A 52,207-nucleotide genomic window follows, 5' to 3' on the forward strand; every position below is an offset into this window, starting at 1 on the left:
GTTGCGCCGCTTTTCAGCGGCCTGCATCTCCAGGCGCAGAGCGTTGTTGAGGCATGCTGCCTCGTCGGTCGATAGCTCCAGGCGGATCGTGTTGCTCAATGCAGGCCTCCTGCAGACTTGTCCGACCACGCGAAGTTGAAGGTGTGCACCAGAAGTTCGGCATTCGCCGGATGATTGTCTCCGGTCGTTCCGCCGATCGCGATGCCGTTGCCGTCGAAGATGACCGTCGTCGTGCCGCTGTCGCCCGGCGCGGTCGACAGCGGCAACGCGATTTTCGCGACCTTCTTGCGGTCGTTCATGTCGAGCCGATCCCGTCATAGACTTCCTCAACCGTCGCCAGGGCCGAGCGGAGCTGCCGGAGATAGGCGTCGGTCATTTCCTTGTCGCCCGGCGCGACGGGATAGCCCACAACGGTCAAGCGCCGTTCGACGTTGGCGATCTCATGCACAAGCAGGCCGCGCAAACAGCCGAAGTCGAAGGCCGAAAAGGTGACTGAGATTGCCGGATGCGTCATGATGCCCTCACGCCCAAGATTTTCGCCTTGATCGCCTCGGCCGTCTCGGCCGACATGCCCTTGGCCTTGGCGACGGTGTCGACGGCCTTCTCGACATCGGCCTTGAACTCCTTCGCCACCTTGGTGCGCCGGTCGCTGGAAACGCTCTGCGCCTGCGTCGCCATCTTCAGTGCCGTGGCCAGCTGCATCGCGCCGATCGGCGCCAGCCCGCTCTCGCCGGCATCGGTCAAAAGCTCGAACACCAGCGTCTTGATCGCCTCGGCCGCGATCAGCGTCAGATCGTCCGAGCTTTGCGCGTCGAACCGCTTGGAGATGGTGGCAGCGATCTCGCGGGTGTCCTCCAGCCGCCGCGTCATCGTCGCCAGCTTGATCGAAAAGCGGTTGAACGCGGAAAAGGACGGGATGACGAATTCCAGCTCGCCCTTGTGCTCGGCCTGCAGGGCCTGCATCTTCAGGAAGAACTCTTCGTAGATCTCCGTCTGGGTGCGTTCGCGGTCCTGCAGGGCGGTGGCCGCCCAGGTGATGATCGGGCCGCACTCCTCGGGCAGTCGCTCGATCGCCGAAAGCTGGCCACGGCCTTTGCGCGCCATGTCAGGCCTCCGGCGAGGGTCGGGCCACGCCTTCGATGATCGCGCGGCGTTCCACATGGTCGACGCCGCTGCGGGTGATAGCCGCGACCATGACGCTGCCGGCCTCGGTCAGCTTCACCGCGCCCAGTTCGGCGAGCTTGCGCAGCTGCGTACGGACCCATTCACGCGAGCGGTTGTGGCCGAACGTGTCGAGGGTTTTGGTCAGCAGCACTTCGTTAAGGCGTCCGTCCGTCTGCCGGTTCAGCTCGCGCAGGACGATCAGCCGGGCGTCATAGGTCAGGTAGGCGTCGAAATCGGTCATTCGCTCTTCGATCCTGATAGCAAGAAGTTCTCCATGCGGTGGACGGTGCGGGCGATGCCATTGACCACCTCGGCCTGCTTGCCGGCATCACCCTTGATCTCGGACACGGCGAGCCGCAGATCCATGAACGCCGTCGCATCCGGCAGATGCTTCATTTCGCTTTCGATCGACTGGATGCGAGCGCCGTGGCCGTCCAGCGTCTTCTCCAGCTCGGCATAGCGTTCGCCGGTCTCTTTCTTGTGCGTCGACAGATCGGTGGCCGTCTTCTTGGCGCCGGACGTCACCAAGGTGAACACCGTCGTTCCCAGCGACAGGATCGTCGAGATGGCGACCAGCCAGGGCATCAAGGGCGTAATGTCCATCAGGCACGTTTCCTGTTCTGTCGTTCAATGAAGGTTTCGCAGTCGATGCACCTGGTGCAGTTCGGGACCGCGTCACGCCGGGCATCGGGTATACGCTCGCCGCAGTCGCAGAACGGCGAGCTAGTCACCTCGACGGCGGCGTATTGCCCCCGGATCGCCGCCTGGATGCGTGCGACGCCGGCCGCGCATTCCTGCTCGACGCGCCGCTCGGCCAAGTCGATGGCTGCGTTGCCGGCCGTCATTTCGGTTCCCTCGCAGCCTTGCGCTCGTCATACCAGCCGGCGCACGCGTCGGTCTGGGCATTCGCATTGCCCAAGGCGATATCGGCCTTCTTGTTCGCAACGCCGAGCTTGTCGCCGAGCTTCACGCCGCTCCGGTGATGGCGGCGGCATTCCGGGGGATAGTCGGGCATGCGCCGCGCTTCGGTGACCGCGCGATTGGCTTGCGTCAACGCGTCGGTGACGACGCGGGCCGCCGCCTTGTCGGCATAGGCTTTGCCGAGGGCAGCCTTATCGGTTGTGCAAGCTGTCAAGCAGCTGCTGATCAACAAGGCCATCAACGCGGGCCTGAAGCACGGCGAGGTCATCTTCCGCTTTCCTTTTTTCGGCGTCGGTCAGTGTGAGCGTGGTTTCGAGGTGGACGCGGGCGGCCCGCTCATCAGTCGCAATCTTACTGGCCTCGTCGGCCTTGCCGTCGCTCCAGGCGCGCAGCCGGCGCTGTTCGACCAGCTCGGCATTGAGCGCGTCGAGCCTCGCACTAGTCACGAGTTCCGTCACGGCCTTGTCGACCGCCTGGCGCACGGCCGAGGCTTTGTCGAACCAAAGCCAGATACCCGCGGCGAGAAAGAGCCACACCGGTAGCGTGATGCCGAACGTCAGCACCGGTAGCACCCATCTTTTCAAGAAGAGGCCAATAGCTGCGCCGGTCATTGCGCCAACCACCACCACAGCAGCGCCACGCCCACCAGGACGAACACCGTCGCGGTCCCCGATGCCGAGCCCACGAAGCTGGACCAGAAGATGCGCGGATCGATCATTGTACGTTCCCCTGGCTGAACGGCTCGGCCGGCTCGCCGCCGTCTGTCACTGACAAAGGTGTGGTGGACTGCCCGGACACGATAGCGCGGACGATCTGCCTCAGGTCCAAGTGGCCGATGCCCATGTAGGCTCCGCTCACCGCCAGGATCAGGCCGATCGCCGTCGCGGCAACGTAAGCCGCCTGGGCATAGACGATCGAGGCAAACACCGCCGCCCAGGCCAAGGCGCAATTGACGATGACCAGTCCCTTCGAGAAACGGCGGCTCTTCTGAACAAGCGGCATCAGAGCTTCGCCTTCACCTCGGCCCGGAAGCGGTCGCCGCATTCGCGCGCCGTATCGAAAGCGGGATCGAACGGCAGCTTGGCGATGTCCCATTTGCCGCGCTGCTGGATGCCGAGATTGGCTTGCACCTCAGCATGCGAAAGCACTGTCTTCGGCCCTACGGGGATCGTATAGCGGCGGCAAAGTTCGGCGACGATCGTTGAGGCGACATCCCACTGAGCCTTCGTGAGCGGCTGCGACCCCGCCTTAAACGGCCGCTCGATCGCGCCGGCCATCGCGCACATCGAGACGCCGATCGAGCCGGTGTTGCAGTTCAGCGTATGCCCGGCATAACCGGCCTTGGCCTTGGGAAGCGAGTTGAGGTCGATCGACGGAATGCCACGGATCAGCTTGCCGTCCCCCTCGATCAACAGGTGATAGTGCTCGCGGTCGAAATCCGTCGCCTTGTGGCTACCGGCCGTCCAGTGGAGGATGACGCGCTGGATGGTCGCATTGGGCAGCCAGCCGCTTGGGATGATCATTGAGTGTCCGCCTGTGAAATCGGCCGGGAGAGCCCCGGCCATTTCGCAACACCATGCCTTCGGCGGCAGGCGGCAATCATGCCCGCTTAGGCGGGCGGCAAATCAGTTGCTGGAAAAGAGGTCGGTCTGGCGCGGATCTCGGCTGCCCTTGACGGGCTTGTCCGGCATGCGCCGAAAGAGCTTGTCCACGCCGGTCTCGGTTATCCCGAGCCGCCCCGCGATCTCGCCGTTCGAGGCGCCGTTGGCACGATACTGCCGTGCGCGAAGCTCGCGGGCAAGAGGCACACGGATATACGACCCGGAATAGCGGCGGGCAAGCTTCTGGGCGGCCGCAGCGCCCAGGCTCCTGACAAGGGCTGTGTCGTCGCCGGACGCCGGCACGTAGAGACGGCGTCCGCCATAGGTTTCCGCGAGGCGCACGAAGTCCGCCAGGCCTATCAGGCTGAGCAGCTCAGCGGATCGCAGTTCGTCGCTCACGCCACCTCCAGCCGTAGATTGCGCATGGTGGTGGTCAGCGTCTCGCGGTTCGGCCCGTGCCAAATCAGGCAGAGCGTGTAGAGGCCGTTGCGGCAGCGATAGAGGGCCGAATGATTGGTCAGCGTCCAGTCGCAGCCCTTGGCGGCCGCGAGTGCATTGGCGGCCAGCTCCGACGCGGCGAAGGCCTCGATCTTGGCGAAGTCGATCTTAACGCGACTGGTGAAACGTCTGCGCGTGCTCATGCAGGCTCCCATTGAATGAGGACGCCCTCGAACAGGCCGGCCCCATGCTCGGCCTGCCAGAAAGCGCCCATATTCCAACGCGCCGACCCTGGCTCGCCAATGCGCTTCAGCCGCCAGTCGCCGACATGCTCGATGCCGAAGCCATCAGCCGCGGCGAAGGCCTCGATCTCGTCGCGATGCAGCGAGCGGCCATCGATGACGATCGAGCCGATGAATTCATCCAGGAGCGGCGTGGTGACGATCGCGATCGGGCGCACGCGCACGCAAATCGGATCGGGGTCGACCAGCTTGACGCAGTTGCGGGTGCGCATGCCCTGATAGAGCTGTACCGGCTCGCCCGACCGGGCATGCCGCTTGCGATCGGCGCGCACGGTATGTCGCTTGATCAGGCTGGACACCTGAGGGCCAAACATGGCCTTGAAGCTATAGGCGACCATCAGCGCACCTTCCTGATCTGTTCGCCGAGCGCGTTCATGACAGCCGGCCAGTCGCGATCGGTCATCTGGTCGAGCGGCTTCGCTGTGTCCCAAACGAACTGACGGAAGCCCTTGGGGTCGACCGCCTTGGCGACCGAGAGTAGCTGCCACTGTGCGAGTGCAATCTTTGCACCTGAAGGCCGCAGCCATTCCGGCGTGTTGACGGACAGGCTCCAGTCGACGCCGGCCTCCCGCGTCATCCAGGCTTTCAGCGCGTCGATCGCCTTGGCCGAGTCTTCGGCATCGAGGAGGAACCGGGTGTGCTCGATGCCGGTCTGCCGCTTTACGAACGACAGCATGGCGGCATCGTGCCGATCGCGGACGATGCCGAGGTTCCAGGCGGCGATCCAGAGCGCCTGCAGCTTCTTGGCGAACGGCCCTTGAAGGCCCTTTTCAGCGGGCTTGAAACCCTGCCGGCGCTGCTCGGTGACAACGAGCCGCAGCTCGCGGTCATTCATCTGGCGCAGACTGCGCTTGCCAGTGACGCGCTCATAGAGATCACGCGCAGTGTCCTCGTCGAGGCCGAGCTGCTTGTTGGCGACATGGATGGCGGCGAGCGGGGTCATGACGCGACCCCGCAGCCATCACGGGTCGGAAACGTGTAGGGATTGAGGGTTTCGCCAGGATCCAGCGCCAGCTTGGCGCCGGCCCGCGTCATGCGGAAAAAGTCATCGCCGCCGGTGAGGAGCGAGCCGCTCCGTCTCGTAGCGTGGCCGGCCTCGACCATGGCCAGCCAGTGCGGATGGTCGGTGCTTCGTTCGCCCGTCACGAAATAGTTGCGGAAGGTTTCCTTGTGCCGTCCGTCGAGACCGAGGGCATGGCGGGCGAGGTCGCGCTGTACCGGCGTCATGAGCCCCTCCCCACAAACGAGACGGCGCTAAACGGGACACGCGCCGATTTTCTGAGGAGGATCATGTCCAGGACGGGGTCCAGCCCCGCGAAACTGACCGTCACTTCGCCCGATCTCGGATGGAGCTTCTTGATGACCGCAGGAAACCGCACCTCGGCCGCGCAGATCTCGACCATATCGCCCGGCTCTGCCGGGTATTCCTCATCGGTTCCATGAAAGAGTTGCATCGCCTTAGCCTCCCCATCCTGAAATGAACTTTTCCAGTGCACCCGCCAACTGGTTGCGGTCGCCGTCTGGATCGGGCTCATCGGAAATGATCTCGGCTGCCAGCTTGGCCGCGTCGCAAAGCTTCTCCAGCGGCTCGACGTCAGGATGGAATTCCGAGTTCAGCCATTCGCCCTCGCGAGCGTATCGAAGCAACTCGGCGACGGCTTCGCTGGCCTGGCTGGCTGCAGCAAGCGCCAATGCCTGCTTTTTACTGAGCTGGGTCTCCATGTCTCAGCCCTCCCGCGCTTCGATCGGAACCGGGCCGCTGCCATGCGGGTTGAAGCCGTCTTGGGCTGCGATCTTCTTGCGGGCGGCCGTGCGCCAGTTCGTCAGGGCGCCGGTTGTCCCGCTGGTCGAGCTGGCGCGGAGGCCCGCCATCTTGACCGAATGTTCACCGGCTGGACGTGGGTTGAATCTTGCGCCTTCCTCGTTCGTGAAGAATTCAATCAGCTTGGCCTCAGCCATGTCGTGCCGGGCGCGCCATGCCGAATATTCGGCGTGCCCGAATTCGCCGGTTTCGGCCTTGGCGACCGCCAGCTTCTCATCGAGCAGCGCGACGAGGCGCTCAAGGGTTTCGATCCAGAGCGTCATGGCCGTCACGCCTTCGCCAGATCGATCGTGACCGCCCGCCAGTCGGCATCGAGACGGTCGCGTTCGTAGCAGCGGACATAGATCTTTGACCCAACCACCCGCATGGCGTCGCGGATGGCCGCCATGGCCCGCTGCCAGCGCTCGTCGGCGATGTCGAGCCGCAGCAGCATGAAGATCGCGGCGCGGTTGATCTGCCCTTCCTTGTCCGTGTTGAAGGCGCGCGTCACGATCGCGCGGATCTCCGGGCGGCTGTCGGCTGACCATTCCGTCAGGCACTCGTCGATCAGACTCTTGGCGATCTGCAACTGAGCGCCGAAGTCGATCGTGTCGGCTACCTGTACCTTGACCATCTTCATGCCGTCGAAAGTCATGAAGGTCTTGTTGCCCTTGGCGCCGCCTTTGGTCGCGCCGTACTCCTGGGCGAGCAGCGCTTCGAACGCGCCGAGGTCGTTGAACGTGTGTTCCTTAAAACGGCCGATCTGCGCGGAAAGATCAGTGGCATAGCCGAGGATCGTGCGAACCGTTTCGTCTTCGAGCATCTCGGACGGCTTGATCATTTCGACTGGCACGAGATTGCCCTTGGCGTCGGGCATGTACTGTTTATCGCCGACCAGGACCTTTCCAGTCGGTCGGGTTTCAGTAGCTGCTTGCATGGTCATTCTCCTGGTTGGTGGTGGTGGGGATTTGCTGTGCGGATGGCTGCCATGAGGCGATTGACGCGCTCGGCTTGGGCCTTCACGGCATGGTGTCTCGCGTCATCGAGGTCGCTAAACATCCAGACCGCTCGCGCCAGCAGATCGGCCTCAAGCGCGATGGCCCATAGGCCTTCGGTGGCCTTCGCCAGCGCATAGACTTCCGCCGCGGTTGCCCTTGGCGCGTTCCGCTCGGGATTGGAAATGATGCGACCGCAAAGCTCGATCATGTCGAGCTTGGCAACCGCGGCTAAAAGTGCCTCACTTGCGGACATTGCTGTGCCTTTCCAGAACGGTCCTCAGGCGCTTGGCCGAGCGTTCAAGCGCCTTGCGGGCCGGTATCTCGCCCGGCCCGAACTTCGCCTGCTCCAGCCGGTCGACGGCCGCGCCGACCTCTCGGCAAGCCGCCATGACCGCCCGATCGCGCGCAGGCGGCTTCGGCTTCGGCATCGAGGCGGTGATATCGGCCGCGACGATTTCCATGACGCGACCCATCAGCCGGACAGCAAGCGCGTTGGCCTCAGTGGGCGGGACCGTCATCGTCATGCTGCGCCTCCCGATCGGCCATCCGAAAACGGCCGTGGGATGACCGGAAACAGACACACATTCGATCCGGGCCGGAACACCGCCTCGGCGATGCGATCGGCCTCGGCTTCGCGTTCTTCGCGCGCCTGCTCATTCCAGATCTTGCAGCTCAACCGGTTCTCAATGTCGCGGGCCTTCCCGCGAAGTTCCTTGATGCAGTCGCAGAGGACACGGGCGTCTTCCGGATCGAGGATCCGGGGCTCGTGCTGGTAGTCGGAAATCAGGTCGTAGAGTTCGGCTAGGCCGTCCGACAGTTCGAGGGACATTCTTTCGCCCATGGCTATTTTCTCCTTTGGGGGCAGATTTCAAATGCGTGGCAGAGGTGCACCGTGGCGTTGCGGGAGACGTCCCTATTCATGATCGTCCCCGGCGTTACGCCGCGCATGCTCGCAGCCCGACCGGCAGGCGCGATACATTGTCATGCGGTGCGACGACGTGGCGGCGAATGGCTTCTTCTGCCATTCCAGGCACCGGTTCCGCCCGATCTCGCCGAGAACCGGGCAGCCGACCGTTTCGGCCATCAGCGCGCCGCGCACCATCTGTTCGACGCGGCCGAGATCGCCACGGTATTTTCCGGCAAGGATGCTCGACACCGCCGAGCGGCTGTAGCCAACGCGGCGCTCAGCCCCGGCCAGGCCCTCCCGATCGGCGAATGTCGCCAGTTCGACCAGCCAGTCCTGCGGGGTGCCGAAGGTCGCGTTCACCTTCTCGACAAACGTTGGCCCTGCCGGCCGTGAGTGTTTCGCTGGCCCCCGGTTCATGCCAACTCCTCCGTAGCGATGACATCGCCGGCGATGCGCGCCATGTTCTGGTCGAACACGATCTTCGCCCGCAGGACCATCGGAGGTAGCGGCCCGGTGTTGCGCGCCGGGCGAAGGCGCCAGGTCGCCGGTCTGCCGGGGCCGCCGCGGTCGATCTGGTGCAGGTAGCTCCCCTTGATCTCCTGGATGAAGCTTTTGGCTGTGTTGGCGGCAATCGGCACATCCTCGGTCGAGGCCAGCACCGTCAGGTCCAGATATGTAAAGCCGGAGCGCCCGGCCGCGCCGCGCATGATGTTCCACATCTGCTGGCGCGCCGACTTCGGGCGCTCGATCGTACCGTCGCGCGAAACGCGCGGCGTCTGTTCTGGGCTGCGCAGCAGCCTGTACTGGTGTTCCAGGCGTCCGTTCGCGGAACGGCCCATATCCACGCGTTCCACAAAGCCCGCCAGCATCAGCCGGCGAAGAAATGTGGTCACCGCGCCGAAATGCGGTTCCTGCGAAACAGAAACAACCTGGCTGGCGCTGAAGCGGCGATCCTCGGCGCCGAGCGTGCGGATGACGCGCCAGACATGCTCTTGCCCGCGCAGCACCGGCTCTGCCTTGGTGACGGTGAGTTTCAGGACCAGAGCCATCAGGCGGCCCTCTGGCGGCGCGTAGGCAGCGCTCCGGTCACGATGCGGCCGCGATAGCTTGAGAGGTCGATGCCGGCCGAGCCAGTGTTCACCGCCCAGGTGTTTGCCGCCTGCAGCGTCGAAACAATGCGCCGCGCCCGGCCTCCGGTCTCGCGCACGAATGCCGCCAGAAGATCATCGGCTATGTCCACGCGCGGCACGTAGAGGCGGGCCAGCGCGCGGGCGTCATCGAGATCGCATGGCTGGGCGAGCACCCGCTCCAGCACGAGATTGTCAGCGTTTTCGAAGGCCGACAGTTTTTTTGGCAAATCTTCTTCGCCGACCAGCAACATGGGCGCATGCGCCAGCTTGTTGATCTGGCGGATCAGCTCGACCATGGAGCGGTCGACGGCCGTGTGCGCCTCGTCGATGATGATCAGACGCGGATCGTCGCCGAGCCGCTCTACGATCTCGTCCATCATGTCGGAGAGAGATCCGCGCGGCTTGGGCACGCCCAGTTCGATCAGCAGGCTGGCGCAGAATTTCTTGCGCGTCCAGCTGTCGAACACCTCGATCATGATGGCGCCGGTCGTGTTGCGGCAATAGTCGGCCGCCATGGTCTTGCCGTAGCCGGAGAACCCCGAGAACATGCCGACGTTGGGAACGTGGGGCGGAGCGGTGATCAGCGCCTCGACCAGCGCGCGGCAGGCAGCGACGTTCTTGATCGGCGCGATGGTGCCGGAAGGGTTGACGCGGAGAAGATTTGAAGTCATTCGTTGGTTCCTCGTTACGTTTTCAGCCCCGGTTTCGACCGGGGTTTTTCTTTGTCGATCACATGCTCATGACGCCGCCAAAGTCGTCGTACATGGCCTTCAGCCCCCTGAATTCAGGACCGGCCTCGTAGCCGCCCAGCCAGAGCAGTTCCTGATCGGAGAAGCGCTCGCCGGCATCCATTCGCGTGCGCATGTCGAGCGCGCGGCGGAAGCGCTGTTGCGGCGTTTCCTCGGTGCGCAGCATCGTCACGCCGGGTGGCGGCGCGGCCTGTTGGGCTTGAAGCTCGGCGTGGATCTCCGCCGCGCGGCCGGACAGCTTGGTTTCGGGAGGACGTGTCCGGCTCTCCATCGCCGCGATCGCCGCCGCGATCTGCGGTGTCTCGTGAACCTCCTCGCGCTTCGGCAATGGAATGACGTTCGTCGCGTCACGCCGGGCGACCTCCAGCAGCCCGTCCATCAACGGGCCGCCGCGTTCGATCCGTTTCATCTCAGCCCGGATCGGCGCGGTCTTTTCCTCGTGATAAGCCCTGGCGGCGGCCTTGCGCTCGGCGGCGACCTGGTGCGGGTTGCGGCCGGATAGCTCCGGACAAATCGCATCGCCCAGATACTCCCCGCCATCGGGCGTGAACGCGTACACGCGGCCGAGATCCTCGGTATCCATCCGCACCAGTACTTCGGTACCGGGCAGGATCCTCTCCGGCATGTAGTGGTAGTAATTGATCTCGATGCCCTTCTTGCCGACGAGGCGGCGGCCGTCTCGACCCGCGACAGGCATCAGGAGGAGATCGAGCGCGCGTTCGTCGACCGTGCGAATGGGCCGAAGCGAGGCGAGTGCGGCCTCGAACGGCGTGCGTCTGCGCAAGTCCTTGCGCCTGCGCAGACCTGCATGGGGCCGGTTCTGGTAGGAGACCTCTGCCCATTCGTCGACGTAGAGCTGCAGCTGCGCCGCAGTGAGGGTAACTCCGAAGGTCTCGGCGTCGCTCTCGCCCAGCCGAATGGCAAAGGCCTTCTTGCTTTCGATCGCCTTACGGTCGGTCACGTTATGGCCGATAAAGCCTGGAAGATGGGGGCCGACCTTGTGTTGGAACGTCCTTATGCCGCGTTCGACGTGTCCCTTTTCCTGCGGCGTATAGGCATGGGATTTCTCGACCTCGATGCCGAGCGAGGCAAAAAGCCGCTCGGTGTCGCGCGCCACGAAATCGGACCCGTTATCGGTCTTGACGAGGTCTGGAACGCCCCAGGCGATGATGGCCTTGCGGATCAGCAGCGCCACGGCCGAGGCGCGAGGCGTCCTGCTGACGTGAAAGATCATGCGCCTGGTCGCGATATCGATGCAGGCATAGATTGAGTGGCGGCCGTCGATGCAGAGCGCGTCGACCGGCGAAGCATCGATCTGCCACATCTGGTTCGGCTCGGTGATGTGGCGCAGCATGCCAACGCCAGCCGGCGCCATTGTCGACCGATACAGATCAGGGTTGGTGAGCTTTAGCAGCTCGACTTTGTAGCGGACCTTCAGATGCTTGAGCCCATGCTGGAAAGTCCGCACTGGCGGCATCGGAATGACCGTTTCAACGCCCTTTGAAACGACCGTCAAGAAATCGCCGAACTCAAACCTGCACTGCACACGGATGTCGTCGGCGCACAAATGTGACCGGTGCGCTATCAGGCCGAGAATGTAAGCTTTGACGGCTCCGCCATTTGCCGTTTCCAGAGCGCCGGTGCCCGCCCGCGATTTGGCCGGATCGTGACCGAGCGAATTGGTTTTTCCTGCCCGTTTCGTCGCCTGCCAGCGAGCAAGAGAGCGCTTTGAGATGGTCGGGATCGTTTCGCGGACGAACGCCGAGACCTCGATCATGCCGACATTGTACCGGTCGCAGAACACTTGAACCCTGGTCGCGTAGCCAAGCTGCAGGCCCCGGCTGAATCTCTCGAAGGCCGCGACAATCGCCAGCCGCGCGTCGCGTTCTTCTTGCGCCCTGGCCGAGACGGTGTGGTCGGGGGTCGTAGGTGACATGGCATCGGCGACGGGCTCGACCACCATGTGTTTCTGCGAGTATGCCACCTGGGCGAGGACGGGAAACGCACTGTAATGCACTTCGCTACCGCCGCCACCGACGCTACCGGCCCGAGGGCGGACCAGTGCGGTTCCATTTAGCTCCTGGCGCTCAAGCCAGAGTTGCACGCCCCGTTCCGTCTCCGGCATGTCGGGCAGCTGCTCGGCTGCGATCTCGCGGGCGGTCAGCCACTCTTTCATGCTGACACCTGCGGAAAGCCGTCATGAGTGCGGCCGTCGAGTAGCCGGCCGGCATCGCCCTTCTTCATCCGAAGCAGGGTGCTGCCGTCGCTTTGATGTTCGAAGGCATGTCCGATAAACTTGGCGAGCCAGGCGGCGTCGCCGAAATTCAGGGGAAACGGCGGCTGCCAAACCTGACCGTCGCGCATGATCCATGCGGTGCCCGCCTTTGTCGCTTCGGCGATGCGGGCGGCGACCTGGTCTACATCGATCAGGCAACCCCACTGCTTGAAGAGATAGGGTATGGCGTTCGCGGCGCAGAAATCCCGCGTAGCACGGTGCCAGTCGGCGTGATGCACACGGGCGCTTTTGCCGTCGCTGTCGCTTTCGCCACCGGACACCATCCAGTTGAGAAACTCCCAACCGGTCCAGTCGACCGGGCCTAGCGCGGGCTCATAGCTGACCCATGTCATCCAGCCGGCCCCCGAGAGCTGGCGCATGCTGTTGCGGCGCTCGTCGGCGCGGGCCTGGTCCTCGATCGAGCAGCCGAGCCAAATATTCGACGATGGGAGGGTGATCGCTCCGAAGCGTGGGAGGGGCGAAGGCGCGGCGATAGCGAAACGCTTCACGGTCTCCCGGAACGGCTCCGCCTCAAGGCGGGCGAGGTAATCCAACATGCGTTCAGGCCGCTTGGTCAGGACCTGAAAAACGTGTCGCGGTGACATCGCCATGATCGCGAACACGCGGTCGATCCATTCATCCGGCACCGCCTCGTAGAACAGGTCGGCATGCGCGCAGACGAAGATCATGCGCGGCTTGGTCCAGTGCAGCGGCTCGGTCAGCCATGCCTCATTGAAGCGGACTTCGCCGGTCCAGACCGGGCCGTTCTTGCTGTCGACGGTCAGGCCTTGGCGGCTCGGATGATGCTTCAGGCGGGTGCCGGCAAGCTTCATCGCGTAGCAGAACTTGCAGCCCGGCGACTTGACCTGGCAGCCGGTGATCGGGTTCCAGGTGGCGTCCGTCCATTCGATGTGGGTGCCGTCAGCCATTCGCATGCGCCTGTTGGTTGGCGCCCGCTGCCTGGGGGGATTGGCAGCGGGCGCTGGCCGTGGCGGCTTGGGAGATCGCCTCGGCGGATTGAATCGCGCGGACGGCCTCCTGGGTGTAGCCGTGCAGCTGGTCGCGCATGTGTTGCTTGGTGTCGGCGTCGTCGCAGCGCATCATCTTGATCTGCCAGCGGACCAGCCATTGCGCCTGCTTTGGCGGCAGCGCGATGTAGTGGTCGGGGCAGAAGATGCCCGTGGCGTCGTTGGGGCATTCCGGCATGGCGCAGCGATGCGGTGTCATGACCAGATACCTGCGCGCAGGACATGCTTGCGGACGCGGCGGCGAAAGACGGCGCCGGCAGCAATGCGGGCGCCCTGCTGGCGCGTGAAAAATACATGCAGGCCGTAGAGGAATGCGCCGTAGAGCGCGGCGCCGCAGAGGGCGGTCGCGAGGAAGCTCATTGGCCGAGCCTCCAGGCAATGACAGCGGCCGAAATGCCTGCGCTGCCGAAGGTGGCAAAGCCGAGAAATGCCGCTACGGCCAGAAGCGAGAGGCAGTCCTGGGCGAGGTCAAGAAGTACGCGTTTCATGCGAAAGCCTTTCATCGTTTTGCCTTCCACTCTGCGTCAGCCGCCTGTTCTTCACGCTCTGCGCGGTCCTTGATCTCGCGAGCTTTTTCGCGACGCATCAGCGCTTCGTATTTTTGCGGGACGACGATCAGCCCCGAGTGTTCGAGAAGGACGTTGAGGGCACGGGCATCGCCGGTCACCTCGATCAGCGCGGCCAGCCGCACCGCAGAAATCGAATGCTGCTCACGCGCCTGGCTGGCGTAACCATCCAGTGTGGCCTTCGAGACAGTCGCCTTGAGCAGCGCCGACATCGCCGCAGCGATTTCGTCGCGTGTCATGCCGGCTTCATCCATTGTCAGCGCCACGGCCTTGGAGAGCCGGGCTTCTGGGGACCAGGCCTGCACCGCAGTTGCATCAAACCGCTCGACAACCGGTTCCGGGTGATAATCCCGGAACAGGTCCACGGTGAGCTGGTCGCGGCGACGGCTCATCAGGCGGGCTGCGCTTTGCTGTTCAGCCAGCGCTGGATGGCAGCTTCGTGCAGGTCGAAGAACCGATCTTGTTCGCCGGCTTTCATCTTCGAGAAGTCCTGGGCGAGCTTCTGCCACTTCGGCTCAGGGCGCGGCTTGGGCGAACGGTCAAGGATGGCGATGGCGTCGGCCACGGAGCCAGCTTGTGGGGGCTCGCTGGTCAGCAGCGCGGCGATATCGGCTTGACGGGCCGGCTGTTCGGCAGCCAACGCCAATAGTTCAGACTGATTGTCGGCGATGGCATGGAGGGCGATCTGGTCGCGGACAGCGGCACCGATCGACGCGATCTTTACCGTGTAGAAGATGCTGGCACGCGACAGACGGAAGGCCTTTTGCGCTGCTTCCGAGAAACTGAGTCCAAACTTTGTACTCAGTTCTTCAGGGTCGGCGTCTTTGCGACGGCGCCCGCCTTTGTTGAGCAGATGGGTCGCCTCGTAGACCTCGCGCCATCTAGCGATATCGACGGCACGGTCGAGCACACTCAACTCGCGTCGAGCAAGGTTCTCGGTGATCTCGGCCAGCATGATGTCTGACTCCGAGGCGAAGTCCTCGGGGCTCTTGACGATGGCGGCGATGGTGCCGGCTTCGATCAGCTTGGCGGCAGCTAGCCGGTGATGCCCGAACACCAATCGAAAGCGATCTCCGGTCGCGATGACCTCGATCGGCGTTTTCTGGCCTTGCGTCCGGAACAGGTCAGCCAGCGTCTCGACCCATGCCGGGTCGAGCTTCCGGCGGCCGGCAGTGACGTCCACCAGTGCAATGTCAATGGCAGAAATGACGACGGGCTTTGACAGATCGGCCATCAAATCAGCCCTCCAATGTCAAAAACAGCGCTGCGATTTGCTCTGGTGACGCGGCACTTTTCGGGATTAGGTCGATGGGCAATGCGGTTCCGGGCCGCGAGGCAACGCAGCCCGGAACCTACCGAAACCTCACAACGAACCTGAGAGGCACCGATGGATGGTCGTACCGAGCACATGCCGGCATGGATGGCCGAGCATGCCGACAACACGCAGCAATTGGTCTTTGGCCAACTGGTCACATACTTGGAAGAAATCGTGCCCAGCTTCTCCGGCGCAGAGCTTCGGCGACGGGTCGAGGACATGCTTGAGGCTGCCGGGAAAAAAGCCGAGCGAAACGTGGTGACGAGCTGGATGGAGCGCGAGGAGAAGGAGATCATTTCGACGATGATCCCGCGCTCGATCCACGACTGATGCTCTGATAGGTCCGAGTCGCCTCTTTTCGAGCCGCTACCGCTGCCCGGGCGTTGGAGTGGAACTCGCGACGCTCTTCAGGCGACAGGCTGTCGACGTGTTCGAGGACGTCTAGCCGGTTTGAATTCAACTGTCCGCTGCTCATGCCGCGTTCCTCACGGCGCGCGCGGAATTCGGACTCGCAACCGTGGCGTCCCATTTGCTAGAGAGGATGGTGGCGGTCCGTTTGGGATAGCGGTCTTCGAAGAGCTCCTCGGCGGGTATGTCGAGAAACTCGGCGATGGCGGCCTCAGCCTTCTGGTTGGGGCGGTTCCAGACGTGCCGGACTGAATGAGGGCTGATGCCGGAAATCTCCGCCAGCTTCGCCAGGGTCATGCCCCTGCTGCGCAGCTCGGCGAGGATCAGGTGCCGGTTCCACTTCTTTCTGGCCATTGGATTTCCTGACTTGAGGCGGACTGTTGGAGCAGGCCGCCTTTTGTTGATCGACGCAGTACAAAGATGGCCCGGCAAATCGGGCCGCGAATAAGGCATAACCCCAATTGGGGGTCGCATCAACCCCTTATCGGGGTCGATCAGGAGACTTTTTATTAAGATGGAAGTCGAACTCGACGATGAGTTGCTTCAGAGAATCCGGGACGCGATCCTTGCAGCCGGCGGGGCTCCCGTCGTTTCGGCGAAGTCAGGCGTGCCTAAGAAAACGCTCGAAAAATACATCGCAAAACGATCGATGCCGTCTTTTGCGATAGCGGCGAGGATCGCTGAAGCCGTTGGGCTGTCGCTGGACGAGTTAGCGGGTCAAAGGCCGACGCCGGCGCCGGTCGATTCGAATCTAATGGAGAAGCTGGCGCGCCTGGTCTCTGCGGTCTACCGCGATGCCGGTCTGAAGTTGCCTGGCGAACGCGCGACGCTTGAAGCGGCAGTGCTCTACAATGAGTTGGCTTCCCGCATCACCGATATGTCCGACCCGGAGGAGGTCGAGGCGATCCTTCCGCAACTGCGGTATCAGCTCAAGAAGCGTCTGTCCGAAGCCGTCGCTGAACCAGGGACTGGTAAACGTTCGGCTTGATGATCGTAAAAATGTGGATTTTGGTCTCATATTGCCCGATGGGCGTGGCGTTATTGACCTAACGTCACCTGTCGGTTGATCCAGGGCCGGTTTGAGTCTCGCATGGTTATTTCTTTATGGAGATTAATGCCTGCATTGTTGAGGTCTGCCGCCTACCGATCTATCGGCAAGCACTGCCCATTAAAGGCGGCAACTCGGATGCTGCTTTCCTCAGTTCGGACCACGATCCCGTAACGCTTTGATATTGTTGGATGTGGTGGTCCGAACTCGTTTCGGACCATGACCGCCGCGATTTTCGTTGAAGAATGCCGGTTTTCTGCCGCTTTGCGGGTTGGTTTGATGCCACGCGAAGTTGCGCGGGCATGCTGGTTTTGGCCAGTTGGTGCCAAGTGAAGTTGCGCGGCCGCTTTCTGGCCACCGGGCTTTCTGGCCCCGCCTGTTACCGCCCAAGGCCTTGTTTTCCGGGCTTCTCGCGGCTGTTCCCGGCGATTATCACCTTTTCCCAGGATTAGGCGGCTGATGCCATCTGATCTTGCGCGTTACAGAAAGGCAGGTTTACCCAGAGCGGGCCTACTGCTTCGGCACCAAGCGTCAGATTTTGACCACTAGCCGCTCTGACTTGGAATTGATTCAGGAAAGCAGATGGTGGGCGATGCAGGGATTGAACCTGCGACCCCACCCGTGTGAAGGGTGTGCTCTCCCGCTGAGCTAATCGCCCGCTCGTTGCCCGAAGGCCAAGCGCGCCGCGATATAAGGGAGGCCGGCCTGCGAAGTCAACCACTTGTCGGTCGGCATCTGCGGCCGCCTGAGGTCCGGCTTCAGCCTTCTGCCGCGGCCATCAGCCCTTGGACCAGATCAAGCGTCAGCGAATCGAAATGCGAGATCACCGCCGACGGTTCGAACTCTCGCACATGGCGGTCGGTGTAGCCGAAATCGACTGCCACCACCGGAATGCCGGCGGCCTTTGCCGTGTCGATGTCGGTCTGCGAATCACCGACCATCAGCGCACGATGCGGGTCGCCGCCGGCGCGCGCGATGGTCTGCGTGAGATGGCGCGGGTCGGGCTTGCGGAACGGAAAACTGTCCTGGCCGCAGATCGCCGCGAAATGCCTGGTCATGCCGAGCGCCTCGATCAGCGCCACCGAATTGGCCTCGTATTTATTGGTGCAGATGGCCAGCAGGTAGCCGGCCGCCTCGAACCGCGCGATCGCCCCGGGGACGCCGGGATAGGGGCGCGATTTGCCGGGGATGTTAACGGTGTAATGGTCCAGAAACAGCTTGAGCAGGCGATCGTGCTCCTCCACTGCCAGCGACCTGTGCTGCGCTGCGTGGGCGCGCTCGATCATCACCCGGCCGCCATGGCCAACGAAGCGCCTGAAGCCGGCTTCGTCGACGGCCGCGAGCTGGCTGGCGGCAAGGCTGTGGTTGAGACTGTCGAGCAGGTCCGGCGCCGTGTCGATCAGCGTCCCGTCGAGGTCGAACACGATGATCGGTCGGGTCATGGCCTGTCCTGTGACGATTTGATTGCCGGCAGGCGATAACCGCTGCGGCCCGTTCAGGCAAGCCGGCTTATCCACCGCGGGCAAGGTCCTTTGACCAGCCCGGCAAAAATGCTACGAGCGCCGAAACAAATCTCGGGACCCGGTATGGATGCGAGGCAATTGAAGGTTGAGGCCGCGCGGGCAGCGCTTGCCCATGTCACGGATGGCATGCGGCTCGGCATCGGCACCGGCACGACGGCGGACGAGTTCGTGCGGCTGCTCGCCGACAAGGTCGCCACCGGCCTGACTGTCATCGGCGTGCCGACCTCGGAGCGCACCGCCGTCCTTTGCACCGAGCTTGGTGTGCCGCTGTCTACCCTCGAGGAAACCCCCGAGCTAGACCTCACCATCGACGGCGCCGACGAGATCGATCCGGCGCTGACGTTGGTCAAAGGCGGCGGCGGCGCGCTGCTGCGCGAAAAGATCGTCGCGGCGGCCTCCGCCCGCATGATCGTCATCGCCGACAGCTCCAAGATGGTCGAGATGATCGGCCGTTTTCCGCTGCCCATCGAAGTCAACCGGTTTGGCCTGCGCGCCACCGAAATTGCGGTCGGCGCGGCGGCTGCAAACCTTGGCCTTTCCGGCCCTGTTACATTGAGGATGACGGGGAGCCAGCCATTTGTTACAGACGGCGGCCATTTTATCCTCGATGCATCTTTTGGCCGCATTCCGGATACAAGAGCGCTTTCGAATGCTCTCCACGCCATTCCGGGCGTGGTCGAGCATGGTCTTTTCATCGGGCTGGCATCAACGGCCATCATAGCCGGCGACGGCATCCAAACCGTCCATGCCGCCCGAAAATCAGGGAGTTTTACCGATCATGATGTTGCATAACCGGGTTGGCCGCTTTTTTGCCATTCTGGCGGCCTCGGCCGTTTTCGCGTTTTCGTCGCCTGCGTCTTCGCAGGACGTCACCGATGCGCATCTGAAGGCGGCGCGCGCCGCCGTCGCGGCGATCCATGCGACGGATACGTTCGACAGCATCCTGCCGCAAGCGGCCGCGGCACTGGAGCAGCAGCTGATCCAGAAGAACCCGGACATGCAGGAACTGATCGCCAAGACGATCAACGAGAAGGCGATGGCCTTGGCATCGCGCCGCGCCGACCTGGAAAAGGAAGCGGCGCTCGCCTATGCAAAGGTGTTCTCGGAAAAGGAACTCAATGAAATCGCCGCCTTCTACAATTCCGATTCCGGCAAGAAGCTGCTCGACAACGGCCCGATCGTGACGCGCGAACTGGTGAAGGCTGCCGAGATCTGGCAGAACGGCCTGGCTCGCGATCTCGCCCAGCAGGTCGGCGAGACCCTGGGTGCAGCGGCGAATGCCAAGGCGCCGGCTGCACCTGCCGACGGTACCGCTCCGGCCGATGGCGCAGCTCCCGCGGACGCTACACCGAATTGATTGCGGACTTCCGAGCCGCCTGACCGCCACTGGACCAAAAGCCCGGCAAGTCCGGGCTTTTCTTTTGATAGTCGGCAGCCTACCTGTCTCGGGGTTTGAGGGGCAAGGAGTTCAGCCATGGCCGGTTACGACTACGATCTTTTCGTCATCGGCGGCGGCTCCGGCGGGGTGAGGGCGGCGCGCGTCGCGGCCGCACTCGGCAAGCGGGTCGGCATTGCCGAGGAATACCGCTATGGCGGCACATGCGTGATCCGTGGCTGCGTGCCGAAGAAGCTCTATGTCTACGCCTCGCAATTCCCCGAGCATTTCGCCGACGCCGCCGGTTATGGCTGGACGGTACCTGAGGCGCGTTTCGACTGGCAGACGCTGGTCGCCAACAAGGACCGCGAAATCAGCCGGCTGGAGGCCATCTACAAGAAGAACGTGCAGGGCGCCGGCGGCGAGGTCTTTCATTCGCGCGCCACCCTGGTCGATCGGCATGTGGTGCATCTTCTTGGTGAGGATCGCACCGTTACCGCCGACCAGATCCTGATCGCTACCGGCGGGCGGCCGGCGCCGCATCCGGCATTGCCCGGCCATGAGCACTGCATCTTTTCCAACGAGGCCTTCGACCTCAAGGAACTGCCGAAGGCAATCATGATCGAGGGCGGCGGCTATATCGCCGTCGAATTCGCCAACATCTTTCACGGCCTCGGCGTCGACACGACGCTGGTCTACCGCGGCAAGGAGATCCTCAGCCGTTTCGACATGGACCTCAGACGCATGCTGCACGAGACGATGGAAAAGAAGGGGATAAAAATCCTCTGCCACGCCGTGTCCGAGTGGGTCAGGAAGCGGCCTGACGACCGGCTCGACGCGCTTGTCACCGGCGGCACGGTGCTGACGGTCGACCAGGTCATGCTCGCCATCGGCCGCATTCCCAACACCGAGAACATGGGCCTGGAAGGCGTCGGCATCGAGATGACCAAAACCGGGGCAATCCACGTCGACGAATACTCCCGCACCAACATCGACAACATCTGGGCAATCGGTGACGTCACCCATCGCGTGCAATTGACGCCGGTGGCAATCCACGAGGCGATGTGCTTCGTCGAGACCGCCTTCAAGGACAAGCCGACGGCGCCCGACCATGACACGATCGCTACCGCAGTCTTTTCGCAGCCCGAGATCGGTACGGTCGGCCTGTCGGAGGATGAGGCGGCAAAGCGCTTTTCGGATGTCGAAATCTACCGCGCCACCTTCCGGCCGATGCGTCACACACTTTCCGGCCGCGACGAAAAGATGCTGATGAAGCTGGTCGTCGACGGCGCCTCGAAAAAGGTCCTCGGCGCCCACATCCTCGGGCCGGATGCCGGCGAAATGGCGCAGCTTCTCGGCATACCGCTGAAGGCCGGCCTGACCAAGGATGATTTCGATCGCACCATGGCGGTGCATCCGACCGCCGCGGAAGAACTCGTCACCATGTACAAGCCGACTTACCGGGTGAGAGATGGTGAGCGCGTCTGAGGCGACATCAACCCATCGCGGCAACGAAATTGCCGCGATGGAAGTGCGTGCGTTTTCTTACAGCAGCGTTCCGCGCAGGATCACCAGCGCCACAGAAAAATAGATCACCAGCCCGGTGACGTCGACCAGCGTGGCGACGAACGGGGCCGATGCGCTGGCCGGGTCGAAGCCCATGCGCTTCAGGGCGAACGGCAGCATCGATCCAGACAGCGAGCCGAAGGTGACGATGCCAACCAGCGTGGCGCCGATCGTCATCGCGATCAGCGGCCAGTGCGGGCCGTAGTCGTAGAAGCCGAGATACTGCCAGAGCGCGATGCGGCAGACGCCGACCACGCCAAGAATCGAGCCAAGCACCAGGCCGGTGGGCAGCTCGCGCAATGCCACCCGCCACCAGTCGCCAAGGCCGATCTCGCGCAGCGCCAGCGCCCGGATGACGAGCGAGGTCGCCTGCGAGCCGGAATTTCCGCCGGAGCTCATGATCAATGGAATAAATAGCGTCAGCACGATCGCCTTTTCCAGCTCGCCCTCGTAACTTTGCATCGCGTTTGCGGTCAGCATCTCGCTGACAAACAGCGCGCACAGCCAGCCGGCGCGTTTCTGGATCATCGCCAGAAAGCCCATCTTCATATAGGGCTCGTCGAGAGCCTCCATGCCGCCGAAACGATGCACATCCTCCGTCGTTTCCTCGATCATCGTGTCGATAATATCGTCGATGGTAACGATGCCGAGCAGTTTGCCGTTGTCCACGACCGGAACGGCGAGCAGATCATATTTCGAGATCAACTGAGCAACCTTTTCACTATCGGTCAGCGGTGAAACGGTGACAGGCGCACGATCCGGCGCAACCGCCATGATCAGCTGATCCGGCCCGCCAGCGATCAGTCGACGCAGGCTGGTCGAGCGCAACAGGACATGCGTTTGCGGATCAACGATGTAGATCGCGTAGACGGTTTCGCGCGTCCGCTCCACCTTGCGGATGTAATCCAGCGTGCGGGCCACGCTCCAGTCCGGCGGCACGCTGACATATTCGGTCGTCATGAGCGAGGCGGCGCTGCCTTCGGGATAGCCGAGAATGGCAAGCAGCGTCGCGCGCAGCGGTGGCGCCAGGCCACCAAGCAGTTCGGAACGAGCCGGCTCGTTCAGATCGCGCAGTATGTCGGCGGCGCGGTCGACCGACATGGCGGCAAGCAGTCTGCCTGCCTTGATGCGGGGCAGCGCCTCGACCAGTTCGGATGCGCCGTCGAGTTCAGGCTGGTCGAAGATCTCGACCAGCCGCCCGAACGGCACTTCGCAAAGCAGCTCCGATGCCGTCTCGCGGGGCTCCTGGTTCAAGGCCTCGACGATGTCGGCGACGTGTTCGTTGGCAAGTACGCGAGCGATGGCGATGGCATCGCCGCCCGCGACAGGGGAAAACTCGTTCATGGCTCACTCCTTGCCGTCCGGCAGGACGTGAGCCTGTCAGGTCACGTCAAGCGGACGGCGGTTGCGTTCGACTGTGACTGTCGCCAGGCATGGCGCGGTGACCTTTCTGCTCGCGGGTTCGAGTTGAGATTCTGCAAGCCGGCGCAACATAGGAGCGCGCCTTGCCGAGTCAATCGCGAGAGCGGGTTAAAGCGGCGGCAAACCGACTGGATCGCGAGACTGTGATCGGGCTACGTGGCAGGCTGGCTGGACGCTGGCAATGGTGCCGCAGCTATCTCTGCTTCAGCCGGCGGGGAAAGCGCAGCCATTTGTCCTCGGCCGGCCGCGTCGGCTGCGTGAGGATGGTGGTGAGCTCTACCGGCAAGCTCGGAACCAGCGGCTTCTTGGTGGCGACGCCGTCGGCGATCGCAACCACGCTGTGGTAGAATTCGGTGCCCGCGAGCGATCTCGGCGGTGTCGCCTCATGCATGATCGAGATCACAGTTGCATCAGGGCAATTGTCCTTGATCGCCTGGTGGAAGGCGATCCGTCCATCGGGGTCGAGCGCGCCGGTGGCTTCATCGAGGAACAGCAATCCCGGCTGCTGCAGCACGATGCGGGCGACAACCAGCTTCTGTTTCTGCCCACCCGAGAGAACCTGATCCCAGATCTTTCCTTCACGGCTCTCATCAGCCAGATGCTCGATGAAGTCGCCGAGGCCGGCCTTGTGCAGGGCGGATGCGACCTGCATGTCGGCGTAATCATGCTCGGAACCAGGCAGGCAGACCAGTTGCTTCAACGAAACCTGCTGCAGCTTCACCTCCTGGGCGGCGTAGAAACTCCTGACCCCTTCCGGGAAGACGATGGTGCCGCGGCCGTAAGGCCACAGGCCGTTGATCGCCTTGACGAGCGAGGTCTTGCCGCAACCGGATTCGCCCTTGAGGAAAGTCCACTCGCCACGCCGGAAGCGCAAGTTCGCGGCACTCAGGAAGGGCGTTGCGTCCTCACCCTGATGCGCCAGTTCGAGCTTCTGGATGGTCAGGCCGAAGACCGGGTTCTGATGATCGTAGCGGAAGTCGGAGCGGCCGGTCAGGCTATAGAATTCCTGCGGATGCTGGACGTTTTCGATCGCCTGCGCCAATTCGACGACGCGCTGGCTGTTGGCACGCAACGTGGCGAGATCCGGCATCACATGGATGAACCACGAACACTTGCTGATCAGCGAATCGACCTGTCCGGAGGCGGTTAAATAGCCCTTGAGGTCGAGGCCGTTGTGGATGAAGGGCACTAGCCCAGGTCCGAAAGCGACAATTTTGGCGCCGATGAAATTGTAGATCAGCTCGAACGAGGCGTAGCCGGTATTGACGACGTTCAATCTTGCCCAGGTGCGGTCAATGTCGGCATAACGCTGGCTGTGCACAGTCTTCTGCACATTCTCGCCCTGCAGTGCGGCGACGTGAAAACTGCGGCGGAGCAACGTGATCAACTCGCTGCGGTAGTTGCCTTCTGCCTGCTGCATCCTGATGTTGAGCCACTCCAGCATTCCGCCGAGTTTGACTGCGATCCAGGTGTTGAACGGCACGTAGATAGCGACCGCCAGGAGCGCGAGGACGGCACTGCCGTAGCTGCCGAGGAACTCCAGTCCTTTTACTTCCACGGAATTTGCCAGCAAAGCGCCACCGACAAAATAGAGCGAGGTGAAGACACCTAGCACACCCGTAGCAAGCCCGATGGCCCCACCGGTCATGCCCTTGATGGATTCCTGCACGCGCTGGTCGATATTGTCAGGAGCTGCGTTCCCGGAAGACCCATGCTGGGCATGGAAGTGGGTATGATTGCTGTCGAGCAGGGCTTCGTTGAAGCGGCTGTCCAGCCATCCACGCCATTTGCGATGCAGTGTTTTGGAAACAAGGTTGCGAACGCCTGCAATACCCGCGTCCTTGAGCACGACCAGCAGCACGAGCAAACCGGCATTGGTCAGTACTGTCTTGAGTGGCGTGGTATTCGCGGCATCGTGGAAAAAAGCGATCGAAGTCGCCAGCTCTGCCCCAGCCACTGTAAACCAGACCTCAGCCTTGCTGGACAGGGCGATGACCAGCGCAATCACCAGCGTCAACGTCCAGGCTTCCACCCACCGGTCCGAGAACCAGTAGGCCCGCATCAGTCCCCAGAAGCTGCGCATCGACGATACGGGCGTCAGGGGCGACGGCCTTGCGGCACCGCGGAGCCATTTTTCCGATATTGAATGTCGCGTTGGTCTATCGACCCGAATCACTATCCCGCCCAAACGATTTTTCTTTTGTTACGGACAGTAACACCAATTGATCATTTTCCATTAGCTTTTCACCAGTCGCAGGTGGCTTAGCTCGCCGGCCGTTGCAGTGGAGCAACAGAATGAATGATCATGGCGCTATGCCGTCATGCTTCGAGGGGCGGAATACCAACGCAATTTCAAATAGTTACTTGCCTGAGCCGGAGCAAGCAGTGACCTTCCCTAAGGGAAGGTCTTCACACAGCTTTGTGAACATAGAAGCGCCGTCCAGCGGTCGATCTTTCACAGCCTGAATCGCCTTCACGGCCAGTCCGGCCTCGTCGGCGGCCAGAACGTGACCGTATGATTCGTGGTTGAAGCCGCCTTGTCAGGACCCCGTAGTCGGCCAAGCAATGACTTTGCCGACACAGTCCAGGATGAAGATCAATATCAATTGGCCCGTGCCGTTTTAAGAGCGCGCACAAACCGCGTTTGACAAACACGCGCTTCGGATTGAACCTGGCCGGACGCATCCAGGTTTGAACCAGGGGGAGTTCGCCATGCTTGCACGGACATTTTTTGTCGCGACGCTCGCAACATTTTTCTGGCTGCCGCAAACATATGCCGGCAGCCAGACCGTTCCCGCAAACGCCGAGGGACAGATCGAGTTCAACACGCCGTCCGGCAATATTGGCTGCATCTACACGCCGAAGGGCGGCACCAGCACCTACGAGCCGCAGGATGGCGGACCGGAACTGAGCTGTTCGCGCGTCGAGCCCAGCTACGTCACCGTCATCCTCGGCCCGAAAGGTCCGGCGACGCTGATCAAGAATCCGGGCGAGCAAGGCTGCTGCGGCGACGTCACCAGGCTGGCGTACGGCGCCAGCTGGAGTAAGGGCCCGTTTTCCTGCCAGTCATCCACCAAGGGATTGACCTGCACCGGCAAGCATGGCCATGGCTTTTTCGTCAGCAAGGCCAAGGTGACGGTGAAGTAGTCCGACTCAGTTCGCTGCTTCCAGTTCGCCGCGCGCCTTGGCCGCGGCGACCTGGCGGAGCGCATCGGCAAGCGTATCGGCGTCCTGGGCTCCCATCACCGCATATTTGCCTTCAAGCAGAAAGCACGGCACACCCGATATGCCCATGCGCGAAGCGGTGGCGATTTCGGTGCGCACCGCCTCGACATCGGCGTCGGTCGGCAGAAGCGTTTCGACCACGGAGGCATCCATGCCGGCTTCGCGGGCGGCTTCGATCAGCACGGCATGATCGCCGAGATTGGCGCCTTCCTCGAAATTCAGCTGGAACAACCGGCGCACCAGCCGGTTCTGAATGGCCTCGCCGGCCGTCCCGGCCCAGCGAATGAGACGGTGCGCATCCAGCGTATTGGGCGCGACCTTGATAGCGTCGAAGGCGAAGGAAATCCCTTCAGCCTCGCCCAGCGGCTCGATCCGGGCATGGATTTCGCGGATGCGTTGCTCGCTGCCGAATTTCGCCACCATATAGTCGCGGCGGTTCTTGCCTTCGGGCGGGATTGTTGGGTCGAGTTGGAAGGGCCGCCAGCGTATGTGAACGTCGATATCGACGGCGGCAATCGCCTTGTCGAGCCGTTTCTGGCCGATAAAGCACCAGGGGCACACGACGTCGGAGACCACATCGACGGTAATCGAGTTCTCGTCGTTCATCTTGATCTCCTGTTCTGAAGAGGTCACTTCGGTTTGCGCCACCAGGTCGGCAACTGATAACCGTATATGGGCGTCTTTTGCGGATGTTCCAGATACTTCCAATAAGCGAGCCATTGCTGGTTGTTGTGCTGCGTCGGCACCATGTAGTTGCCGGAGATCAGCAGCCGGTCGAGAACGCGGACGGCGGCGACGGAGTCCTCCTTCGAACGAGCTCTCAGCATCGCCTCGATCGCCGCATCCACCGCCGGATCGGCGACGCCGGCGAGGTTGAACGATCCTTCGGCCTTGGCGGCAGCGGATCCCCAGCGCCCGGTTTGCTCGATACCGGGCGACAGCGAGTTGTTGAAACCGGTCGAGCCGACCAGCACCTCGAAATCGAAACGCTGCTTGCGCGACTGGATCTGATCACCGTCGAGGCTGCGGATGCCGACATCGATGCCGAGCTTCTCAAGGGTGCGCTGATAGATAGCGGCAAGTCGCTCTTCGTCCTGCGAGGCGGTCAGGATCTCGAAACCGAACGGCTTTCCCTCGGGATCGAGCATCGCGCCGTCCTGCACCGTATAGCCCGCGCCCTTCAGCAGCTCGAATGCCGCCTTCAGCACCTTGCGGTCCTGGCCGGAGCCGTCGGTAACGGGCGGCCTGTAGGTGCCGTCCATGACATCTGCGGGCACGCGGCCGGGGTAGGGGGCCAGCAGGGCCTTTTCCTTTTCGCTGGCCGGGTGGCCGAGCGCGGACAGTTCGGAATTCTGCCAAAAGCTCATCGTGCGCGTGTATTTGCCGCCGAACAGATTCTTGTTGGCCCATTCGAAATCGTAGAGCATGCCGAGCGCGCGCCGCACGACCGGATTGGAAAATTTCGGCAGCCGCGTGTTGAACAGGAAACCGTTGACCACCGGCGGAATGCCGGTATCGAAAGTTTCGGCGATGACCTCGCCCCTGTGGAAGGCCGGAAAATCGAGATCGCGCTCGCGTTTGACCGGGTCGCTGTCGTCGTCGATGGCGCAGATGCCTTTCTTGAACGCTTCCTGCTTGGCGTTGGCGTTGAGGAAATATTCGATGGTGATCTGGTCGTAATTGTCGAAGCCGCGCTTGGACGGCACGTCCTTGCCCCAATAGTCCGGATTGCGCTTGAACACGATGCGCTGACCGGGCACGACTTGCGCCACCGTGTAAGGCCCGCTGCCGATCACCGGCTTTAGCGTCGTCCTGTCGAAGGTGTCCTTGTTGAAGGCGTGTTTCGGGATGATCGGCGTCAGCGCAATGATCAAAGGAAATTCGCGGTCGGCCTTGTCGTTGAAGGTGAAGCGCACACTGCGGTCGCCGGTCTTTTCGAGCTTGGCAATCGCTTTCATTCGCTGGCTGTAAGGTGGGCGGCCCTTCTCGGTGAAGACGTCATAGGTAAACAACACGTCTTCCGGCGTCACCGGCTCGCCGTCCGACCATTTGGCGTTGGGATCGAGGTGGAATTCGATGCTCTTGCGCTCGGGATCCATGTCGGCGGTATCGGCGAGCAGGCCGTAGAGACTGAAGGCCTCGTCGTAGTTGCGCTGCATCAACGGCTCGAAGACAAGATTACCAAAGGCTTGATCCATCATGCCGCGCGCGGTGGTGCGCAGGCTTCTCAGGATGAACGGATTGAGATTGTCGAAGCGGCCGACGACGCAATAGGTAATGCTGCCGCCTTTCGGCGCGTCGGGATTCACATAGTTGAAATGCTTGTAGTCGGATGGCAGCGCCGGCTCGCCCTGCATGGCAAGCGCGTGCTTCGGTTCCGACAGGCCCGGCTGCAGGGAAAGGCCGACAAACAACATTGTGGCGATCAGCCAAACGACAACGCGGCCCATGACTGTCTCCTTCCCGATTCGATGCGCAGCATACATGAGCCGGTCGTGCACCGGCCAACCCCTTGAGCCTATCCCTCGGCCAAGATTCGCGAGACCCGGGCTGGATTCGGCACCGCTTGCAGTGTAACACGCCGTCCGAAGTCATTCTGTTGCCTCATTTCGGCAACAGGTAGCTGGACCACACGGCATGAAAAAAGCCGGTTCCGGGATCATTTGAGAGGAATGCACGACATGACGAGCCTGAACAGCAACGCGTACCGCCTGTCGGTCATGGCCGCTGGCGTAGTCGGCATTCTGGGCGCCGGGATTCCCGCTGCTTCCGCGCAGCAGCAACAGCAGATTCCGCAAGGCTGGTTCAAGGCCTGCACCAAGCAGGAAGACGTCGACATCTGCAATGTCCAGAACATCACCACCGCCGGCAACGGCCAGCTCATCACTGGCGTCAGCCTGATCGAATTGAAGGGCAAGGTGAACCGCAAGGTGTTCCAGGTGACGGTTCCGACCGGCCGTCTCGTTCCTCCCGGCATCGGCCTCCAGATCGACGGCGGCAAGGCGCAGAAGCTCGACTATGTGATCTGTTTTCCGGATCGCTGCGTGGCGGAAGTGCCGCTGACCGATCAGCTCGTCGCGTCCTTCAAGAAAGGTTCGAACCTGACGCTGACCTCGGTCAATTTCCAGAACCAGCCGAACCCGATCAAGATCGCGCTGACCGGCTTCAGCGGCGCCTTCGACGGCCCGCCGCTGCAGCAGTCGGACATCGAGGACCGACAGAAGAAGCTCCAGGAGTTCGTCGCCAAGAACAATCAGGATTTTGCCAAGAAGCTCAAGGAAGAGCAGGAAAAGGCCAAGGCCGCCAACTAATCGACGGGTTTTCGAACAAAACAAAAAGCGGGGGCTCATACCCCGCTTTTTTCGTTTGGACCGGCCGTTTGTCGGGTCCAGCATGTCTCAAGCCTGTCCCAGTCCAGCCAGATCCCGACTAAGTCAATGTCTCAATTGGTGCTTCGGCTCGTAGCGCCCGTCCGGCTTCTTGTCGAACATTTCACCAATCTGCGGATGCCGGACCGGTTCGCCCGACCGGTCCTCGAGTAAATTCTGCTCGGACACATAGGCGATGTATTCCGTTTCGGAATTCTCGGCGAGCAGATGATAGAAAGGCTGGTCCTTGCGCGGCCGCACGTCAGCGGGGATCGCCTCGTACCATTCGTCAGTATTGGCGAATTGCGGATCGACGTCGAAAATGACGCCGCGGAACGGAAACAGCCGGTGCCGAACCACCTGTCCGATCGAGAATTTGGCTGTCTTCATCGCACTCACCACTTGAACTTCTTGAACGCCACGCATCCTGGAACACGCAAGGAACGCTCCAGGACTTTAGATTCTTACGCATCGGTCCGGCAAAGATTGGCCCAGACCTTAAGGTCGACATCGTCATTATTTGGCGCAGACGCGGCGTCAATTCAATCCCGATCCCCTTGATGCCGGGTTGAGCATCGCGAGATGCGGATCAAGGGCGGTGGCCAAGATCGCTATCGCTCAGCCGGTTTTCGCAATCGGCCAAAAAACGCCGCAAAACCGCTGCCGGGTCGAAGACCCTCGCGCATGAAAAACGCCCGCAACGGCGCAAACCCCTCAAGCGCGCCCAGGCCAGCGCTGCGCGCCAGCTGGGCCGGCAGCATGTCGGAAAGCAGCGACATGTTGAGCAGGTTGACCGCGCTGCTGCGCGCCAGAATGTCCGGCCGCCGCTTGAAATCATAGGCTGCAAGCGCCTTGGCGGCGCCCGGGTCCGAGCGGTTTCTGCTTGCGGCACCAATCAGGTCGTCGATGTCCCTGATGCCGAGATTGAGGCCTTGCGCGCCGATTGGGGGAAACACGTGGGCGGCTTCGCCGACTAGGGCTACGCGGCGCTGCGCAAACCGCCACGGGCTCACCGCTGAAAGGGGGTAGACCTGCCGGCCGGGCTCAACCGACACGCGGCCCAACATCGATTGCATTCGCTGTTCGACCCGCGTCGAAAGCTCGGCGTCGTCGAGTGCTGCAAGGTCCTTGGCGATATCGGGTTCGAGCACCCAGACAAGGCTGGACCGGTTGCCGGGCAGGGGAACCTGTGTGAACGGACCGGTCTCGGTGTGGAATTCGGTCGAGGTGAAGGCATGGTCGCTGCGGTGACCGAAATTGAGCACCAACGCCGCCTGCGGATAGGATCGGATCGAGGTCCGGATGCCGGCTGCCTCGCGGGCCGGCGACTGACGGCCATCGGCGGCAACTGCCAACGATGCCTCAACCTCGCTGCCGTCGGCGAGAACGGCATGGGCATGGTCGGCATCGAGGCGCCATGCCTCCACCATCGACTTTCGCCATTCGATGCCCGAATGCGCGACAGCCTCGGCTAGCGTGCGGTTGAGAACGCTGTTGGGCAAGTTCAGCCCGAATTGCTCTTCGTTGATCTCGCTGGCGCGAAAGGTCACTGTCGGGCTGCGGATCAGCCGGTTGGTTGCGTCAACGATACGCATCACCTTGAGCGGCGCTGCGTGCGGCCTGATTCCGTCGAAGATCCCTAGCCGTTCGAACATCTTCAGGGCAGGGTTCATCAAGGCTGTCGTCCGGCCGTCGGGGCCGGTTGCATCGGGGCCGACGAGCGTCACGGGAAAGCCCGCCTCGGCAAAGCCAAGCGCCGCGATCAGCCCCGCAGGGCCGCTGCCGGCGACCAGTATCCGTGCTGTTTCCCGATGGATCAAATTCGGCTTCCGGATTGCGAGGTGAGGCCCGTCCGACCTGCTGGTCCATATAGGTCAGGTGATGCGGCTTGATCAACGCGGCGATTCGGCCCATTCGGTTGCCATGACCGGCCAACAAGACGATTTCAGCCACCTCGACGGCACCGGCCGCGCGATGGCGAGCGTTGCGCGCAGCCCTCGACTGACGGTGAGCGTCGTTGCCGGCATGGGCATCGCCCTTGCCTGGCTCCTTCTCGGCGCAATGGCAGTTCGTGGTGCGGTAAGCCGGCTCCCGGGCACCGATGCACCCGGCGACACGATGCTGGGGAACCTGCCGCAGCTGCCGCTGCCGGATTTCCTTGCGCGTTTCTTCGCCCTTTGCCTTGCGCCGGCGCCGCTTCGCGCAAGCGTAGGGGCGCAAGGCGGGGCACTCACCGCGATGTGGCTGTTGATGGCCATCGCGACCATGCTGCCCTCCGCGGCGCCGATGATCCGCACCTATTGCGAGATCGCAGATACCGCCAGGATCAAGGGGGAACCCGTTGCCCATCCGTTGATCCTTGTCGCTGGATATTTGAGCGTCTGGCTTGCCGCCTCGGCAATATTCGCTGCCCTGACGCTCGCAGTCCATGCATTCGTGTCATCCGGGCAGATGCTCGATCCGCTGCTTGGAATTGCCGGAGCGGCCGCGCTGTCGATCGCTGGCCTCTATCAGTTCAGCTGGCTGAAGAAAGCCTGTCTGGAGAAGTGCAGAAATCCGTTCTCGGTCCTGTTCGCCAACTGGAGCGCCAGGCCCATTCGCATTTTCCGGCTCGGTATGGAGCAGGGCCTGTGGTGCCTTGGATGCTGCTGGGCGCTGATGCTGGTAATGTTTTGCCGTCGGTGTGATGAACGTGTTCTGGATGGCGCTGATCGGCTTGTTCAGCCTGGTCGAAAAACAGACGGCAGGCAATCTGCCGACGCGGTTGGGCGGTGCGATACTGCTTGTCTGGGCAGCCGCGCTACTAGTAGTCTCGGCATGAGGGGGAGAATTCGATGACAGATCAAAACTGGGCAATGAAGGGAGAGCTCATCCTTTCCTGCAATTGCACGGTTTTTTGCCCTTGCGTTCTGTCGCTCGGCAATCATCCGCCTACGGAAGGCTATTGCCAAACCTGGGCGGGGTTCCGGATCGATGCCGGCCATTTCGGCGAGGTCGACCTGTCCGGTCTCAATCTTGGGCTGGTCATGGAAATCCCCGGTTATATGAGCCGCGGCAACTGGACGGCGGGCCTGTTCATCGACAAGCGCGCCTCGGTTTACGCTGTGAAGGGACTGACGAAGATATTCACCGGCAAGGCCGGTGGAACCACATCGCTGCTCTCCATCCTGGTCGGACAGTTCCTCGGCGCCGAGCAGGTGCCGATCACCTACGAGACGCGTGCGAAAACACGCATCTTTCAGATACCGAAGATCATCGATGGTGCGGTGACGCCAATCACCGGCAAGGATCGCGACAAGGATGCGATCATCAGCAATTCGGAATACTGGATTGCGCCGGAAATCATCGTCGCCAAATCCGACAAGAGCAAAATGCGGGCCTTTGGCCGCAACTGGAACTTTGCTGGCCGTTCGGCCGAAATCTGCAAGCTGGACTGGCGGGGCCCGTGAGCAAGAAGACGACGGCCAGGAAAATCGCCGACCGGATTCCGCGGCCGAAGAAGAAAGTCACATGGCCTCAGGCGCGGGCGTTCTCGGTCCATCTCTTGACCGCGTCGGGCTCATTCCTGGCGTTTCTGTCGCTAGTGGCAGCAAGCGAGCAGCGCTGGACGGCGATGTTCTGGTGGCTGGGGCTGGCGCTTTTCGTCGACGGCATCGACGGGCCGATCGCCAGGAAGCTCGATGTCAAGGAAATCCTGCCGACTTGGTCGGGCGAACTGCTCGACAACATCATCGACTACGTGACCTACGTGTTGATTCCGGCCTTCGCGCTCTATCAGCGCGGCTTCATGGGCGAGCGCCTGTCGTTCCTGTCGGCGGCGATCATCGTGGTGTCGAGCGCAATCTACTATGCCGATACCGGCATGAAGACGAAGGAGAATTTCTTCAAGGGCTTTCCGGTCGTCTGGAACATGGTGGTGTTCACGCTGTTCGTCATCGAGCCCGGACAATGGGTTTCTTTCGCGGTGGTCGTGGTGGCCGCCATTCTCACCTTCGTGCCGATCAATTTCATCCATCCGGTGCGGGTGAAGCGGCTGCGGCCAATCAATCTCGGCATGACGCTGCTTTGGTGCGCTTTCGGCGCGCTGGCGCTGGCGCAGGCCGCACTTGCCTCCTTCTACGACCAGATCGGCGTGCTGGGCGAGCAGGTCAGCGATTTCATCAAGTTCGGGATTACGTTCACCGGGCTTTACCTCGCCTGCATCGGCGCTATCATGCAGTTCTTCCCAAATCTCGGCGCCAAGCCGGATAAGAAAGCCTGATCCCAAGAGAGCCAGAAAATGTCCAAAGCGATCCGCATCCATGCCCATGGCGGCCCGGAGGTCCTGACCTATGAGGATGCCGATCCCGGGCAGCCGGGCTCGGGACAGATCCTGGTCAAGCATACCGCGATCGGTCTCAATTTCATCGACGTCTATTATCGCTCTGGCCTTTATCCGCCGCAGGGCGGATTTCCGCTGATCCCTGGCGGCGAGGCGGCCGGCGTGGTCTTGGATGTCGGCTCGGATGTCGACTGGCTCAAACCCGGCGATCGCATCGCCTACGCCGTGACGACCGGCGCCTATGCCGGGCAGCGCGTGATCCCCGCCGACCGCGTGGTGAAGGTGCCGGACGGCATCAGCGACGAACAGGCCGCAGCCATGATGCTAAAGGGCATGACCGCCGAATATCTGTTGCGCCGTACATTCAAGGTGAAAGCCGGCGACACGATCCTGTTTCATGCGGCGGCCGGCGGTGTCGGGCTGATCCTCGGCCAATGGGCCAAGCATCTCGGCGCGACAGTGATCGGCACGGCGAGTTCCACCGACAAGATCGAGCTCGCCAAGACGCATGGCTTCGACCACGTGATCAACTATCGCGAACAGGATTTCGTGGCCGGCGTTGCCGCTATCACCGGTGGCAAGAAATGCGACGTTGTCTACGATTCAGTCGGCAACGACACATTTCCAGCCTCGCTCGATTGCCTGCGGCCGCTCGGCACTTTCGTCAGCTTCGGTCAATCGTCTGGGCCGATCCCGCCCTTCAGCATCTCGTTGCTGGCGCAGAAGGGCTCGCTGTTCGCAACGCGGCCGACGCTGTTCGTCTATAATGCCAGGCGCGAAGACCTCGAGGTTTCCGCCGCCGCCTTGTTCGACGTGGTGCTCAGCGGCGCCGTCAAGATCAAGATAAACCAGCGTTACGCGCTCAGCGAGGCCGGCAAGGCGCATTCCGATCTCGAAGGGCGCCGGACCACCGGGACAACAATACTTATCCCTTAGGCGCCCGCCGTTTCGGGCCGCCGACGCCGCCGTTCTTGCGAACTGCTCTTTACCGCTTGAGTTTCCGCTGAAATTCTTGAAGCTCTTTCAAGTCGTGAGGCGCTTACCGTAGAGAGCAGCCCGCGCATACGATGCTTGCGGGAACACAGAACATGTCTGGCAAACCAGATGGAGGCACCGTGAGTGCAGATCAGGACGGCGCAAACTTGCTTGAGGTTCGCGGCCTCACAAAGATATTCGGCACGTTGACGGCGTGCGACCATGTCGATCTCAACATTGCCAAGGGTGAGATCCACGCGTTGCTTGGCGAGAACGGCGCCGGCAAGTCGACCCTGGTGAAAATGCTGTTTGGATCGCTGGAACCGAATTCCGGCGAGATTTTCTGGAATGGCCAGGCGGTCAGGATCACCAGCCCCGGTACCGCAAAAAAGCTCGGCATCGGCATGGTTTTCCAGCATTTTTCGCTGTTCGAAGCGCTGACGGCGGCGGAGAACATCGCGCTGTCGCTGGATGATGGCTCGCCGATCAGCACGATCGCGGCCAAGGCGAGGGCGCTCTCCTACAGTTACGGCCTGCCTCTCGATCCGCTGTCGCTGGTCGGTGATCTGTCGGTCGGCGAGCGTCAGCGTATCGAAATCATCCGCTGCCTGCTGCAGACGCCGCAACTCATCATACTCGACGAACCAACTTCGGTGCTGACGCCGCAGGAGGCCGATAAGTTGTTCGAGACGCTCGAACGGCTGCGTTCGGAAGGAAAGTCCATCCTCTACATTTCGCACCGGCTGGAAGAGGTCAAACGGATCTGCGACCGCGCCACCGTGCTGCGTCACGGCAAGGTGGTCGGCCATTGCAATCCGCGCCAGGAAACCGCGTCTTCGTTGGCGCGGATGATGGTCGGCAACGAAGTGCTGGCCGTGGTGCGGGCGCCGGCCGAGGGTATCGAGACCGCGCCGGTGCTGCTTCAAATCCGCGAACTCACCCGCAAGCCAGCGACCCCGTTCTCGATCCCGCTCAGGAACATCAATCTCGAGGTCCGCGCCGGCGAGGTGATCGGCATTGCCGGTGTGGCCGGCAACGGCCAGGGCGAATTCTTCGAATCCGTTTCCGGCGAGGTGCTGCAGCAGGATGCCGGCTCGGTCCGCATCCGCGGCAAGGATGCCGGCGGCCTCACCATCACCGGCAGGCGTCTGATGGGCGCTGCCTTCGTCCCGGAAGAGCGGCTCGGCCATGGCGCAGCACCGCGCATGAAGCTTTCGGAGAACCTGCTTCTGTCGCGCCACGCCACCGATGGCAAGATGTTTGTCGGCGCCGGTGGAATGGTCAAGGCCGATGCGATCCATACCGCTGCCCAGCGCATCATAAAGGCAATGGACGTGCGCAAGAGCGCGCCGGATCCGGAGGCTGCGGCTCTTTCGGGCGGCAATCTGCAGAAATTCATCGTTGGCCGCGAACTCGACCGCCGGCCGAGCGTCTTGGTGGTCAATCAGCCGACCTGGGGGGTCGACGCGGGTGCGGCGGCCCACATCCGCCAGGCGCTGATCGAACTGGCGCGCAGCGGCTCGGCGGTGCTGGTGATCAGCCAGGACCTCGACGAGCTGTTCGAGATTTCCGATGCGATCACGGTCATGCACAATGGCGAACTGTCGAAGCCGCTGCCGATAGCTGAAGCGACGTTCGAGAAAATCGGGCTGCTGATGGGCGGCGCCGAACCCGGTCATGCCGAACATACGCTGGAGACGGCCTGATGCGCCTCGAACTTGTAAAACGCCCGCAGCGCTCGATGCTGTTTTCGGCACTCTCGCCTTTCATCGCTTTCGTTTTGACGATCATTGCCGGTGCCATCATGTTCGCGCTGCTCGGCGTCAACCCGTTGACCGCGTTCCGCATCTACTTCATCGAACCGATCAGCCAGGTCTGGCAGTTGCATGAGCTGGCGATCAAGGCCGCCCCCCTGATCCTGATCGCGGTCGGACTGTCGGTCTGCTACAAGGCCAACATCTGGAACATCGGCGCCGAAGGCCAGTTCATCCTGGGCGGCATTGTCGGCTCGATCATCCCCGTGCTGTTTCCGCAGTTCGAAGGCCCATTGGTGCTGCCGCTGATGCTTCTGCTCGGCATGGTCGGTGGGGCCGCGTATGCTGCAATCCCGGCACTGCTGAAGACGCGCTTCAACACCAACGAGATCCTGACCAGCCTGATGCTGGTCTATGTCGCCCAGCTCTTCCTCGATTGGCTCGTACGCGGGCCGTGGCGCGATCCGCAGGGCCACGGTTTCCCGCAGACCATCCAGTTCAACGACTCCGCCATACTGCCGGAACTCCTCCCGGAATCCGGCCGGGCAAACTGGGGATTTGTCTTCGCGCTGATCGCGGCGATACTGATCTGGATCCTGATGAGCCGTATGCTGAAAGGCTTCGAGGTCCGCGTGCTCGGCTCAAGTCCGAGGGCAGGGCGCTTCGCCGGGTTTGGCCTTAACCGCATGGTCTTCTTTGCCTTCCTGCTGTCAGGCGCACTGGCCGGACTTGCAGGGATTTCGGAGGTCTCGGGAGCCATCGGACAATTGCAGCCGGTGATCTCGCCCGGCTACGGATTTACCGCTATCATCGTGGCATTTCTCGGCCGGCTCAATCCGCTCGGCATCGTCGCCGCAGGCCTTGTACTGGCGCTGACCTATCTGGGCGGCGAGGCGGTGCAAAGCGCGCTCGGCATCTCCGACAAGGTGGCGCGCGTGTTCCAGGGCATGCTTTTGTTCTTCGTGCTCGGCTGCGACACGCTCATCCATTACCGCATTCGCCTGACCGGCTTTTCCGCGCCGAAGCTCGAGGCGGGGCCGAAGCTGGAGGAAGCCCGCTGATGGACATCACCGTCAACATCCTCTTGACCATCGCGACGGCGGCGACGCCGCTGCTGATCGCGGCGATCGGCGAACTGGTGGTCGAACGTTCGGGTGTGCTCAATCTCGGCGTCGAAGGAATGATGATCATGGGTGCCGTCGGCGGTTTCGGCGCCGGCTATCTCACCGGCTCGCCTTGGATAGGGCTGTTGGCGGCAGTCACCATGGGGGCAGTGTTCTCACTGCTGTTCGCCGTCATGACGCTGTCGCTGGCCACCAATCAGGTGGCCACCGGCCTGTCGCTGACACTGCTCGGCCTCGGCCTTTCCGGCATGATGGGAACGAATTTTGTCGGCCAGCCCGGCGAAAGGCTGCCAAACCTCGATATTCCCGGCCTGACCGCAATCCCGGTCGTTGGCAGGCTGCTGTTCGGCCAGGATCCAATCTTCTACATCTCGATCGCGCTGACCGCCGCCGTCATGTGGTTCCTGTTCAAGACCCGCACCGGGCTCACGCTGCGCTCGATCGGCGACAGCCATGCCTCCGCCCATGCGCTTGGCATCCACGTCATCCGCTACCGCTATCTCTCAGTGATTTTCGGCGGCGCTTGTGCCGGCCTCGCCGGCGGTCACCTATCGCTGGTCTACACACCGCAATGGGTGGAGAACATGACCGCCGGCCGCGGCTGGATCGCGCTGGCTCTGGTCGTCTTCGCCTCCTGGCGGCCATGGCGGGTGCTGGCCGGCGCCTATATTTTCGGCGCGATCTGGGTTGGCCAGCTTCACGTCCAAGCCATAAATCTGCAGGACTTCGTCGACGCGCCCTGGTTGCTCTACAAGTTAATTGCGTTCTTAAAATCGTTTCCCTCGCAACTGCTTTCTTCGCTGCCCTATCTGGCAACCGTCGTGGTTCTCGTTCTAATCTCGCGCAACAAGCGTTTGACGATGATGAACACGCCGGCCTCCTTGGGCCAGCCATTCGTTCCGGATCGTTGACAGCAAAAAGACGGAAGCTCCAAGGCTTAACTCAGAGAGGTAACACAATGAAAAAACTGCTTATTGCCCTGATGGCGACGACGGCCGCATTGTCGCTGGCGGCCTCAGCCGAGGCGGCGGACAAGCTGAAGGCGTGCTGGGTCTACACCGGCCCGATCGGCGATTTCGGCTACTCCTACCAGCACGACCAAGGCCGCCTCGAGGTGGAAAAGGCACTCGGCGACAAGGTCGAGACCGCCTATCTCGAAAACGTCTCCGAAGGCCCCGATGCCGACCGCGCCTTCGAGCGCCTGGCGCGCGAGGGATGCAAGATCATTTTCGGCACGTCCTTCGGCTTCATGGACCCGGAAGTAAAGATCGCCAAGAAATTCCCCAAGGTGATGTTCGAGCACGCCACCGGCTACAAGACGGCCGAAAATCTCGGCATCTACAATGCGCGTTTCTACGAAGGCCGCTACGTGCTTGGCCAGATCGCCGCCAAGCAATCGAAGTCGGGCGTCGCCGGCTACATCGTTTCCTTCCCGATCCCGGAAGTGGTGATGGGCATAAATTCCTTTATGCTCGGCGCACAGTCGATCAACCCGAACTTCAAGGCGAAGATCGTGTGGGTGAACTCCTGGTTCGATCCGGGCAAGGAGGCCGATGCTGCCAAGGCATTGTTCGACCAGGGCGCCGATATCATCGTCCAGCACACCGACTCGACCGCTGCCTTGCAGGTGGCGGAGGAGCGCAAGCTGCACGGCTTCGGGCAGTCCTCCGACATGATCAAGTTCGCGCCGCACGCGCAGCTGACCGCGCTGACCGACGAGTGGGGTCCCTACTACATCAGCCGGGTCCAGGCGGCGCTCGACGGCACCTGGAAGCCCGACAATGTCTGGCTCGGTATTAAGGACGGCGCCGTCAAGCTGGCGCCGTTCACCAACATGCCCGACGACGTCAAGGCGATGGCCGAAGCCACCACCAAGAAGATCGCCGACGGCTGGAACCCCTTCACCGGGCCGATCGCCAAGCAGGACGGCACACCTTGGCTGAAGGAGGGCGAGGTCGCCGACGACGCCACGTTGCTCGGCATGAATTTCTACGTGAAGGGCGTCGACGACAAGCTGCCGCAGTAGGCGGTCGGAAACATATCGAACGAAAGGGCGCCACGCGGCGCCCTTTTCATTTTGGACGGAATATCAGACTGCTGAGCCGTAAAGGTCGTAAGCGTCGGCGCGCTCGATCTTGACCGTGACGATGTCGCCGGCGCGCAGTGGCCGCCGCGACTGGATATGGACCGAACCGTCGATTTCGGGCGCATCGTATTTGGTCCGGCCCTTGGCCGAATTGCCATGCGCCTCGTCGATCAGGACCGGCAGTCGCTTGCCAATTTTCTTGGTTAGCTGCGTTGCCGAAATCTTCTGCTGGCGCTGCATGAAGCGGTGCCAGCGGGCTTCCTTGATATCCTGCGGCACTTGCTCGAGGCCGAGCTCGTTGGAGCGGGCGCCTCTGACCGGCTCGTATTTGAAACAGCCGGCGCGGTCGATCTTGGCCTCGTCCAGCCAGTCGAGCAGCATCTCGAAATCGTCATCCGTCTCGCCGGGGAAGCCGACGATGAAGGTGGAGCGGATGGCAAGGTCCGGGCAGATGTCGCGCCAGCCGCGAATACGCTCGAGCGTCTTTTCGCCATGAGCGGGCCGGCGCATGTTCTTCAGCACCTGCGGCGAGGCGTGCTGGAACGGAATGTCGAGATAGGGAACGATCTTACCTTCGGCCATCAATGGGATGACGTCTGCGACATGCGGGTAGGGATAGACATAGTGCATGCGCACCCAGACACCGAGCTTGCCCAGTTCTTCCGATAGATCGAGGAATTTCGCCCGCACTTCGCGATCGCCGAACATGCTGGTCTGGTATTTGATATCGATGCCGTAGGCGCTGGTATCCTGCGAGATGACGAGGATCTCCTTGACCCCGGCCTTGGCCAGCTTCTCGGCTTCGCGCAACACGTCGGCCGCCGGCCGCGATACGAGGTCGCCACGCAGCGCCGGGATGATGCAGAAGGTGCAGCGGTTGTTGCAGCCTTCCGAAATCTTGAGATACGCATAGTGGCGCGGTGTGAGCTTGACCCCTTGCGGCGGCAAAAGGTCGATGTGGGGATCATGGCTCGGGGGGGCAGCCTCATGCACCGCCGCCATCACGCTTTCATAAGCTTGTGGTCCGGTGATGGCGAGGACGTTGGGATGTCTTTCACGGATGATGTCCGGCTCGGCGCCGAGGCAGCCGGTGACAATAACTTTGCCATTCTCCGAAAGTGCCGAGCCGATGGCGTTGAGCGATTCGTCGCGAGCCGAATCGAGGAAGCCACAGGTGTTGACGACGACCAGGTCGGCGCCGTCGTGCTTGCGGGCGATCTCGTAGCCTTCGGCGCGCAGGCGCGTGATAATGCGCTCCGAATCCACAAGGGCTTTCGGGCATCCAAGGCTGACGAAACTGACGCGAGGGGCGGACATCAAAGCTTTTCCGGATTTTCAGGATTGGCGGCGCAGTACCACACTTGTCGCGGCATTGGTATGGGCAGCGGCTGCGGCGAAACGCAACCGCCAGCGTCGCCGAAGGCTCGCCGAAGCTGAAAGGCCGGCCGATGAGAATTCGAGTCGGCGTGTCAGCTCACCGCACTGCTGACATGCGGCAAGACTTCCACCGCGCCCCGGTAGATCATATCGAGTGCGACATAGAAGATGATCAAAAGGCCGATATAGGCGATCCAGCGATGGCGGTGCAGCAGCTTGGCGATGAAGCTCGCGGCAAGGCCCATCAGCGCGATCGACAGGACGAGGCCTATCACCAGCACCTGGAAGTGATCGCGCGCCGCGCCGGCGACCGCGAGTACGTTGTCGAGCGACATCGACACGTCGGCGATGACGATCTGCAATGCCGCCTGACCCAAGGTCTTCTTGCGCGCCTTGCCGGCCACCATATCATCGCTGTTGATATCGGAATTTGACAGCGCTTCGGTCGCCTCCACCTCGTCGGCATACGACGTGCGCAGCTCGCGATACATCTTCCAGCACACCCACAGCAGCAAGATGCCGCCGGCAAGCAGCAGGCCGACAATCTGTAACAGGGTGACGGTGATCGCAGCAAAACCGATACGCAGCACCGTCGCCGCCACCACGCCGATGAGAATCGCTCTCTTGCGCTGCTCGACCGGCAAGCCCGCCGCGGCCAAGCCGATGACGATGGCGTTATCGCCTGCAAGCACGAGGTCGATGGCGATGACCTGGAGCAGGGCAGAGAAGCCCGCGGCAGTGAAAATTTCCATCGACTGGAAGTCCCTTGCTGGTTGGCCGACCGTTCGCGTCGAATGCCTGGAGGGCCTAACGTGTATGGTTCCTGCGCGTCAAGGGACTGGTTGGAACAAGGTCGGCAAACCGCCCGTTATTGCGGCAATATACAGAGTTTGCGACGATCGGCCCGAACACCGGCAAAATGCGGCCACAGGTCGCGAATGCCTAGTTATAGAGATTGTATTTGGGCCAGTCGCTTTCCGGAATTTCATCACCGATCCGATAGCGGAGCTGCAGGACTTCCATATGGTCCGGCGCTGTTTCGCATTTGAATTTCAGCCGGTACCACTGTCCCTTGCTGCGAAACGCAGCACCCGGGCTCTTGATCGCATCGGCGCCCATTTCGGGCGTCGCAAAAGCGTAGGCGACGACACGATCGGCTTTGTATTTGTGGTCGTCGCGGGTAATCCGGTCGAGAATTTCGGCGTCGCATCGCTGCTCCAGCCGGGTTTGCGGATCGAGTTTCAGCAGGCCGGCGCGCAATGCGCTGTCCATTGCGCTGGCCGGCCAAGCCACTATCGTCCATGCGAGGACCGCAGAAAATAGTTTATTCATGGGCGGGAGAAGCACCATATTCGGGCGGAGAAATCAACCCGACGAACCGCGGCTGCGCGGCGGGTGACAGTCTTCGCTTTGTGGCAGGTTGTTGATTACGCAATAGTATCACCGGTACTTTGGTATCGTTGCCATGATCAGCACCTGTCGCATTTCAGCGACGCGAGAGGTGGCGCGCGGCATGGGGCAGAGCGGCGGTTCTCCCCTAACCGGACCGGCCTGTTAAACCCAGGCAGTCGAGAATCCGACGAGCGGAAAACTCGACGTCATGCCTGCAGGATTGAAGAAATTGGACGGATATGGCGGAGGGAGTGGGATTCGAACCCACGGTGGGCTTGCACCCACGCCGGTTTTCAAGACCGGTGCCTTAAACCGCTCGGCCATCCCTCCAAGGTGATTTTTCAATCACTTAGGATATCGCGAGAGGAGCGGGTTCGAGCTGTCGGTACCGGATTGGCACCAGGACGTTTCCCGACCGGTTCGCGCTCCATTCCTGTAAAGCCGCATTCAACGCCAAGTCAACCGTGGCGGCCGCACCTTTCGGCGCGATCCAGGACGGTGAGCAGCGTCATGGCGAGCTGTGTTTGTGCTGAGTGTGGAAAATCGTTTTTAAAACCCGCACGGACTATTAATCGTTGAGCGCTGATATGTGGAGCGCATTAGGCACATGTAAGTAAATCGTATTCTGGAGTTGATTTTGGCCGTACTTGGCGCTCTCCCGCCCGGTCTTCGCTGTAGACCAATCCGCGAAACCGACTGGGAGGGAGTGGTTGATTGCCTGTGCAGGGGCTTTCCGGCGCGTAACCGGAGTTACTGGATACACGCTCTGACCCGCTTGTCGCAGCGGCCTGTGGTTGCCGAGTTCCCACAATATGGCTTTGCTTTGGAGCATGCCGGTCGGATCGTCGGCGTTGTGCTCACCCTTTATGCTCGCTATCAGGGGTCGGAGAGCGAGGAAATTCGCTGCAATCTTTCAAGCTGGTCAGTCGATGCAGATTTCCGTCCCTATGGCGCCATGTTGGTTGCGGCGGTTCTCAAGCGGAAGGACGTGACCTACACGAACATTTCGCCTGCACAAGCGACATTGAAAGCCAACCGGGCGCTCGGCTTTCGGCTCTTCTCCAGCGGACAATTTACCTTCTTGCCGGCTTTGAGTTCGGCGCAGCGGTCATGTCGCGTGGTCGAAGGGCGTCCCGATCTTCCGGAATTGGCGATGCTGCCCGAGAGTGAGAGATACATACTCTCGGAACACGCCGCGCTGGGCTGCCTGTCGTTGATCTGCATCTGCGATGGAGCAGCGTTCCCCCTGGTATTGATGCCGCGCCGAATGTTGCACGGTGTTATCCGATGCCATCAGGTCATCTATTGCCGCTCGCTTGCGGATTTGAGCCGCTGCGCCGGTGCGATGGGGCGCTTTCTCTTGCGAAGCGGAATCCTGGTTTGCTTTGTCGACGCCAAGGAGCCGATTCCAGGCTTGGTGGGATGGTACCGCCCCAACAAGGGGCTGAAATACTTCAAAGGTCCCAGACCACCCGCACCTGGAGATCTGACGTTCACCGAACTTGTGATATTCGGTCCCTGAATCTGCGCTCGCAGACACGCCAAGCCAGGGGCAAAGTGCGCCACGAACGGCGTTTCTGATCGATAAGCGATGATTTTCATGCCGATCAGCGAGGCGGTCCGTGCCACAATCTCGCCCGGTTCCGACCACAATCGGTTAATACGGTGATAAACAATTCCTGCGCACAAAAAGGATTGGGGTAGGGCGTCGCCGGCGTTTCTGGAGTGGGTGCTTTGGCATCGCTGACGTTCATGCTGCGGTGCCTTCGTCGATGCTATAGGGGACAATCAAAATATGCAGACCACGGCGCGCCCGCGTCTTCGTCGCGCTTCCGCTTTCGCGCTGTTTGCCTTGTCGGCAGCCTTTCTTGCAGCATGTGCCGGGCCGCAGCAAAAGGCGATGGTCAACAAGAAACCTCGCTCCAAGGAATATTTTTCTGAAGCCGAATACGGCGTGAAAGCCAGCCCGCGCGTCATGTTCAAGACGTCTCGCGGACGCGACCAGCTCGGCAAGCCCTATCAGGTGCGCGGCAAGTGGTATTATCCGAAGGAAGACAAACGTTACGCCAAGGTTGGCCTCGCATCCTGGTACGGTGAGGCCTTCCACGGCCGGTTGACCGCCAACGGCGAAGTCTACGACATGGCAGATCTGACGGCGGCGCATCCGACCATGCCGCTGCCGAGCTATGCGCGGGTCACCAACATGAAGACCGGCAGCTCGGTGATCGTGCGCGTCAACGACCGCGGACCCTATCATGATGGACGCATCATCGATGTATCGAAGCGCGCTGCTGAAATGCTCGATTATGCCAACATCGGTACGGCCGAGGTGAAGGTCGAATATGTCGGCCGTGCGCCGCTCGAAGGCAATGACGGGCAGTATCTTATGGCTTCGTATCGTCCAGGCTACAGGGCGCCGGATCCGTCGGACGGCCTGCCCAGCGGTGTCATGGTCGCGATGAATGGGCCGTCGCCAAGCCTGCCGGTGAGCGCTGCTGCCGTGCCGTTCCCCGGTCAGTTGACGAATTCCGGGCAGGGATCCGATGCAGGGCCTGTCATGGCAGTGCAAGCATCTGTTTTGGGAGACATTGTACTGCCCGATTTCGGCCCGATCGTGCCGGAGCGCCCGGAGATCAACCTGCCGGCGCAATCGCCGTTCACCGTGGCGTCGCTGTCTTACGCGGACGAGCGCGTGCAACGCGCCTCCAACGCGTTTGCCGAGCTGGATGGCGCCGGCATGTCGCCCGCCGAAATTCTTCAATCGTGGAAGCGGCAAGCTCCTCTAACCGGGTCGCCCACGGACTATGTCGCGGCGGGTTCGTTCGAGAATGCCGCCGAAGCGGAGCGTGTGGCGGCCCAGCTTTCCAGCTTCGGCAAGACCGAGATCCAGCGCTCGGAACTCGAAGGCAAGGACTGGTACTCGGTCAACCTCTTTGCCGACGGTAGTGGCAGCCTGGACGAGATGCTGCAGGCAGCGTGGTCGCATGGTGCGCCGGATGCGCTTGCTGTACGCAACTGAGCTCGGGGCTGCCTGGTTTTTTCGCGCGCGATTGATCCGCCAGGCAGAAGCCTGATAGCTTCTGCCAACTTGCAAAAGCGCCGGCTCACTGGTCGAACCTGATGAAATCTTTTCACCCTTTCACCGGGCTTATGGCGCTCGGCCTGCTGCTGCTCTCGCTTGCGCCGGCCTCAGCACAGCTTTTCGAGACCAAGGCCGCGCAGGCCTTCATGATCGATGCCGAAACCGGAACCGTGCTGTTTTCCAAGGACGCCGACAGGTTGATCCCGCCGGCCTCGCTGGCCAAGCTGATGACGATGGAAGTGGTTTTCGACGCCATCAAATCAGGGCGCATGACGCTCGATGACACCTTCGTGGTGAGCGAGAACGCCTGGCGCAAAGGCGGCGCTCCTTCGGGGACATCGACCATGTTCGCCAAGCTCAAGTCGACGATCCGGCTGGAAGACCTGATCCAGGGCGTGACCGTGCAGGCGGCCAATGACGGCTGTATCGTCATCGCTGAAGGGATGGCCGGGTCCGAAGCAAACTTCGCAGCGCAGATGACCGGGCGTGCCCGCCAGATCGGCTTGCAGAAATCGACTTTCGTCAATTCCACCGGTCTGCCGGCCGATGAGCAGCAAACGAGCGTTCGCGAACTTGCGCTTCTGGCGCTGCATATCTGGCGCAACTACCCGGATCTCTACCGCTATTACGGCCAGAAGGATTTTACCTGGAACAAGATTTCCCAGAGGAACCGCAATCCGCTACTGGCCATGGACATAGGCGCCGACGGGCTCGCGGTCGGTGCCAGCGAGCAATCCGGGTTCGGCATTGTCGGCTCGGTCAGCCACAACGGCAAAAGGGTCATCGCGGCGATGAGCGGCCTGGCAAACGACCGTGAGCGTGCTGAGGAAGCGCGAAAGCTGCTCGACTGGGGCGTTCGCTCCTTCGAGAAGACTGAAGTATTCGCCAAGGACGAAGTGGTTGGCGAAGCCCAGGTCTTTGGCGGCGCCAAGTCCGGTGTCGCGTTAAAGGCAAAAGGACCGGTGCAGATCTTCCTGCCGATCACCAACCGCGACAAGCTCACCGCCAGGATCGTCTATGACGGACCGGTGGCAGCGCCGGTGGAGGAGGGGCAGCCGGTGGGTACGCTGCGCGTCTGGATCGGCGATACGCTGAGCCAGGAGACGCCGCTGTTTGCCGCCGAGTCGATCGGTGTCGGTTCGCTGCCGCAGCGCGCGCTCGACGCCGCCAAGGAACTGGCCGTCGGCTGGCTGCGTTAGCACCGTCGCGGTGGACCTTTTTTCCCGCCGGGACTATACGGTCCCCGAAGTATGGACAAAGGCTTTGGCGCGCGGATTTTTCATCACTTTTGAAGGCGGCGAAGGAGCAGGCAAGTCGACGCAGATCGAGCGGCTGGCAAAGAAGATGCGCGCCAAGAAATACGATGTGCTGGTGACACGTGAGCCGGGTGGCTCGCCGGGCGCGGAGGCGGTCAGGCATGTCCTGCTTTCAGGCGCAGCCGAGCCGTTCGGCCCCAAGATGGAAGCGCTGCTTTTCGCCGCTGCGCGTTCCGACCATGTCGAACAGGTCATCCGGCCGGCAGTCGAGCGCGGTTCGGTCGTGCTTTGCGATCGTTTCATGGATTCCTCGCGCGTCTACCAGGGCGTCACCGGCGGCCTCGACCCGGCATTCATGGACGCATTGGAGAAGGTCGCCATCAACGGCATGGTGCCGGACATGACACTGATCTTCGACATCGACCCCGCCGAGGGCCTGAGGCGCGCTACCGCCCGGCGGGGCAGCAGTGACGGACCGGACCGCTTCGAGAAAGAAACATTGGCCATCCACCAGCGCCGGCGCGAGGCGTTTCTCGCGATCGCCTCAGCTGAACCCGAACGCTGCGTTGTCGTCGATGCCTCAGCCGACCTAGATGCGGTGGAGGATGTCGTTACCGCCGCGGTCTTCGCGGCTCTCGAGAGGATGATGCCGGCGCAAAGAAGGCAGGCGGCGCCAGCATGATTTTCGAACGCATCGCGCCCGAACAGCACGATACGCTGGACGGGGTGCCCGAGCCATCCGAGACGCCGCGTCTTGTCGGTCACCTGCAGGCGGCCAACATGCTCGCCACCGCTTACCGCTCGGGAAAGCTGCCGCACGCACTGATCTTTGCCGGACCGGTTGGCATCGGCAAGGCGACGCTGGCCTTTCACCTGGCGCATCATCTGTTGAAGCACCCGGCCTTCGAGCAGGCGCCGGAAAGCCTTGCCGTTCCAGATCCGGCTTCGTCGCTGTTTCGACAGATCGCCACCGGCGCGCATCCTTCGGTGCTGCATCTTACACGCCCGGCGAACGACAAGACCAAGAGCTTCAAGACAGTGGTCACGGTCGACGAAATCCGCAAGGTCAGCCGTTTTCTGTCGCTGACCTCGCACGACGGCAGCTACCGGGTGGTTATCGTCGATCCCGCCGACGACATGAACACCAATGCTGCCAATGCCTTGCTGAAGAATCTTGAAGAGCCACCCGCGCGCACCTTGTTCATCCTCATCGTCCATGCGCCGGGCAGTCTGCTGCCGACGATCCGGTCGCGCTGCCAGATGGTGCGGTTGGCGCCGCTCGATGCCGAGAGCTTGATGACGGTTCTGGAAGGCATCGAGCCGCCGCCACCGGAGGATCCTGGCGCGCGCGCGGCGCTGGCGGAGCGGGCAGGGGGCAGCGCGCGCAATGCGATCCTGTTGACGCAGTATGGAGGGCTCGAAATCGCCGCCACCCTCGACGCCCTGGTGATGTCCAAGAAGATAGATGTCGGAGGCGCCTACCGTCTTGCCGAGGCGGTCGCCGGCCGCGACCAGGCGATCCCGTTCGAGATATTCAATCGCCGCGCGCTTGATCTGCTGTCGGCCGGCGCCAGCCAGGCCGCGCTCGCCGGCGATCTCGCGCGGGCCAAAACGCTGTCGGATACTTGGCACGAGGCTTTGAACGCTATATCTGAAACCGAGACCTACAATCTCGACAAAAAGCAGCACGCCCTGACCATGATCGACCGCCTGAATTCTGCAATGCGAATGTGACGGCCGCTGGCGTGGCTTTGAAGCCCCTGAGCCAATCAATCGCAGGAACTTCGAAGCCACCACATTGGCGTCGGATGGCAATTGCCGTTTCGATGCGATATCTCACCGCGACATCTTTCATTCAGACATTCATGACGGCTCATCCATGGCACGCGAAAAATACTACGTCACGACGGCTATTTCCTATCCGAACGGCAAACCGCATATCGGCCATGCCTACGAGTTGATTGCCACCGACGCGCTGGCCCGCTTCCAGCGGCTCGACGGTAAGGACGTGCTCTTTCTCACCGGCACCGACGAGCACGGCATAAAGATGCTGCAGACGGCGAAGAGAGAAGGTATTTCAGCGCGCGAGCTGGCAGACCGCAACTCGGCCGATTTCGAGCGCATGGCCGTCGCGCTCGATGCCTCCAACGACGATTTCATCCGCACCACGGAAAAGCGGCACTACAAGGCCTCGCAGGCGATCTGGAAGGCGATGGCCGCCAATGGCGACGTCTATAAGGGCGGCTATGCCGGCTGGTACTCGGTGCGTGACGAAGCCTATTACGGCGAAGAAGAGACCGAGGTGCGTGCCGACAATGTCCGCTATGGGCCGCAGGGGACGCCGGTCGAATGGGTCGAGGAAGAGAGCTACTTCTTCCGGCTGTCGGCTTATCAGGACAGGCTCCTTGCACTTTACGAAAACCAGCCCGATTTCGTCGGTCCTGCCGAGAGGCGCAATGAGGTGATGAGCTTCGTCAGGTCCGGCCTGAAGGACCTATCGATCTCGCGCACCACGTTCGACTGGGGCATCCCGGTGCCGGGCGACGAGAAGCATGTGATGTATGTCTGGGTCGACGCCTTGACCAACTACATCACCGCCGCCGGCTATCCGGATCCGGCCAATGAGAGATGGTCGTTCTGGCCGGCAAACGCGCACGTCATCGGCAAGGACATCGTCCGCTTCCACGCGGTCTACTGGCCGGCTTTCCTGATGTCGGCTGGCATCGAATTGCCGAAGCGCGTGTTCGCGCATGGTTTTTTGTTCAACCGCGGCGAGAAAATGTCGAAGTCGGTCGGCAACGTCATCGACCCGTTCGCGATGATCGAGCACTACGGCCTCGACCAGGTGCGCTATTTCTTGCTGCGCGAAGTGCCGTTCGGCCAGGACGGCAGCTACAGCCATGATGCGATCGTCAACCGCACCAATGCCGACCTTGCCAATGGCCTCGGCAACCTGGCGCAGCGCTCGCTGAAGATGGTCGCCAAGAACTGCAGCGGCGCGGTGCCAAAGCGCGGCGAACTGACCGAAGCCGACAGCGCCATCCTCGACCAAGCGGTGGGGGCACTCGCCGTCGCGCGAAAGGCGATGGCGGATCAGGGCATCCATTTGGCGCTGGCGGCGATCTTCGGAGTGGTGGCCGAAGCTGACCGCTATTTCGCCTCTCAGCAACCCTGGGCGCTAAGCAAAAGCGATCCAGAGCGTATGAAGACAGTTCTGTGGACGACGATCGAAGTCGTCCGGCGCGTGACGCTGCTCTGCCAGCCCTTTGTTCCGGGGTCGGCTGCTAAGCTGCTCGACCTGCTGGCGGTGCCGGCAGACAACCGTGACTTTGCGCATGTCCACGCCGACTATGCGCTGGTGCCCGGCACGGCATTGCCCGCGCCGGAGGCGGTCTTTCCGCGTTACGAAAAGCAGGACGCGAACGCCTGATGCTGGTCGACAGTCACTGCCACCTCGACTTTCCGGATTTCGCCGAAGAGCGGGCGGCCATTGTCGCCCGCGCCCTAGCGGCCGGCATCGGCCGAATGGTGACGATCTCGACGAGGGTGAAGCGATTTAACCAAGTGCTTGAGATTGCAGAGACTTTCGATGAGGTCTATTGCTCGGTCGGCACCCATCCGCATAATGCGGCCGAAGAGCTTGATGTCACTGTCGATGATCTGGTGCGGCTCTCTGCTCATCGCAAAGTGGTGGCGATCGGCGAGGCCGGACTCGACTATTTCTACGATCATGCGCCGCGCGACGCACAGGCGCAGGGCTTTCGCACCCACATCGCCGCGGCGCGCGTGACCGGTCTGCCGCTGGTCATCCATTCGCGCGACGCCGACGACGACATGGCTGATATCCTCGAAGAAGAAACGGGGAAGGGTGCCTTCCCCTTCATCCTGCACTGTTTTTCGTCGGCGCGCCGGCTGGCCGAGATCGGCGTTGCGCTCGGCGGCTACGTCTCGTTTTCCGGCATCCTGACCTTCAAGAACTCCGCCGAGCTGCGCGCCGTCGCCGCCGATGTGCCGCGCGACCGTCTGCTGGTCGAAACCGACGCGCCATACCTTGCGCCGATCCCGTTTCGCGGCAAGCGTAATGAGCCCGCCTATGTCGCGCATACAGCCAAGGTGCTGGCCGAGACGATCGGCTTCAGCGAGGCCGAGATCGCTAATATCACCACGGATAATTTCTTCCGGCTGTTCAGGAAAATGCCGCGCCCGAGCGCGCCGGGCGCCTGACGCATGAGCGACCGGTTACGTCTTACCGTCCTCGGCTGCGGCTCATCGCCGGGCACGCCACGCATCACCGGCGACTGGGGCAATTGCGATCCCGCGGACCCCCGGAACCGGCGCACGCGCACCGCAGCGCTCGTCGAGCGGATCGCGGCGAGTGGCGCCCGGACCACGGTCGTCATCGACACCGGCCCGGATTTCCGCGAGCAGATGCTGCTGGCATCGGTCAAGCGCATCGATGCGGTGGTCTATACACATCCGCATGCCGACCATATCCACGGCATCGACGATTTGCGCGGCTTCGTGCTCGAGCAGCGCCACCGGATCGACATCCATGCGGATCAGGCTACCATGCTGCGCCTACGCGAGGCGTTCCGCTACTGTTTCGAAACACCGAAAGGCAGTTCGTATCCGCCGATCGTCAACGCCCATATCATCGACCACCACAGGCCGGTGGTGGTCGCAGGCGAGGGCGGCGCCCTCACCCTCGAACCGCTGCTGCAGCTCCATGGCGACATCACCTCGCTGGGTTTCCGCATCGGCGGGCTGGCCTATTGCCCTGACGTCAGCGACTTTCCGGAGGCGACCGCCAAGCGTTTGCGCGGGCTGGACATGCTGGTCATCGACGCGCTGCAATACACCGTCCATCCGAGCCATCTGTCGCTTGGCCAGGCGCTTGGCTGGATCGAAAGACTGGCGCCGAAGAACGCGGTGCTGACGCATATGCATGTGCCACTCGACTACGCTACGGTAATGGCCGAGACGCCGGCCAACGTCGAGCCTGCTTATGACGGCATGACGATCGAAATCCCTTACGAATCAGCGTGAAAGACTAAGTTTTTACCGCCTGGGTTCCCGAGTTGGATCTCGCGAGGTGCTATCTTCACGTCACATCCAATCGGCCAACTAGTTCCATAATCTATCTTATGCGACTACGCCTATAGCATCCGTTGGCGGCGAGATCAGGCCGGTCACTCTTAGACATTCGCAACAGCGGCAACGGGCATGCTAGGGTTGCGAATCATGAAAACGCTTCCGCTGCTTGCAAGTCTTGCCCTCACCCTCGCCTGCGCCCTCACTGGCGCGCGAGCGCAGGACTTTGATCGTGCGCCAGGCGAGAACGACCTGGCTTTCGCCAAACGTGTTGTTGGGTTCGCCGACAATGCTGATCCGCACACCGCAGTAGTGAGCTGGAACGGCCTCCAGACACTCTTCGTCGATTACCAGACCGCTGAGGACTATCCGGAACGCCCGCTCGTCGCGCTGCAACGGCTAGCTGACAATAGATATCGCGCAATCCAGGTCACAATCGGTGAACAAGAGGGCGACACACCGGACATAGCGCTCGGCCTCGCCAACGCCGACCACGACCCGGCGAAGGAACTGATCGTGATACTTTCCTGGGCTCAGATGCACTACGATGTCGAAGGGACGCTCTACGAAGTTCGCATCTTCGATGGCCCTAAGCCAGGCCAGAAGGCGCTGACTCAAT

Annotated in this window: 67 protein-coding genes, 2 tRNA genes and 1 pseudogene (2 of these 70 running past the window's edge); 24 read left to right on the forward strand and 46 right to left on the reverse strand. The window is 62.0% G+C overall.

Going from position 1 to position 52,207, the window contains the following annotated elements; genetic code table 11:
- The 33 genes from NKI29_RS02730 to NKI29_RS02890 all read right to left on the reverse strand — a co-directional run.
- Window positions 1-99, reverse strand: the 5' portion of a protein-coding gene (locus NKI29_RS02730) for a hypothetical protein (protein WP_352516676.1). The gene continues 96 nt to the left of window position 1, outside the view; 99 of the gene's 195 nt are visible here — the first part of the coding sequence; it begins with the start codon at window positions 97-99; the stop codon falls past the left edge of the window.
- Entirely contained in the window at window positions 96-299 is a 204-nt protein-coding gene (locus NKI29_RS02735) for a hypothetical protein (RefSeq protein WP_352795496.1), read from the reverse strand. The genes NKI29_RS02730 and NKI29_RS02735 overlap by 4 nt, the downstream gene beginning before the upstream one ends.
- On the reverse strand, window positions 296-514 hold the full coding sequence (locus tag NKI29_RS02740; RefSeq protein WP_352546912.1) for a hypothetical protein: 219 nt from the start codon (window positions 512-514) through the stop codon (window positions 296-298). Before NKI29_RS02740 ends, NKI29_RS02735 begins: the two co-directional genes overlap by 4 nt.
- Complete coding sequence (locus NKI29_RS02745; protein ID WP_352795497.1) at window positions 511-1,104, reverse strand: DUF3486 family protein; 594 nt, start codon at window positions 1,102-1,104, stop codon at window positions 511-513. The genes NKI29_RS02740 and NKI29_RS02745 overlap by 4 nt, the downstream gene beginning before the upstream one ends.
- 1 nt (window position 1,105) lies before the next feature.
- Window positions 1,106-1,405, reverse strand: a complete 300-nt coding sequence (locus NKI29_RS02750) for a VpaChn25_0724 family phage protein (RefSeq protein ID WP_352795498.1) — start codon at window positions 1,403-1,405, stop codon at window positions 1,106-1,108.
- The gene (locus NKI29_RS02755) at window positions 1,402-1,767 is read right to left on the reverse strand and encodes a DUF2730 family protein (RefSeq protein WP_292672623.1); all 366 of its coding nucleotides are present in this window, start codon (window positions 1,765-1,767) and stop codon (window positions 1,402-1,404) included. The genes NKI29_RS02750 and NKI29_RS02755 overlap by 4 nt, the downstream gene beginning before the upstream one ends.
- A complete protein-coding gene (locus NKI29_RS02760; protein WP_352571301.1) occupies window positions 1,767-2,009 on the reverse strand; it encodes a TraR/DksA C4-type zinc finger protein in 243 nt (80 codons plus the stop codon). The genes NKI29_RS02755 and NKI29_RS02760 overlap by 1 nt, the downstream gene beginning before the upstream one ends.
- A complete protein-coding gene (locus NKI29_RS02765; protein ID WP_352795499.1) occupies window positions 2,006-2,299 on the reverse strand; it encodes a hypothetical protein in 294 nt (97 codons plus the stop codon). The genes NKI29_RS02760 and NKI29_RS02765 overlap by 4 nt, the downstream gene beginning before the upstream one ends.
- On the reverse strand, window positions 2,277-2,696 hold the full coding sequence (locus NKI29_RS02770) for a hypothetical protein (RefSeq protein ID WP_352795500.1): 420 nt from the start codon (window positions 2,694-2,696) through the stop codon (window positions 2,277-2,279). The genes NKI29_RS02765 and NKI29_RS02770 overlap by 23 nt, the downstream gene beginning before the upstream one ends.
- 103 nt (window positions 2,697-2,799) lie before the next feature.
- On the reverse strand, window positions 2,800-3,087 hold the full coding sequence (locus NKI29_RS02775; protein ID WP_352795501.1) for a hypothetical protein: 288 nt from the start codon (window positions 3,085-3,087) through the stop codon (window positions 2,800-2,802).
- Window positions 3,087-3,608, reverse strand: coding sequence for a peptidoglycan recognition protein family protein (locus tag NKI29_RS02780; protein WP_352795502.1), 522 nt, complete (start codon window positions 3,606-3,608; stop codon window positions 3,087-3,089). Before NKI29_RS02780 ends, NKI29_RS02775 begins: the two co-directional genes overlap by 1 nt.
- A gap of 102 nt (window positions 3,609-3,710) precedes the next feature.
- A complete protein-coding gene (locus NKI29_RS02785; RefSeq protein ID WP_352516687.1) occupies window positions 3,711-4,085 on the reverse strand; it encodes a hypothetical protein in 375 nt (124 codons plus the stop codon).
- Complete coding sequence (locus tag NKI29_RS02790; protein ID WP_352795503.1) at window positions 4,082-4,327, reverse strand: hypothetical protein; 246 nt, start codon at window positions 4,325-4,327, stop codon at window positions 4,082-4,084. Before NKI29_RS02790 ends, NKI29_RS02785 begins: the two co-directional genes overlap by 4 nt.
- Window positions 4,324-4,764 carry an ASCH domain-containing protein gene (locus NKI29_RS02795; RefSeq protein ID WP_352795505.1) on the reverse strand — a complete coding sequence of 147 codons (441 nt, stop codon included), beginning with the start codon at window positions 4,762-4,764 and terminating at the stop codon, window positions 4,324-4,326. The genes NKI29_RS02790 and NKI29_RS02795 overlap by 4 nt, the downstream gene beginning before the upstream one ends.
- Window positions 4,764-5,369: a regulatory protein GemA gene (locus NKI29_RS02800; RefSeq protein ID WP_352795507.1), complete on the reverse strand. Its 606-nt coding sequence runs from the start codon at window positions 5,367-5,369 to the stop codon at window positions 4,764-4,766. Before NKI29_RS02800 ends, NKI29_RS02795 begins: the two co-directional genes overlap by 1 nt.
- Window positions 5,366-5,653, reverse strand: coding sequence for a hypothetical protein (locus tag NKI29_RS02805; protein WP_352795508.1), 288 nt, complete (start codon window positions 5,651-5,653; stop codon window positions 5,366-5,368). Before NKI29_RS02805 ends, NKI29_RS02800 begins: the two co-directional genes overlap by 4 nt.
- Window positions 5,650-5,880 (reverse strand): hypothetical protein, encoded by a 231-nt coding sequence (locus tag NKI29_RS02810; protein ID WP_352795510.1) that lies wholly within the window; start codon window positions 5,878-5,880, stop codon window positions 5,650-5,652. Before NKI29_RS02810 ends, NKI29_RS02805 begins: the two co-directional genes overlap by 4 nt.
- A gap of 4 nt (window positions 5,881-5,884) precedes the next feature.
- Window positions 5,885-6,148: a hypothetical protein gene (locus NKI29_RS02815; RefSeq protein WP_352795512.1), complete on the reverse strand. Its 264-nt coding sequence runs from the start codon at window positions 6,146-6,148 to the stop codon at window positions 5,885-5,887.
- Window positions 6,149-6,151: 3 nt separating this feature from the next.
- A complete protein-coding gene (locus tag NKI29_RS02820) occupies window positions 6,152-6,520 on the reverse strand; it encodes a hypothetical protein (RefSeq protein ID WP_352795514.1) in 369 nt (122 codons plus the stop codon).
- Window positions 6,517-7,164: a DUF3164 family protein gene (locus tag NKI29_RS02825; RefSeq protein WP_352795515.1), complete on the reverse strand. Its 648-nt coding sequence runs from the start codon at window positions 7,162-7,164 to the stop codon at window positions 6,517-6,519. The genes NKI29_RS02820 and NKI29_RS02825 overlap by 4 nt, the downstream gene beginning before the upstream one ends.
- A 2-nt stretch (window positions 7,165-7,166) precedes the next feature.
- Window positions 7,167-7,478, reverse strand: coding sequence for a hypothetical protein (locus NKI29_RS02830; RefSeq protein ID WP_352795517.1), 312 nt, complete (start codon window positions 7,476-7,478; stop codon window positions 7,167-7,169).
- Window positions 7,465-7,749: a hypothetical protein gene (locus tag NKI29_RS02835; RefSeq protein ID WP_352795518.1), complete on the reverse strand. Its 285-nt coding sequence runs from the start codon at window positions 7,747-7,749 to the stop codon at window positions 7,465-7,467. The genes NKI29_RS02830 and NKI29_RS02835 overlap by 14 nt, the downstream gene beginning before the upstream one ends.
- A complete protein-coding gene (locus tag NKI29_RS02840; RefSeq protein ID WP_352795520.1) occupies window positions 7,746-8,066 on the reverse strand; it encodes a hypothetical protein in 321 nt (106 codons plus the stop codon). Before NKI29_RS02840 ends, NKI29_RS02835 begins: the two co-directional genes overlap by 4 nt.
- Before the next feature lie 72 nt (window positions 8,067-8,138).
- Window positions 8,139-8,549, reverse strand: a complete 411-nt coding sequence (locus tag NKI29_RS02845) for a transcriptional regulator (RefSeq protein WP_352795522.1) — start codon at window positions 8,547-8,549, stop codon at window positions 8,139-8,141.
- A complete protein-coding gene (locus tag NKI29_RS02850) occupies window positions 8,546-9,181 on the reverse strand; it encodes a hypothetical protein (RefSeq protein ID WP_352795524.1) in 636 nt (211 codons plus the stop codon). The genes NKI29_RS02845 and NKI29_RS02850 overlap by 4 nt, the downstream gene beginning before the upstream one ends.
- Window positions 9,181-9,933: an AAA family ATPase gene (locus NKI29_RS02855; protein WP_352795526.1), complete on the reverse strand. Its 753-nt coding sequence runs from the start codon at window positions 9,931-9,933 to the stop codon at window positions 9,181-9,183. Before NKI29_RS02855 ends, NKI29_RS02850 begins: the two co-directional genes overlap by 1 nt.
- A gap of 58 nt (window positions 9,934-9,991) precedes the next feature.
- The gene (locus NKI29_RS02860; RefSeq protein ID WP_352795528.1) at window positions 9,992-12,187 is read right to left on the reverse strand and encodes a TnsB C-terminal domain-containing protein; all 2,196 of its coding nucleotides are present in this window, start codon (window positions 12,185-12,187) and stop codon (window positions 9,992-9,994) included.
- On the reverse strand, window positions 12,184-13,221 hold the full coding sequence (locus tag NKI29_RS02865) for a DUF5131 family protein (RefSeq protein WP_352795530.1): 1,038 nt from the start codon (window positions 13,219-13,221) through the stop codon (window positions 12,184-12,186). Before NKI29_RS02865 ends, NKI29_RS02860 begins: the two co-directional genes overlap by 4 nt.
- Window positions 13,208-13,513: a hypothetical protein gene (locus NKI29_RS02870; RefSeq protein ID WP_352795531.1), complete on the reverse strand. Its 306-nt coding sequence runs from the start codon at window positions 13,511-13,513 to the stop codon at window positions 13,208-13,210. Before NKI29_RS02870 ends, NKI29_RS02865 begins: the two co-directional genes overlap by 14 nt.
- A complete protein-coding gene (locus NKI29_RS02875) occupies window positions 13,510-13,674 on the reverse strand; it encodes a hypothetical protein (protein ID WP_352795533.1) in 165 nt (54 codons plus the stop codon). The genes NKI29_RS02870 and NKI29_RS02875 overlap by 4 nt, the downstream gene beginning before the upstream one ends.
- Window positions 13,671-13,802, reverse strand: coding sequence for a hypothetical protein (locus tag NKI29_RS02880; RefSeq protein WP_352795535.1), 132 nt, complete (start codon window positions 13,800-13,802; stop codon window positions 13,671-13,673). The genes NKI29_RS02875 and NKI29_RS02880 overlap by 4 nt, the downstream gene beginning before the upstream one ends.
- Before the next feature lie 11 nt (window positions 13,803-13,813).
- Window positions 13,814-14,272 (reverse strand): hypothetical protein, encoded by a 459-nt coding sequence (locus tag NKI29_RS02885; RefSeq protein WP_352795537.1) that lies wholly within the window; start codon window positions 14,270-14,272, stop codon window positions 13,814-13,816.
- On the reverse strand, window positions 14,272-15,114 hold the full coding sequence (locus NKI29_RS02890; protein ID WP_352795539.1) for a ParB/RepB/Spo0J family partition protein: 843 nt from the start codon (window positions 15,112-15,114) through the stop codon (window positions 14,272-14,274). Before NKI29_RS02890 ends, NKI29_RS02885 begins: the two co-directional genes overlap by 1 nt.
- 153 nt (window positions 15,115-15,267) lie before the next feature.
- On the opposite strand from NKI29_RS02890, the gene NKI29_RS02895 reads away from it, so the two are divergent.
- Window positions 15,268-15,525 (forward strand): hypothetical protein, encoded by a 258-nt coding sequence (locus tag NKI29_RS02895; protein ID WP_352795540.1) that lies wholly within the window; start codon window positions 15,268-15,270, stop codon window positions 15,523-15,525.
- Window positions 15,526-15,666: 141 nt separating this feature from the next.
- On the opposite strand, the gene NKI29_RS02900 is transcribed toward NKI29_RS02895, so the two are convergent.
- The gene (locus NKI29_RS02900; protein ID WP_352795541.1) at window positions 15,667-15,957 is read right to left on the reverse strand and encodes a helix-turn-helix domain-containing protein; all 291 of its coding nucleotides are present in this window, start codon (window positions 15,955-15,957) and stop codon (window positions 15,667-15,669) included.
- Window positions 15,958-16,117: 160 nt separating this feature from the next.
- Here NKI29_RS02900 and NKI29_RS02905 point away from each other — a divergent pair, with 160 nt between their 5' ends.
- A complete protein-coding gene (locus NKI29_RS02905) occupies window positions 16,118-16,591 on the forward strand; it encodes a helix-turn-helix domain-containing protein (RefSeq protein ID WP_352795542.1) in 474 nt (157 codons plus the stop codon).
- Window positions 16,592-17,234: 643 nt separating this feature from the next.
- Here NKI29_RS02905 and NKI29_RS02910 read toward each other — a convergent pair.
- Both NKI29_RS02910 and NKI29_RS02915 read right to left on the reverse strand, forming a co-directional pair.
- A tRNA-Val gene (locus NKI29_RS02910) sits at window positions 17,235-17,309 on the reverse strand.
- Window positions 17,310-17,409: 100 nt separating this feature from the next.
- Window positions 17,410-18,093: a phosphoglycolate phosphatase gene (locus NKI29_RS02915; protein WP_352568636.1), complete on the reverse strand. Its 684-nt coding sequence runs from the start codon at window positions 18,091-18,093 to the stop codon at window positions 17,410-17,412.
- A 144-nt stretch (window positions 18,094-18,237) separates the two neighbouring features.
- Between NKI29_RS02915 and rpiA the strand changes: the two genes are divergently transcribed.
- The 3 genes from rpiA to gor all read left to right on the forward strand — a co-directional run bounded on the left by rpiA (window position 18,238) and on the right by gor (window position 21,037).
- Complete coding sequence (gene rpiA, locus NKI29_RS02920; RefSeq protein WP_352795543.1) at window positions 18,238-18,966, forward strand: ribose-5-phosphate isomerase RpiA; 729 nt, start codon at window positions 18,238-18,240, stop codon at window positions 18,964-18,966.
- Window positions 18,953-19,531 (forward strand): DUF2059 domain-containing protein, encoded by a 579-nt coding sequence (locus NKI29_RS02925; protein WP_352568635.1) that lies wholly within the window; start codon window positions 18,953-18,955, stop codon window positions 19,529-19,531. Before rpiA ends, NKI29_RS02925 begins: the two co-directional genes overlap by 14 nt.
- A 117-nt stretch (window positions 19,532-19,648) precedes the next feature.
- The gene (gene gor, locus NKI29_RS02930; protein ID WP_352568633.1) at window positions 19,649-21,037 is read left to right on the forward strand and encodes a glutathione-disulfide reductase; all 1,389 of its coding nucleotides are present in this window, start codon (window positions 19,649-19,651) and stop codon (window positions 21,035-21,037) included.
- A 57-nt stretch (window positions 21,038-21,094) separates the two neighbouring features.
- Here the strand turns inward: gor and mgtE are convergent, their stop codons facing one another.
- The gene (gene mgtE / locus NKI29_RS02935) at window positions 21,095-22,459 is read right to left on the reverse strand and encodes a magnesium transporter (RefSeq protein WP_352568632.1); all 1,365 of its coding nucleotides are present in this window, start codon (window positions 22,457-22,459) and stop codon (window positions 21,095-21,097) included.
- 271 nt (window positions 22,460-22,730) lie between these two features.
- Window positions 22,731-24,620 (reverse strand): ABC transporter ATP-binding protein/permease, encoded by a 1,890-nt coding sequence (locus NKI29_RS02940; RefSeq protein ID WP_352568631.1) that lies wholly within the window; start codon window positions 24,618-24,620, stop codon window positions 22,731-22,733.
- Window positions 24,621-25,249: 629 nt separating this feature from the next.
- Between NKI29_RS02940 and NKI29_RS02945 the strand changes: the two genes are divergently transcribed.
- On the forward strand, window positions 25,250-25,684 hold the full coding sequence (locus NKI29_RS02945; RefSeq protein ID WP_352568630.1) for a hypothetical protein: 435 nt from the start codon (window positions 25,250-25,252) through the stop codon (window positions 25,682-25,684).
- A gap of 6 nt (window positions 25,685-25,690) precedes the next feature.
- On the opposite strand, the gene NKI29_RS02950 is transcribed toward NKI29_RS02945, so the two are convergent.
- Together NKI29_RS02950 and NKI29_RS02955 are read right to left on the reverse strand one after the other, a co-directional pair.
- Entirely contained in the window at window positions 25,691-26,368 is a 678-nt protein-coding gene (locus NKI29_RS02950) for a DsbA family oxidoreductase (protein WP_352568629.1), read from the reverse strand.
- Window positions 26,369-26,391: 23 nt separating this feature from the next.
- Complete coding sequence (locus NKI29_RS02955; protein ID WP_352795544.1) at window positions 26,392-28,212, reverse strand: extracellular solute-binding protein; 1,821 nt, start codon at window positions 28,210-28,212, stop codon at window positions 26,392-26,394.
- Between the two features lie 231 nt (window positions 28,213-28,443).
- Between NKI29_RS02955 and NKI29_RS02960 the strand changes: the two genes are divergently transcribed.
- A complete protein-coding gene (locus NKI29_RS02960; RefSeq protein WP_023675042.1) occupies window positions 28,444-29,073 on the forward strand; it encodes an invasion associated locus B family protein in 630 nt (209 codons plus the stop codon).
- 123 nt (window positions 29,074-29,196) lie between these two features.
- Here the strand turns inward: NKI29_RS02960 and hspQ are convergent, their stop codons facing one another.
- The gene (hspQ, locus tag NKI29_RS02965; protein WP_023675043.1) at window positions 29,197-29,520 is read right to left on the reverse strand and encodes a heat shock protein HspQ; all 324 of its coding nucleotides are present in this window, start codon (window positions 29,518-29,520) and stop codon (window positions 29,197-29,199) included.
- Between the two features lie 221 nt (window positions 29,521-29,741).
- Window positions 29,742-30,950, reverse strand: coding sequence for a UbiH/UbiF family hydroxylase (locus tag NKI29_RS02970; protein WP_352646074.1), 1,209 nt, complete (start codon window positions 30,948-30,950; stop codon window positions 29,742-29,744).
- Window positions 30,951-31,011: 61 nt separating this feature from the next.
- On the opposite strand from NKI29_RS02970, the pseudogene NKI29_RS02975 reads away from it, so the two are divergent.
- From NKI29_RS02975 to NKI29_RS03010, 8 genes and pseudogenes are all read left to right on the forward strand, one after another.
- Window positions 31,012-31,951, forward strand: a pseudogene (locus NKI29_RS02975) (DUF2182 domain-containing protein).
- A 13-nt stretch (window positions 31,952-31,964) separates the two neighbouring features.
- On the forward strand, window positions 31,965-32,579 hold the full coding sequence (locus NKI29_RS02980; protein ID WP_352448912.1) for a DUF1326 domain-containing protein: 615 nt from the start codon (window positions 31,965-31,967) through the stop codon (window positions 32,577-32,579).
- Window positions 32,580-32,614: 35 nt separating this feature from the next.
- A complete protein-coding gene (gene pcsA, locus NKI29_RS02985; protein ID WP_502894951.1) occupies window positions 32,615-33,391 on the forward strand; it encodes a phosphatidylcholine synthase in 777 nt (258 codons plus the stop codon).
- Between the two features lie 18 nt (window positions 33,392-33,409).
- Window positions 33,410-34,387 (forward strand): quinone oxidoreductase family protein, encoded by a 978-nt coding sequence (locus NKI29_RS02990; RefSeq protein ID WP_352448914.1) that lies wholly within the window; start codon window positions 33,410-33,412, stop codon window positions 34,385-34,387.
- Window positions 34,388-34,539: 152 nt separating this feature from the next.
- Entirely contained in the window at window positions 34,540-36,132 is a 1,593-nt protein-coding gene (locus NKI29_RS02995) for an ABC transporter ATP-binding protein (RefSeq protein WP_502894945.1), read from the forward strand.
- Window positions 36,129-37,241 carry an ABC transporter permease gene (locus NKI29_RS03000; protein ID WP_352448966.1) on the forward strand — a complete coding sequence of 371 codons (1,113 nt, stop codon included), beginning with the start codon at window positions 36,129-36,131 and terminating at the stop codon, window positions 37,239-37,241. Before NKI29_RS02995 ends, NKI29_RS03000 begins: the two co-directional genes overlap by 4 nt.
- Window positions 37,241-38,215, forward strand: a complete 975-nt coding sequence (locus tag NKI29_RS03005) for an ABC transporter permease (RefSeq protein ID WP_031211313.1) — start codon at window positions 37,241-37,243, stop codon at window positions 38,213-38,215. Before NKI29_RS03000 ends, NKI29_RS03005 begins: the two co-directional genes overlap by 1 nt.
- Before the next feature lie 47 nt (window positions 38,216-38,262).
- Complete coding sequence (locus NKI29_RS03010; protein ID WP_352621764.1) at window positions 38,263-39,330, forward strand: BMP family ABC transporter substrate-binding protein; 1,068 nt, start codon at window positions 38,263-38,265, stop codon at window positions 39,328-39,330.
- A gap of 63 nt (window positions 39,331-39,393) precedes the next feature.
- Here NKI29_RS03010 and rimO read toward each other — a convergent pair whose 3' ends face one another.
- The 4 genes from rimO to NKI29_RS03030 form a co-directional block, all read right to left on the reverse strand.
- A complete protein-coding gene (gene rimO, locus NKI29_RS03015) occupies window positions 39,394-40,707 on the reverse strand; it encodes a 30S ribosomal protein S12 methylthiotransferase RimO (protein ID WP_352621762.1) in 1,314 nt (437 codons plus the stop codon).
- Window positions 40,708-40,859: 152 nt separating this feature from the next.
- A complete protein-coding gene (locus tag NKI29_RS03020; protein ID WP_023675054.1) occupies window positions 40,860-41,519 on the reverse strand; it encodes a TerC family protein in 660 nt (219 codons plus the stop codon).
- 190 nt (window positions 41,520-41,709) lie between these two features.
- The gene (locus NKI29_RS03025) at window positions 41,710-42,117 is read right to left on the reverse strand and encodes a DUF930 domain-containing protein (protein ID WP_352456770.1); all 408 of its coding nucleotides are present in this window, start codon (window positions 42,115-42,117) and stop codon (window positions 41,710-41,712) included.
- Window positions 42,118-42,399: 282 nt separating this feature from the next.
- Window positions 42,400-42,489 (reverse strand) — tRNA-Ser (locus tag NKI29_RS03030).
- A 460-nt stretch (window positions 42,490-42,949) separates the two neighbouring features.
- Here NKI29_RS03030 and NKI29_RS03035 point away from each other — a divergent pair.
- The 9 genes from NKI29_RS03035 to NKI29_RS03075 all read left to right on the forward strand — a co-directional run.
- Window positions 42,950-43,681, forward strand: coding sequence for a hypothetical protein (locus NKI29_RS03035; protein WP_352568619.1), 732 nt, complete (start codon window positions 42,950-42,952; stop codon window positions 43,679-43,681).
- A 273-nt stretch (window positions 43,682-43,954) separates the two neighbouring features.
- Complete coding sequence (locus NKI29_RS03040) at window positions 43,955-45,178, forward strand: septal ring lytic transglycosylase RlpA family protein (RefSeq protein WP_352568618.1); 1,224 nt, start codon at window positions 43,955-43,957, stop codon at window positions 45,176-45,178.
- A gap of 131 nt (window positions 45,179-45,309) precedes the next feature.
- A complete protein-coding gene (locus NKI29_RS03045) occupies window positions 45,310-46,440 on the forward strand; it encodes a D-alanyl-D-alanine carboxypeptidase family protein (RefSeq protein WP_352568811.1) in 1,131 nt (376 codons plus the stop codon).
- 64 nt (window positions 46,441-46,504) lie between these two features.
- A complete protein-coding gene (tmk, locus tag NKI29_RS03050; RefSeq protein ID WP_352448921.1) occupies window positions 46,505-47,179 on the forward strand; it encodes a dTMP kinase in 675 nt (224 codons plus the stop codon).
- A complete protein-coding gene (locus NKI29_RS03055; RefSeq protein ID WP_023675059.1) occupies window positions 47,176-48,231 on the forward strand; it encodes a DNA polymerase III subunit delta' in 1,056 nt (351 codons plus the stop codon). Before tmk ends, NKI29_RS03055 begins: the two co-directional genes overlap by 4 nt.
- Window positions 48,232-48,376: 145 nt before the next feature.
- Entirely contained in the window at window positions 48,377-49,927 is a 1,551-nt protein-coding gene (gene metG, locus NKI29_RS03060; RefSeq protein WP_023675060.1) for a methionine--tRNA ligase, read from the forward strand.
- The gene (locus tag NKI29_RS03065) at window positions 49,927-50,721 is read left to right on the forward strand and encodes a TatD family hydrolase (protein ID WP_352456774.1); all 795 of its coding nucleotides are present in this window, start codon (window positions 49,927-49,929) and stop codon (window positions 50,719-50,721) included. Before metG ends, NKI29_RS03065 begins: the two co-directional genes overlap by 1 nt.
- A gap of 3 nt (window positions 50,722-50,724) precedes the next feature.
- Window positions 50,725-51,543 (forward strand): MBL fold metallo-hydrolase, encoded by an 819-nt coding sequence (locus NKI29_RS03070; RefSeq protein WP_352568617.1) that lies wholly within the window; start codon window positions 50,725-50,727, stop codon window positions 51,541-51,543.
- A gap of 195 nt (window positions 51,544-51,738) precedes the next feature.
- Window positions 51,739-52,207 carry the 5' portion of a hypothetical protein gene (locus tag NKI29_RS03075; protein WP_352754740.1) on the forward strand. The gene runs 122 nt beyond the window's last position, so 469 of the gene's 591 nt are visible here — the first part of the coding sequence; its start codon is at window positions 51,739-51,741; the stop codon falls past the right edge of the window.

It is taken from the genome of Mesorhizobium sp. M0678, assembly GCF_040320505.1.
Classification (GTDB): domain Bacteria; phylum Pseudomonadota; class Alphaproteobacteria; order Rhizobiales; family Rhizobiaceae; genus Mesorhizobium.

What these genes read in the sequence shown, in the direction of transcription:
- NKI29_RS02735 (WP_352795496.1), bottom strand. Translation starts at nt 299, where the DNA reads ATGAACGACCGCAAGAAGGTCGCGAAAATCGCGTTGCCGCTGTCGACC.
- NKI29_RS02740 (WP_352546912.1), bottom strand. Translation starts at nt 514, where the DNA reads ATGACGCATCCGGCAATCTCAGTCACCTTTTCGGCCTTCGACTTCGGC.
- NKI29_RS02745 (WP_352795497.1), bottom strand. Translation starts at nt 1,104, where the DNA reads ATGGCGCGCAAAGGCCGTGGCCAGCTTTCGGCGATCGAGCGACTGCCC.
- NKI29_RS02750 (WP_352795498.1), bottom strand. Translation starts at nt 1,405, where the DNA reads ATGACCGATTTCGACGCCTACCTGACCTATGACGCCCGGCTGATCGTC.
- NKI29_RS02755 (WP_292672623.1), bottom strand. Translation starts at nt 1,767, where the DNA reads ATGGACATTACGCCCTTGATGCCCTGGCTGGTCGCCATCTCGACGATC.
- NKI29_RS02760 (WP_352571301.1), bottom strand. Translation starts at nt 2,009, where the DNA reads ATGACGGCCGGCAACGCAGCCATCGACTTGGCCGAGCGGCGCGTCGAG.
- NKI29_RS02770 (WP_352795500.1), bottom strand. Translation starts at nt 2,696, where the DNA reads ATGACCGGCGCAGCTATTGGCCTCTTCTTGAAAAGATGGGTGCTACCG.
- NKI29_RS02775 (WP_352795501.1), bottom strand. Translation starts at nt 3,087, where the DNA reads ATGCCGCTTGTTCAGAAGAGCCGCCGTTTCTCGAAGGGACTGGTCATC.
- NKI29_RS02780 (WP_352795502.1), bottom strand. Translation starts at nt 3,608, where the DNA reads ATGATCATCCCAAGCGGCTGGCTGCCCAATGCGACCATCCAGCGCGTC.
- NKI29_RS02790 (WP_352795503.1), bottom strand. Translation starts at nt 4,327, where the DNA reads ATGAGCACGCGCAGACGTTTCACCAGTCGCGTTAAGATCGACTTCGCC.
- NKI29_RS02795 (WP_352795505.1), bottom strand. Translation starts at nt 4,764, where the DNA reads ATGGTCGCCTATAGCTTCAAGGCCATGTTTGGCCCTCAGGTGTCCAGC.
- NKI29_RS02800 (WP_352795507.1), bottom strand. Translation starts at nt 5,369, where the DNA reads ATGACCCCGCTCGCCGCCATCCATGTCGCCAACAAGCAGCTCGGCCTC.
- NKI29_RS02805 (WP_352795508.1), bottom strand. Translation starts at nt 5,653, where the DNA reads ATGACGCCGGTACAGCGCGACCTCGCCCGCCATGCCCTCGGTCTCGAC.
- NKI29_RS02810 (WP_352795510.1), bottom strand. Translation starts at nt 5,880, where the DNA reads ATGCAACTCTTTCATGGAACCGATGAGGAATACCCGGCAGAGCCGGGC.
- NKI29_RS02815 (WP_352795512.1), bottom strand. Translation starts at nt 6,148, where the DNA reads ATGGAGACCCAGCTCAGTAAAAAGCAGGCATTGGCGCTTGCTGCAGCC.
- NKI29_RS02825 (WP_352795515.1), bottom strand. Translation starts at nt 7,164, where the DNA reads ATGCAAGCAGCTACTGAAACCCGACCGACTGGAAAGGTCCTGGTCGGC.
- NKI29_RS02830 (WP_352795517.1), bottom strand. Translation starts at nt 7,478, where the DNA reads ATGTCCGCAAGTGAGGCACTTTTAGCCGCGGTTGCCAAGCTCGACATG.
- NKI29_RS02835 (WP_352795518.1), bottom strand. Translation starts at nt 7,749, where the DNA reads ATGACGATGACGGTCCCGCCCACTGAGGCCAACGCGCTTGCTGTCCGG.
- NKI29_RS02840 (WP_352795520.1), bottom strand. Translation starts at nt 8,066, where the DNA reads ATGGGCGAAAGAATGTCCCTCGAACTGTCGGACGGCCTAGCCGAACTC.
- NKI29_RS02845 (WP_352795522.1), bottom strand. Translation starts at nt 8,549, where the DNA reads ATGAACCGGGGGCCAGCGAAACACTCACGGCCGGCAGGGCCAACGTTT.
- NKI29_RS02850 (WP_352795524.1), bottom strand. Translation starts at nt 9,181, where the DNA reads ATGGCTCTGGTCCTGAAACTCACCGTCACCAAGGCAGAGCCGGTGCTG.
- NKI29_RS02855 (WP_352795526.1), bottom strand. Translation starts at nt 9,933, where the DNA reads ATGACTTCAAATCTTCTCCGCGTCAACCCTTCCGGCACCATCGCGCCG.
- NKI29_RS02860 (WP_352795528.1), bottom strand. Translation starts at nt 12,187, where the DNA reads ATGAAAGAGTGGCTGACCGCCCGCGAGATCGCAGCCGAGCAGCTGCCC.
- NKI29_RS02865 (WP_352795530.1), bottom strand. Translation starts at nt 13,221, where the DNA reads ATGCGAATGGCTGACGGCACCCACATCGAATGGACGGACGCCACCTGG.
- NKI29_RS02870 (WP_352795531.1), bottom strand. Translation starts at nt 13,513, where the DNA reads ATGACACCGCATCGCTGCGCCATGCCGGAATGCCCCAACGACGCCACG.
- NKI29_RS02875 (WP_352795533.1), bottom strand. Translation starts at nt 13,674, where the DNA reads ATGAGCTTCCTCGCGACCGCCCTCTGCGGCGCCGCGCTCTACGGCGCA.
- NKI29_RS02880 (WP_352795535.1), bottom strand. Translation starts at nt 13,802, where the DNA reads ATGAAACGCGTACTTCTTGACCTCGCCCAGGACTGCCTCTCGCTTCTG.
- NKI29_RS02885 (WP_352795537.1), bottom strand. Translation starts at nt 14,272, where the DNA reads ATGAGCCGTCGCCGCGACCAGCTCACCGTGGACCTGTTCCGGGATTAT.
- NKI29_RS02890 (WP_352795539.1), bottom strand. Translation starts at nt 15,114, where the DNA reads ATGGCCGATCTGTCAAAGCCCGTCGTCATTTCTGCCATTGACATTGCA.
- NKI29_RS02895 (WP_352795540.1), top strand. Translation starts at nt 15,268, where the DNA reads ATGGATGGTCGTACCGAGCACATGCCGGCATGGATGGCCGAGCATGCC.
- NKI29_RS02900 (WP_352795541.1), bottom strand. Translation starts at nt 15,957, where the DNA reads ATGGCCAGAAAGAAGTGGAACCGGCACCTGATCCTCGCCGAGCTGCGC.
- NKI29_RS02905 (WP_352795542.1), top strand. Translation starts at nt 16,118, where the DNA reads ATGGAAGTCGAACTCGACGATGAGTTGCTTCAGAGAATCCGGGACGCG.
- NKI29_RS02915 (WP_352568636.1), bottom strand. Translation starts at nt 18,093, where the DNA reads ATGACCCGACCGATCATCGTGTTCGACCTCGACGGGACGCTGATCGAC.
- rpiA (WP_352795543.1), top strand. Translation starts at nt 18,238, where the DNA reads ATGGATGCGAGGCAATTGAAGGTTGAGGCCGCGCGGGCAGCGCTTGCC.
- NKI29_RS02925 (WP_352568635.1), top strand. Translation starts at nt 18,953, where the DNA reads ATGATGTTGCATAACCGGGTTGGCCGCTTTTTTGCCATTCTGGCGGCC.
- gor (WP_352568633.1), top strand. Translation starts at nt 19,649, where the DNA reads ATGGCCGGTTACGACTACGATCTTTTCGTCATCGGCGGCGGCTCCGGC.
- mgtE (WP_352568632.1), bottom strand. Translation starts at nt 22,459, where the DNA reads ATGAACGAGTTTTCCCCTGTCGCGGGCGGCGATGCCATCGCCATCGCT.
- NKI29_RS02940 (WP_352568631.1), bottom strand. Translation starts at nt 24,620, where the DNA reads ATGCGCAGCTTCTGGGGACTGATGCGGGCCTACTGGTTCTCGGACCGG.
- NKI29_RS02945 (WP_352568630.1), top strand. Translation starts at nt 25,250, where the DNA reads ATGCTTGCACGGACATTTTTTGTCGCGACGCTCGCAACATTTTTCTGG.
- NKI29_RS02950 (WP_352568629.1), bottom strand. Translation starts at nt 26,368, where the DNA reads ATGAACGACGAGAACTCGATTACCGTCGATGTGGTCTCCGACGTCGTG.
- NKI29_RS02955 (WP_352795544.1), bottom strand. Translation starts at nt 28,212, where the DNA reads ATGGGCCGCGTTGTCGTTTGGCTGATCGCCACAATGTTGTTTGTCGGC.
- NKI29_RS02960 (WP_023675042.1), top strand. Translation starts at nt 28,444, where the DNA reads ATGACGAGCCTGAACAGCAACGCGTACCGCCTGTCGGTCATGGCCGCT.
- hspQ (WP_023675043.1), bottom strand. Translation starts at nt 29,520, where the DNA reads ATGAAGACAGCCAAATTCTCGATCGGACAGGTGGTTCGGCACCGGCTG.
- NKI29_RS02980 (WP_352448912.1), top strand. Translation starts at nt 31,965, where the DNA reads ATGACAGATCAAAACTGGGCAATGAAGGGAGAGCTCATCCTTTCCTGC.
- NKI29_RS02990 (WP_352448914.1), top strand. Translation starts at nt 33,410, where the DNA reads ATGTCCAAAGCGATCCGCATCCATGCCCATGGCGGCCCGGAGGTCCTG.
- NKI29_RS02995 (WP_502894945.1), top strand. Translation starts at nt 34,540, where the DNA reads ATGTCTGGCAAACCAGATGGAGGCACCGTGAGTGCAGATCAGGACGGC.
- NKI29_RS03005 (WP_031211313.1), top strand. Translation starts at nt 37,241, where the DNA reads ATGGACATCACCGTCAACATCCTCTTGACCATCGCGACGGCGGCGACG.
- NKI29_RS03010 (WP_352621764.1), top strand. Translation starts at nt 38,263, where the DNA reads ATGAAAAAACTGCTTATTGCCCTGATGGCGACGACGGCCGCATTGTCG.
- rimO (WP_352621762.1), bottom strand. Translation starts at nt 40,707, where the DNA reads ATGTCCGCCCCTCGCGTCAGTTTCGTCAGCCTTGGATGCCCGAAAGCC.
- NKI29_RS03020 (WP_023675054.1), bottom strand. Translation starts at nt 41,519, where the DNA reads ATGGAAATTTTCACTGCCGCGGGCTTCTCTGCCCTGCTCCAGGTCATC.
- NKI29_RS03025 (WP_352456770.1), bottom strand. Translation starts at nt 42,117, where the DNA reads ATGGTGCTTCTCCCGCCCATGAATAAACTATTTTCTGCGGTCCTCGCA.
- NKI29_RS03040 (WP_352568618.1), top strand. Translation starts at nt 43,955, where the DNA reads ATGCAGACCACGGCGCGCCCGCGTCTTCGTCGCGCTTCCGCTTTCGCG.
- NKI29_RS03045 (WP_352568811.1), top strand. Translation starts at nt 45,310, where the DNA reads ATGGCGCTCGGCCTGCTGCTGCTCTCGCTTGCGCCGGCCTCAGCACAG.
- NKI29_RS03055 (WP_023675059.1), top strand. Translation starts at nt 47,176, where the DNA reads ATGATTTTCGAACGCATCGCGCCCGAACAGCACGATACGCTGGACGGG.
- metG (WP_023675060.1), top strand. Translation starts at nt 48,377, where the DNA reads ATGGCACGCGAAAAATACTACGTCACGACGGCTATTTCCTATCCGAAC.
- NKI29_RS03065 (WP_352456774.1), top strand. Translation starts at nt 49,927, where the DNA reads ATGCTGGTCGACAGTCACTGCCACCTCGACTTTCCGGATTTCGCCGAA.
- NKI29_RS03070 (WP_352568617.1), top strand. Translation starts at nt 50,725, where the DNA reads ATGAGCGACCGGTTACGTCTTACCGTCCTCGGCTGCGGCTCATCGCCG.